The sequence below is a fragment of the Modestobacter sp. VKM Ac-2978 genome (genome assembly GCF_026968025.1).
GTDB lineage: Bacteria > Actinomycetota > Actinomycetes > Mycobacteriales > Geodermatophilaceae > Modestobacter.
The window spans coordinates 256,385-314,055 of the sequence record NZ_JAPVBP010000005.1; the positions used below are offsets into that span (position 1 = coordinate 256,385).

General features: G+C 74.1%; 46 protein-coding genes and 1 riboswitch (1 of these 47 cut by a window edge). Of the genes, 27 read left to right on the forward strand and 19 right to left on the reverse strand.

Annotated features, from left to right (window positions below; genetic code table 11):
- Window positions 1–835, reverse strand: partial view of a glutamate ABC transporter substrate-binding protein gene (locus tag O2W53_RS14385; protein WP_269163733.1) — the 5' portion only. Its footprint begins 128 nt before the window's first position; only the first 835 of its 963 coding nucleotides appear in the window; it begins with the start codon at window positions 833–835; the stop codon falls past the left edge of the window.
- Between the two features lie 81 nt (window positions 836–916).
- Entirely contained in the window at window positions 917–1,657 is a 741-nt protein-coding gene (locus tag O2W53_RS14390; protein ID WP_442929283.1) for an amino acid ABC transporter ATP-binding protein, read from the reverse strand.
- Between the two features lie 140 nt (window positions 1,658–1,797).
- Here O2W53_RS14390 and O2W53_RS14395 point away from each other — a divergent pair, with 140 nt between their 5' ends.
- Together O2W53_RS14395 and O2W53_RS14400 are read left to right on the forward strand one after the other, a co-directional pair.
- The gene (locus O2W53_RS14395) at window positions 1,798–2,976 is read left to right on the forward strand and encodes an ROK family transcriptional regulator (RefSeq protein ID WP_269163734.1); all 1,179 of its coding nucleotides are present in this window, start codon (window positions 1,798–1,800) and stop codon (window positions 2,974–2,976) included.
- Window positions 2,977–3,114: 138 nt separating this feature from the next.
- Window positions 3,115–4,995, forward strand: a complete 1,881-nt coding sequence (locus O2W53_RS14400) for a bifunctional metallophosphatase/5'-nucleotidase (RefSeq protein ID WP_269163735.1) — start codon at window positions 3,115–3,117, stop codon at window positions 4,993–4,995.
- Window positions 4,996–5,107: 112 nt separating this feature from the next.
- Here the strand turns inward: O2W53_RS14400 and O2W53_RS14405 are convergent, their stop codons facing one another.
- Window positions 5,108–5,641, reverse strand: a complete 534-nt coding sequence (locus O2W53_RS14405) for a C40 family peptidase (protein ID WP_331253803.1) — start codon at window positions 5,639–5,641, stop codon at window positions 5,108–5,110.
- Between the two features lie 16 nt (window positions 5,642–5,657).
- A riboswitch (cyclic di-AMP (ydaO/yuaA leader) is annotated at window positions 5,658–5,810 on the reverse strand.
- A gap of 520 nt (window positions 5,811–6,330) precedes the next feature.
- On the opposite strand from O2W53_RS14405, the gene O2W53_RS14410 reads away from it, so the two are divergent.
- Window positions 6,331–7,530, forward strand: coding sequence for an HNH endonuclease signature motif containing protein (locus O2W53_RS14410; RefSeq protein ID WP_269163736.1), 1,200 nt, complete (start codon window positions 6,331–6,333; stop codon window positions 7,528–7,530).
- Window positions 7,531–7,661: 131 nt separating this feature from the next.
- Here O2W53_RS14410 and O2W53_RS14415 read toward each other — a convergent pair whose 3' ends face one another.
- On the reverse strand, window positions 7,662–13,337 hold the full coding sequence (locus O2W53_RS14415) for a DUF4011 domain-containing protein (protein WP_269163737.1): 5,676 nt from the start codon (window positions 13,335–13,337) through the stop codon (window positions 7,662–7,664).
- An 89-nt stretch (window positions 13,338–13,426) separates the two neighbouring features.
- A complete protein-coding gene (locus O2W53_RS14420; protein ID WP_036337117.1) occupies window positions 13,427–14,320 on the reverse strand; it encodes a LysR family transcriptional regulator in 894 nt (297 codons plus the stop codon).
- A 193-nt stretch (window positions 14,321–14,513) separates the two neighbouring features.
- Here O2W53_RS14420 and O2W53_RS14425 point away from each other — a divergent pair, with 193 nt between their 5' ends.
- Genes O2W53_RS14425 through O2W53_RS14445 form a run of 5 tightly spaced genes read left to right on the forward strand, consistent with a single transcriptional unit; the run spans window position 14,514 to window position 19,368 of the window.
- Window positions 14,514–15,752 carry an FAD-dependent oxidoreductase gene (locus O2W53_RS14425; protein ID WP_269163738.1) on the forward strand — a complete coding sequence of 413 codons (1,239 nt, stop codon included), beginning with the start codon at window positions 14,514–14,516 and terminating at the stop codon, window positions 15,750–15,752.
- The gene (locus O2W53_RS14430; RefSeq protein ID WP_269163739.1) at window positions 15,749–16,588 is read left to right on the forward strand and encodes an NAD-dependent epimerase/dehydratase family protein; all 840 of its coding nucleotides are present in this window, start codon (window positions 15,749–15,751) and stop codon (window positions 16,586–16,588) included. The genes O2W53_RS14425 and O2W53_RS14430 overlap by 4 nt, the downstream gene beginning before the upstream one ends.
- A gap of 58 nt (window positions 16,589–16,646) precedes the next feature.
- A complete protein-coding gene (locus O2W53_RS14435; protein WP_269163740.1) occupies window positions 16,647–17,456 on the forward strand; it encodes an ABC transporter ATP-binding protein in 810 nt (269 codons plus the stop codon).
- Entirely contained in the window at window positions 17,453–18,349 is an 897-nt protein-coding gene (locus O2W53_RS14440; RefSeq protein WP_269163741.1) for an ABC transporter permease, read from the forward strand. Before O2W53_RS14435 ends, O2W53_RS14440 begins: the two co-directional genes overlap by 4 nt.
- The gene (locus O2W53_RS14445; protein ID WP_269163742.1) at window positions 18,346–19,368 is read left to right on the forward strand and encodes an ABC transporter substrate-binding protein; all 1,023 of its coding nucleotides are present in this window, start codon (window positions 18,346–18,348) and stop codon (window positions 19,366–19,368) included. Before O2W53_RS14440 ends, O2W53_RS14445 begins: the two co-directional genes overlap by 4 nt.
- 92 nt (window positions 19,369–19,460) lie before the next feature.
- Here the strand turns inward: O2W53_RS14445 and O2W53_RS14450 are convergent, their stop codons facing one another.
- Window positions 19,461–20,672 (reverse strand): M20 metallopeptidase family protein, encoded by a 1,212-nt coding sequence (locus O2W53_RS14450; protein ID WP_269163743.1) that lies wholly within the window; start codon window positions 20,670–20,672, stop codon window positions 19,461–19,463.
- A 90-nt stretch (window positions 20,673–20,762) separates the two neighbouring features.
- Here O2W53_RS14450 and O2W53_RS14455 point away from each other — a divergent pair, with 90 nt between their 5' ends.
- The 8 genes from O2W53_RS14455 to O2W53_RS14490 all read left to right on the forward strand — a co-directional run bounded on the left by O2W53_RS14455 (window position 20,763) and on the right by O2W53_RS14490 (window position 29,810).
- Complete coding sequence (locus O2W53_RS14455) at window positions 20,763–21,785, forward strand: Lrp/AsnC family transcriptional regulator (protein ID WP_269163744.1); 1,023 nt, start codon at window positions 20,763–20,765, stop codon at window positions 21,783–21,785.
- 136 nt (window positions 21,786–21,921) lie between these two features.
- Complete coding sequence (locus O2W53_RS14460) at window positions 21,922–22,965, forward strand: ABC transporter ATP-binding protein (RefSeq protein WP_269163745.1); 1,044 nt, start codon at window positions 21,922–21,924, stop codon at window positions 22,963–22,965.
- Window positions 22,962–24,014 (forward strand): ABC transporter ATP-binding protein, encoded by a 1,053-nt coding sequence (locus O2W53_RS14465; protein ID WP_269163746.1) that lies wholly within the window; start codon window positions 22,962–22,964, stop codon window positions 24,012–24,014. The genes O2W53_RS14460 and O2W53_RS14465 overlap by 4 nt, the downstream gene beginning before the upstream one ends.
- A gap of 91 nt (window positions 24,015–24,105) precedes the next feature.
- Complete coding sequence (locus tag O2W53_RS14470; RefSeq protein ID WP_269163747.1) at window positions 24,106–25,698, forward strand: ABC transporter substrate-binding protein; 1,593 nt, start codon at window positions 24,106–24,108, stop codon at window positions 25,696–25,698.
- Between the two features lie 94 nt (window positions 25,699–25,792).
- Window positions 25,793–26,719 carry an ABC transporter permease gene (locus O2W53_RS14475; protein WP_036337105.1) on the forward strand — a complete coding sequence of 309 codons (927 nt, stop codon included), beginning with the start codon at window positions 25,793–25,795 and terminating at the stop codon, window positions 26,717–26,719.
- Window positions 26,720–26,749: 30 nt separating this feature from the next.
- Complete coding sequence (locus O2W53_RS14480; protein ID WP_269163748.1) at window positions 26,750–27,595, forward strand: ABC transporter permease; 846 nt, start codon at window positions 26,750–26,752, stop codon at window positions 27,593–27,595.
- Window positions 27,592–28,563: a threonine/serine dehydratase gene (locus O2W53_RS14485; protein ID WP_269163749.1), complete on the forward strand. Its 972-nt coding sequence runs from the start codon at window positions 27,592–27,594 to the stop codon at window positions 28,561–28,563. Before O2W53_RS14480 ends, O2W53_RS14485 begins: the two co-directional genes overlap by 4 nt.
- A gap of 14 nt (window positions 28,564–28,577) precedes the next feature.
- Window positions 28,578–29,810, forward strand: coding sequence for a metal-dependent hydrolase family protein (locus O2W53_RS14490; protein WP_269163750.1), 1,233 nt, complete (start codon window positions 28,578–28,580; stop codon window positions 29,808–29,810).
- 42 nt (window positions 29,811–29,852) lie between these two features.
- Here the strand turns inward: O2W53_RS14490 and O2W53_RS14495 are convergent, their stop codons facing one another.
- From O2W53_RS14495 to O2W53_RS14515, 5 genes are all read right to left on the reverse strand, one after another.
- Entirely contained in the window at window positions 29,853–31,079 is a 1,227-nt protein-coding gene (locus tag O2W53_RS14495; RefSeq protein ID WP_269163751.1) for a M20 family metallo-hydrolase, read from the reverse strand.
- On the reverse strand, window positions 31,076–31,522 hold the full coding sequence (locus tag O2W53_RS14500; protein WP_269163752.1) for a RidA family protein: 447 nt from the start codon (window positions 31,520–31,522) through the stop codon (window positions 31,076–31,078). Before O2W53_RS14500 ends, O2W53_RS14495 begins: the two co-directional genes overlap by 4 nt.
- Entirely contained in the window at window positions 31,519–32,712 is a 1,194-nt protein-coding gene (locus tag O2W53_RS14505) for an amidohydrolase family protein (protein WP_269163753.1), read from the reverse strand. Before O2W53_RS14505 ends, O2W53_RS14500 begins: the two co-directional genes overlap by 4 nt.
- 1 nt (window position 32,713) lies before the next feature.
- Entirely contained in the window at window positions 32,714–33,664 is a 951-nt protein-coding gene (locus O2W53_RS14510) for a threonine/serine dehydratase (RefSeq protein WP_269163754.1), read from the reverse strand.
- A gap of 173 nt (window positions 33,665–33,837) precedes the next feature.
- The gene (locus O2W53_RS14515; protein ID WP_269163755.1) at window positions 33,838–35,352 is read right to left on the reverse strand and encodes a M28 family peptidase; all 1,515 of its coding nucleotides are present in this window, start codon (window positions 35,350–35,352) and stop codon (window positions 33,838–33,840) included.
- 338 nt (window positions 35,353–35,690) lie between these two features.
- On the opposite strand from O2W53_RS14515, the gene O2W53_RS14520 reads away from it, so the two are divergent.
- Complete coding sequence (locus O2W53_RS14520) at window positions 35,691–36,791, forward strand: DUF3048 domain-containing protein (RefSeq protein WP_269163756.1); 1,101 nt, start codon at window positions 35,691–35,693, stop codon at window positions 36,789–36,791.
- 60 nt (window positions 36,792–36,851) lie between these two features.
- On the opposite strand, the gene O2W53_RS14525 is transcribed toward O2W53_RS14520, so the two are convergent.
- The gene (locus O2W53_RS14525; protein WP_269163757.1) at window positions 36,852–37,694 is read right to left on the reverse strand and encodes a hypothetical protein; all 843 of its coding nucleotides are present in this window, start codon (window positions 37,692–37,694) and stop codon (window positions 36,852–36,854) included.
- Between the two features lie 186 nt (window positions 37,695–37,880).
- Between O2W53_RS14525 and O2W53_RS14530 the strand changes: the two genes are divergently transcribed.
- Together O2W53_RS14530 and O2W53_RS14535 are read left to right on the forward strand one after the other, a co-directional pair.
- Window positions 37,881–39,758 (forward strand): metallophosphoesterase, encoded by a 1,878-nt coding sequence (locus O2W53_RS14530; protein WP_269163758.1) that lies wholly within the window; start codon window positions 37,881–37,883, stop codon window positions 39,756–39,758.
- A gap of 164 nt (window positions 39,759–39,922) precedes the next feature.
- Window positions 39,923–40,690 (forward strand): biosynthetic peptidoglycan transglycosylase, encoded by a 768-nt coding sequence (locus O2W53_RS14535; protein ID WP_269163759.1) that lies wholly within the window; start codon window positions 39,923–39,925, stop codon window positions 40,688–40,690.
- Between the two features lie 11 nt (window positions 40,691–40,701).
- Here the strand turns inward: O2W53_RS14535 and O2W53_RS14540 are convergent, their stop codons facing one another.
- Window positions 40,702–41,865: an RtcB family protein gene (locus tag O2W53_RS14540; RefSeq protein ID WP_269163760.1), complete on the reverse strand. Its 1,164-nt coding sequence runs from the start codon at window positions 41,863–41,865 to the stop codon at window positions 40,702–40,704.
- 154 nt (window positions 41,866–42,019) lie between these two features.
- Between O2W53_RS14540 and O2W53_RS14545 the strand changes: the two genes are divergently transcribed.
- The 5 genes from O2W53_RS14545 to O2W53_RS14565 all read left to right on the forward strand — a co-directional run bounded on the left by O2W53_RS14545 (window position 42,020) and on the right by O2W53_RS14565 (window position 45,420).
- Complete coding sequence (locus tag O2W53_RS14545; protein ID WP_269163761.1) at window positions 42,020–42,496, forward strand: NUDIX domain-containing protein; 477 nt, start codon at window positions 42,020–42,022, stop codon at window positions 42,494–42,496.
- Window positions 42,497–42,680: 184 nt separating this feature from the next.
- Window positions 42,681–43,448: a biosynthetic peptidoglycan transglycosylase gene (locus tag O2W53_RS14550; protein WP_269163762.1), complete on the forward strand. Its 768-nt coding sequence runs from the start codon at window positions 42,681–42,683 to the stop codon at window positions 43,446–43,448.
- Between the two features lie 51 nt (window positions 43,449–43,499).
- The gene (locus tag O2W53_RS14555) at window positions 43,500–44,489 is read left to right on the forward strand and encodes a TIGR03557 family F420-dependent LLM class oxidoreductase (protein WP_269163763.1); all 990 of its coding nucleotides are present in this window, start codon (window positions 43,500–43,502) and stop codon (window positions 44,487–44,489) included.
- A 19-nt stretch (window positions 44,490–44,508) separates the two neighbouring features.
- The gene (locus O2W53_RS14560) at window positions 44,509–45,177 is read left to right on the forward strand and encodes a hypothetical protein (RefSeq protein ID WP_269163764.1); all 669 of its coding nucleotides are present in this window, start codon (window positions 44,509–44,511) and stop codon (window positions 45,175–45,177) included.
- 84 nt (window positions 45,178–45,261) lie between these two features.
- Window positions 45,262–45,420: a hypothetical protein gene (locus O2W53_RS14565; protein WP_269163765.1), complete on the forward strand. Its 159-nt coding sequence runs from the start codon at window positions 45,262–45,264 to the stop codon at window positions 45,418–45,420.
- Window positions 45,421–45,448: 28 nt separating this feature from the next.
- Here the strand turns inward: O2W53_RS14565 and O2W53_RS14570 are convergent, their stop codons facing one another.
- A complete protein-coding gene (locus tag O2W53_RS14570; RefSeq protein WP_269163766.1) occupies window positions 45,449–45,937 on the reverse strand; it encodes a MarR family winged helix-turn-helix transcriptional regulator in 489 nt (162 codons plus the stop codon).
- Window positions 45,938–46,019: 82 nt separating this feature from the next.
- Here O2W53_RS14570 and O2W53_RS14575 point away from each other — a divergent pair, with 82 nt between their 5' ends.
- On the forward strand, window positions 46,020–46,904 hold the full coding sequence (locus O2W53_RS14575) for an NmrA/HSCARG family protein (RefSeq protein WP_269163767.1): 885 nt from the start codon (window positions 46,020–46,022) through the stop codon (window positions 46,902–46,904).
- A gap of 107 nt (window positions 46,905–47,011) precedes the next feature.
- Window positions 47,012–47,614 (forward strand): HD domain-containing protein, encoded by a 603-nt coding sequence (locus O2W53_RS14580; RefSeq protein ID WP_269163768.1) that lies wholly within the window; start codon window positions 47,012–47,014, stop codon window positions 47,612–47,614.
- On the opposite strand, the gene O2W53_RS14585 is transcribed toward O2W53_RS14580, so the two are convergent.
- From O2W53_RS14585 to O2W53_RS14605, 5 genes are all read right to left on the reverse strand, one after another.
- Window positions 47,604–53,648 carry a DUF3320 domain-containing protein gene (locus O2W53_RS14585; RefSeq protein ID WP_269163769.1) on the reverse strand — a complete coding sequence of 2,015 codons (6,045 nt, stop codon included), beginning with the start codon at window positions 53,646–53,648 and terminating at the stop codon, window positions 47,604–47,606. The two genes, O2W53_RS14580 and O2W53_RS14585, sit on opposite strands and share 11 nt — an antisense overlap.
- A gap of 136 nt (window positions 53,649–53,784) precedes the next feature.
- Window positions 53,785–54,024 carry a hypothetical protein gene (locus O2W53_RS14590; RefSeq protein WP_269163770.1) on the reverse strand — a complete coding sequence of 80 codons (240 nt, stop codon included), beginning with the start codon at window positions 54,022–54,024 and terminating at the stop codon, window positions 53,785–53,787.
- A 219-nt stretch (window positions 54,025–54,243) separates the two neighbouring features.
- The gene (locus O2W53_RS14595; RefSeq protein ID WP_269163771.1) at window positions 54,244–54,915 is read right to left on the reverse strand and encodes a hypothetical protein; all 672 of its coding nucleotides are present in this window, start codon (window positions 54,913–54,915) and stop codon (window positions 54,244–54,246) included.
- A 152-nt stretch (window positions 54,916–55,067) separates the two neighbouring features.
- A complete protein-coding gene (locus tag O2W53_RS14600) occupies window positions 55,068–55,868 on the reverse strand; it encodes a PRC and DUF2382 domain-containing protein (protein WP_269163772.1) in 801 nt (266 codons plus the stop codon).
- Window positions 55,869–56,015: 147 nt separating this feature from the next.
- Complete coding sequence (locus O2W53_RS14605; protein WP_269163773.1) at window positions 56,016–56,813, reverse strand: TetR/AcrR family transcriptional regulator; 798 nt, start codon at window positions 56,811–56,813, stop codon at window positions 56,016–56,018.
- 201 nt (window positions 56,814–57,014) lie between these two features.
- Here O2W53_RS14605 and O2W53_RS14610 point away from each other — a divergent pair, with 201 nt between their 5' ends.
- Window positions 57,015–57,575, forward strand: a complete 561-nt coding sequence (locus O2W53_RS14610) for a hypothetical protein (RefSeq protein WP_269163774.1) — start codon at window positions 57,015–57,017, stop codon at window positions 57,573–57,575.
- Window positions 57,576–57,671 lie beyond the last annotated feature (96 nt).

Below are 57,671 nucleotides of genomic sequence, written 5' to 3' on the forward strand. Positions count from 1 at the left end.
CGAAGTCCTTGAACTCCGGCTCCTCCGGCGGGAGGCCGATGCCGTAGGGCTCCTCGGTGAACGGCTGGACGGCGATCTTGATGTCGTCGTTGGCGTCCGCCGCGGCCAGCAGCAGGGTGTAGTCCTGCACGTAGGCGTCGCCGCGGCCCTGCACCAGCGCCTGCACCGCCTGCGGGTCGGTGGCGAAGCTGGTCACCTCGGCGCCGGGGGCCACCTCGGGCACCGCGGTGACCGCCGGGGTGTTGGCGCCGACGATGACGTTCTTGCCGTCGAGGTCCTCGATGCTGGAGATGTCCTCGTTGTCGGCGGCGACCGCCACCGCGAGGCCCGAGGTGAAGTACGGGCCGGCGAAGTTGATCTGCTCGGCCCGCTCCTCGGTGATCGTGTAGGTGTTGAAGACGACGTCGACGGTGCCGTTCTGCAGCAGGGCCTCCCGGGTCTCCGACGCCGGCGGCACGATCTCGATGTTCGGCTCGCCCAGGATGTAGATGGCCAGCATCTTCGCCAGGTCGATGTCGAAGCCCTCGACGTCCTCGGGGTTGCTCGGGTCCTGCTGGGAGAGCAGGGGCGCGTCCAGGGCGGCGGCGACGCGCAGCACGCCGCGCTCCTTGATCTCGGCCATCGTGGACTCCGGGAGGATCAGCTCCTCGTCGGCGACCGGCGCGTCCTCGTAGACGGCGTCCAGGCCGGAGGCGGCGGTGTCGTCGCCTCCGCCTCCGGGGACGGCGTCGGAGGAGGAGTCGGACGAGCCGCACCCCGCGACCGCCACCGAGGCGGTGGCCAGCACGGCGGTGATCAGCGGGAAGCGGCGCCTGGGAAGGCGGATGTCACTCATGCCTTGCCTTTCTGATCAGCCCGGCCGGGGGAGCGGCGCCGGGCGTGGGGTGGGCGGGTCCGCCCGGGGTGCGCTCGGCCGTCAGTGGGCCAGCACGTTGGAGAGGAACGAGCGGGCGCGCTCGCTCCGGGTGGCGTCGAAGAACTCCGCCGGTGGGGCGACCTCGACGATCTGACCGGCGTCCATGAAGACGACCCGGTCGGCGGCGCGGCGGGCGAAGCCCATCTCGTGGGTCACCACGACCATCGTCATGCCGTCGGCGGCCAGCGAGGTCATCACCTCGAGGACCTCGTTGACCATCTCTGGGTCCAGCGCCGAGGTCGGCTCGTCGAAGAGCATCAGCTTCGGGTGCATCGCCAGCGAGCGGGCGATCGCGGCGCGCTGCTGCTGGCCGCCGGAGAGCTGGGCGGGGACGCGGTCGGCCTTGTCGGCGATGCCCACCCGCTCCAGCAACGCCATCGCCTCGGCGCGGGCGGTGGCCTTGCTCGCCCTGCGCACCTTCAGCGGCGCCAGCATCACGTTGTCCAGCACGCTGAGGTGGCCGAAGAGGTTGAAGGACTGGAAGACCATGCCGACGTCGGCGCGGAGCTGAGCGAGCTGGGTGCCCTCCGCGGGCAGCAGCTGGCCGTCGACCCGGATCTCGCCGGAGTCGATCGGCTCGAGCCGGTTGATCGTGCGGCAGAGCGTCGACTTGCCCGACCCGGACGGCCCGATGACCACGACGACCTCTCGCGGGGCGACCTCCAGGTCGATCGAGCGGAGCACGTGCAGCTCGCCGAAGTGCTTGTCGACGCCGCGCAGGCTGACCATCGGCGTTGTCACGGTCGGGCTCCTCCCGGTCGGCGCTGAACGATGGACGAAGGCTAAGTGACGATCGTTACAACCAGAAGTCCATCAAGTATTTCCACTTCCGGACTAAGTGACCGTTGCTTCGGACGACCGGCGTTGCTTCACTGACCGGCATGCCCACCCCCGCCGGTGACCGGTCGGCCACCTCCCCGAGCGAGGTCCTCTCCCTGGTCCGGCTCGGCCGCGCCACCTCGCGGGCCGACGTCGCCCGGGAGACGGGGCTCTCGGCGACCACCGCGGCCGCCCGGGTGGAGATGCTGATCCGGCGAGGCTGGCTGGTGGAGACCGGCACCGGGCCCTCGGCGGGCGGGCGGCCGCCGCGCCGGCTGGAGATGCGTGGCGCGGCCGGCCTGGTGGTCGCGGTCAGCCTGGGGGAGCGGCACGCGGCGATCGCCGTCCTGGACGCCGCCGGTCGGCAGGTCGCCGAACGGCACCTGCCCATCGCGGTCTCCGACGGCCCGGAGGCCGTGCTGCGCACCGTGGTGACCACGGTCGAGGAGTCCGTCGCCGGGCTGGACGACGCCCCGCCGCTGCTGGCGATGTGCGTCGGCGTGCCCGGGCCGGTCAGCGCGCGCACCGGCCTGGTCGTCTCCCCGGCCCGGATGCCCGGCTGGAACGGTGCCGACGTGGCCGCGATCGTGCGGCAGTGGCTGCCGGTGCCGGTGATCGTGCAGAACGACGCGAACCTGATGGCGCTCGGCGAGCACGCCGCCGGCGGGGCGCCGGCCGAGCAGATGGTGTTCGTGAAGGTCGGCTCCGGCATCGGCTGCGGCGTCGTCGCCGGCGGGGTGCTGCACCGGGGGAGCGGCGGGTTCGCCGGGGACATCAGCCACACCACCGTGCCCGGCGCCCCGCCGGTGCCCTGCTCCTGTGGGCGGGTCGGCTGCCTGGACGCGGTGGCCAGCGGCGCCGCCCTGGTCGAGCAGCTTGCCGAGCGCGGGGTCGACTCCTCAGGCACCGAGGGGATGCTCGACCTGGCCCGGGACGCCCACCCGCTGACCACCCAGCTGCTGCGCGAGGCCGGCGGCAGCACCGGCACCGTGCTCTCGACCATCCTCAACTTCTTCAACCCGGAGCGGCTGGTGATCGGCGGGCACCTGAGCAGCGCCGAGGCCTTCGTCGCCGGGGTGCGCTCGGCGATCTACGCCCAGTGCCCGCCGATGATCACCGACGGCCTGGAGATCGCGGTCAGCCGCGTCGGCCAGCACGCCGCCGTGCTCGGCGCCGCCCGGGAGGCCCTGGACCTGGCCTTCTCCCCGGAACAACTGGCCGCGCGCGCCGCCGCCCGCTGAGGTCCGCTCGGTCCACCCGGTGCTGCCTGCGTGAACACCTCGTGACCGCTGTCGACTTGTCGGCATCCCTCGTTACGTTGGCTCAGCAACCGCACAGCCGGCCCAGCAGGGGCGGCTGACGAGCTTGGGGGAGATCGCGTGCGCAGACGGACGACGGTGACGGTCGCGGCAGCGGTGCTGGCGATGAGCGTCGGGGCGGTGACCCCCGCGGCGGCGAGCCCGGGCGGTCACGACCACGGCCATGGGAACGACCACGGCCATGGGAACGGCCACGGTCACGGGAACGGCCAGGGTCACGGCAATGGCCAGGGGAACGGTCACGGCAAGGGGCACGGCGGCGGGCACGGCAAGGGGCAGAGCCTCGAGCTCACCATGCTGGCCACCACCGACGTCCACGGCCGCGCGCAGGACTGGGACTACTTCCGCGACGCGCCGTACAGCGACAGCGCCGGTGACGCGACGGGCCTGGCCCGGATCTCCTCGGTGGTCGACTCGGTACGCGCCGAGAAGGGCGCGGACAGCGTCTTCGTCGTCGACAACGGCGACTTCCTGCAGGGCACGCCGCTCACCTACCTCGCCGCCCAGCAGCCGCCGGAGGCCGAGCACCCGATCGCGGCGGCCTACGACGTCATCGGCTACGACGCCCAGGTCGTCGGCAACCACGAGTTCAACTACGGCCTGGACACCCTCGCCGGCTACGTCGACGACGTCGACCACCCGGTGCTCGGCGCCAACGTCATCGACGTGGAGACCGGCGAGCCGTACCTGCCGCCGTACACGCTGGAGCGGATGAAGGTGCGCGGCGCCAAGCCGGTCACCGTCGGCATCATCGGCCTCACCACACCGGGCTCGGCGATCTGGGACCGCAACAACGTCGAGGGCGAGCTCGAGTTCCGCGACATGGTGGAGACGGCGGAGGAGTGGGTGCCGGTCGTCGCCGAGCAGGCCGACGTCGTCGTCGTCCTGGCGCACGCCGGGGTCGGCGGGACGTCGTCCTACGACGACCCGGCCGTCGGCACGGAGAACCCCTCCGACGTCATCGCCCGCACGGTGCCCGGCATCGACGCGATGGTCGTCGGCCACACGCACCGCGACGCCCCGTCCCAGGTCGTGGTCAACGAGGTCACCGGCGAGGAGGTGCTGCTCACCCAGCCCTACCGCTGGGGCGCCACGGTCAGCCAGGTCGACTTCGAGCTGACCAAGACCCGTGGTCAGTGGGACGTCACCGAGGCCACGGCCACCGCACTGCGCACCAGGGACTACCCGGAGGACCCCGACGTCCTCGCCGTCACCGACGAGGCGCACCAGGCGACGGTCGACTACGTCAACCAGGTCGTGGCCACCTCCACCGAGGAGCTGACCACGCTCACCAGCCGGTACGAGGACACCCCGATCCTCGACTTCATCCAGCAGGTGCAGACCGAGACCGTCGACGCTGCGCTCGGGGGCACCGAGTGGGCCGACCTGCCGGTGCTGTCGATCGCCGCGCCGTTCAGCCGGGAGGCGGTCTTCCCGGAGGGTGAGGTCACCATCCGGGACATCGCCGGGCTGTATGTCTTCGACAACACGCTGGAGGCGGTGGAGATGACCGGCGCCCAGGTGCGCGACTACCTGGAGGAGTCGGCGAGCTACTTCACCCAGGTGCCGGCCACCGGGCCCGTCGACCCGGAGACGATCACCAACGCCGACGGGACGCCGGACTACAACTACGACGTGCTCTCCGGCGTCGAGTACGACCTGGACGTCTCCCGGCCGGTCGGCGAGCGGGTCACCCGGCTGGAGATCGACGGTGAGCCGGTGGCCGACGACGCCCGCTTCGTCGTCGCGGTGAACAACTACCGGCGCTCCGGCGGTGGCGGTTTCCCGCACATCTCCACGGCCCCGGTGGTCTACAACGAGCAGCTGGAGATCCGTCAGCTGCTCATCGAGTGGGCCCAGGAGCGCGGCGTGATCGACCCGGCCGACTTCTACGTGGAGAACTGGCAGCTCGTCCGCGACGGCGAGCCGCTGCTCGGCTGACCCTCCGGAGGGGCCGGTGTCGCGACATCGGCCCCTCCGGCACGGCGAACGCCCCGCTCCCCGGTCTGGGGGAGCGGGGCGTTCGTCGTGCGACTGCCCTCGGGCGAGCGGGTCAGACCAGCCGACGCGCGGAGTTGTAGCCCCACATGGTGTCGACGTTGATGGTGCGGACGACGTCCCCGGCGGTGGGGGCGTGCACCATCAGGCCGTTGCCGATGTAGATGCCGACGTGGCCCACCGGGTCGTAGAAGAAGACCAGGTCACCGGGCTGCAGGTCGGCGCGGGCCACGGGCACGCCCATCGTCGACTGCATGCGGGAGGAGTGCGGCAGCGTGATGCCGGCGGCCGCGAAGGAGAACTGCGTCAGCCCGGAGCAGTCGTAGACGTTCGGGCCGGCCCCGGCCCAGACGTACGGCTTGCCCTGCTGGGCGAGCGCCGTGTCGACGATGATCTGGGCAGCTGCGTTGGGAGCCGCGACCGGGGCCACCGGTGCCGCGACGGGTGCTGGGGCGGCCGCTCCACCGCCGCCGACCGAGGCCTGGGCGGCCATCGGCGTGAGGGCGACGCCCGCGCTGGCGAACAGCGCGATCAGTGCCCGGCGACCGGAACGGGAGGGACGGGCAGGGGACGTGCGAGTGGTCGTCATGGACGACGGGTTCTCCTTGTTCTCCTCAACCGCCTACCGAGTTAGCTGACGGGTTCGGGCGGGGAACTCGCCCGGCGCTCCGGCACTCGCGTGCCCTTGCGCTTCACCCCAAGACTGCGGTGGGTCCCCGGTCCGGGCGTCCGCGGCGACGATGCGGCGGTTGCCCGGTTCGGCGGTGCTCGCCGGTGTCACCGTGTGTGGTGACTCAGGGGCCGGCGGGCGCGGATGACGGTAGGGCTGTCATGGATTTGTCACAAAGTGCCGCGCGTTGCGGTTCCGACACCCCGTGGGGCTGCAACACGCCCGGCCGGCGAGGACGACTCGCCGAGCTGACGTCGAGCAACGCCGGAGCCGGTTGTCGGCGAGGTCGGCTCTCGCCGGCTGTTCCCGCCGGGAATCCGATTTCTGGTCGGACGGCGGGTGGGCACGTTTCGTGTTCGACGCGACACGGCCCGCTGCCTGAGGTGCCGCGTGATCGGCTCTCCCGTCGACCAGCTCCCAGGGCGACGCTGGTCGCTGATCACGTCTGCCGCTCTTGCGGTCGGGCCGATCGCCGACGAGCCACGATCGGCCGTGGCAAGTGGCTGTTGGAATCTGTGGACAGGCCTCTGACCTGGGGATTCGCTTTGCCTGAAGCATGTGCCGGCGGTAGTATTCGTACACACGTTCGAATACGTCGGGAGGTGTCCGTGAGCGAGTTGATGTCAGCTCTGGACGCCTTGGCGGCCGAGGAGTTGCACGGGTTGACGGACGGCCGCGTGCTGGACCGGGTCGCCGAGTTGGTGGCCGTGCAGAACCGGGTCGCCGCGGAGCTGACCCGCACGGTGCGCCGCGCGGACACCACGCAGGCCGCGGAGCACGACGGGTTGAAGAGCATGCGGTCGTGGTTGATCGGGCACGCGCGGCTGGCGCCGACGGACGCGTCGCGGGTCCTGCGGTCGGGTCGGGCGTTGGAGCACTTCCCGGCGCTGGCGGCCGGGTTCGCTGAGGGGTCGGTGACGGCGGCGCAGATGGACGTGGTCGCCGCTGCGGTGGGGGAGCGTGAGCGGGCTCGAGCCGCCGAGCAGGGCATCGACCTGGCTGCGTTCGATCGGGTGTGGGCGCAGGTGGCGGCGGAGTCGCCGCATCAGTCGTTGGTGGCTGCGGTGCAGGCCTTCGAGGACGCCCTCGACCCGGACGGCCCGGAGCCTGATCCGACGGAGGGGCGGCGGCTGACGATCGCCAAGCACGCCGACGGCAGCGTCACCGGCCGGTTCGACCTCGACGCTGTTGGTGGGGAGAAGGTGCAGGCCGCGATCGAGTCGATCGTGCAGGCCGACCGGCCCCAGGGTGATGAACGGACCCGCGCGCAGCAGAACGCCGATGCGCTGGTGCAGCTGTGCGACAACCAGTTGGCCAGCGGTGATCTGCCGATCCTGCGGACGGTGAAGCCGCACGTGGTGGTGGGCATCGACCTCGACGACCTCGTCGACCCCGCCACCGGTGCCGGGGCGGCGAGCACCGGCTTCGGGGCGACGATCTCCGCCGCCCGTGCCCGCTACCTGGCCTGTGACGGCAGCATCTCCCGGATCGTCATGGGCCCCGACGGGGTGCCGCTGGACCTGGGGCGGGACCACCGGGTGGTCACCCCCGGCCTGCGCAAGGCCGTCGAGCGGCGGGACAAGTCCTGCGTGTTCGCCGGCTGCGGCGCCCCGTCCTGGTGGTGCGACGTGCACCACCTCATCCACTGGCTGCACGGCGGCGAGACCTCGCTGCAGAACTCAGCGTTGTTGTGCGAACGCCATCACACCAAGGTCCACCACGGCTTCCGGGTGCAGCGAGATCCCGGCGGGCGATGGCGCACCTACCGCCCCGACGACACCGAGATCCTCATCGGTCCGCTGCTGTAGCGCGGCAGGGATCGCGGGCCCCGCCGTCAGCAGGACGGCGGGTCCGCAGGCTGCGCAGGTCCGGGCGGATGTCCCGCCGACAGCGGAGGCGGCCCGAGCAGCTCCTCAGCCCTCGTCGGCTCCCGGCCTGATCACCCTGCGGCGGGCTGGTCCAGGTGTTCCCGCACCACCGTGCTCGGCGGGACGGGCGGGGTGGGGACCGCGTGCAGGTCCGCATCGCCGTCCGCCACCGCGGTCAGCCACTGACCAGCGCTCTGCCGGGTGATCCGGCCGGCCCGCACCGCCTGGGCCAGCGCCAGCTCCAGCGGCGGCATCAGCACCGGGTGCCGGCGGCGGTGCCCGAACACCGCCAGCGTCTGCTGGAACAGGTCGTCGCGGGTCATCCCGGCCACCGACCGGCACAGCGCCACCATCGCGTTGCCGATCTCCTCCGGCGGCACGTGCTCCAGCGCCCGGTCGGTGCTCGCCGCCTGGCGCCGGAACGTCGTCCACCCCGCCGGGTCCAGCGGCGTCCGGTCCGAGGTCGCCGGCCACAGGAACTCCGCACCCGGCTCCGGCAGCAGCGCCAGGATCGACGCCATCCGCGCCGCGTTCACCCGCGGCACCCCGAACGCCGACGCCGTCAGCCGGGCCAGCCGCTCCCGGTGGATCGGCCCCTCCGCCCGGATCCCCGCCGCCAGCACCCGCCGCACCAGCCGGGCCGCCTCCGGGTTCGCCAGCTGCCGCAGCATCTGCGGCTCGCCCACCGGCTTCGGCGTCCACGCCCGGAACGGCACCTCACCCGCCAGCAGCGCCGGCGTCACCACCGGGTGCGCCGCGCAGCGCACCGGCTCCGCCGTCGACACCTCGTCCTCCACGTCGGGGGCGTCCGGGTCGAACGGGTCGATCTCCTCCTCCGGCTCGGCGACCTCGGCGACCGGGGCCGGCAGCGGCGGCAGCAACGGCGCCACCGGAGCAGCACCCGCCACCGCCGCGACCAGCCGGTCGAGCACCGTCTCCTCCTCGGCCAGCCACTCCGGCAGCCACACCCGCTCCACCGCCGGCCAGCCCCGCAGCTCCGCCAGCTCCAGGTACGCCAGCTCGCGGTCCACCGGCGCCCGCTCCGCCCACGCCGGGCCGTCCAGCAGCACCGCCAGCACCGGCCGCGCCGGCGCCTCCGCCCGGGCGACGGTCAGGTCGACCCGGAACGGGGAGAGCCCGACGTCGGTGCGCACCACGAGCCCGCGCCCCCGCAGCGCGGCGGCGACCTCCTCCCGGTGCGGGTCCGGCACCGCGCCGGAGCGCCGCGGGACCGTGTCCGTGCCGTGCACCGCCTGCTCCAGGTAGGTCCGCAGCCGACGCACCCCCGGCTGGGTCGTCGTCACCGGCCGCAGCAGCGACAGCCGGAACGACGCGAACACCACGACCTGCCGGCGGGCCCGGCTCATCGCGACGGTCAGCCGCCGCTCACCGCCGGCCCGGTTCAGCGGCCCGAGGTCCAGCGGCAGGCAGCCGCGCTCGTCGGCCGCGCACCCCAGCGACAGCAGGACGACGTCGGCCTCCTCGCCCTGCGCGGCCTCCACCTCCCGCACCCGCAGCTCGCCCCGGTCCAGCGCCTCCGCCGCCCGGTCCCGGCCCACCCGCAGCAGGCCCTCGATCAGCCGGCGCTGCGGCCCGTGCAGCGTCACCACGGCCACCGAGGGCACCGACTCTGCCGAGGCCGCGAACCGCTGCCGCAGCTCGGCCACCACCGCCTCCGCCTCGGCCGGGTTGGTGCCCCGCTGCTCGCCCGCGCGCAGGAAGACGCCGTCCACCTGCACCAGCGAGATCGCCGGCCCGGCCGGCGGGCCGGGCACGGTCGTCAGCCGGGAGCCGTAGGCCGCCACGTCGGCGAACGCGACCAGCGACTCGTCGGCGCTGCGGTGGTGCCAGGTCAGCTCCCGCCGCGGCACGCCGGCGCGCAGGCAGGCGACGAGCAGCCCCTCGTCGGGGGCCTCGTCGACCGCTGCACGCGGCGGAAGCTGCTGGCGGTCGCCGACCACCACCGCCGCGCTGGCCCGGCCCAGGGCACCGAGCGCGTCGGTGACCCGCAGCGACGACGCGTCCTCGATCACCACCAGGTCGAACGAGCCGGCGGTCGGGGGGAGGAAGCGGGCGACGGCGTCCGGGGTGGCCAGCACCGCCCGGGTCCGGTCGCCCTCGGCGAGGGCCGCAGCCGCCTGGGTCCGGGCAGCCGCCGACGCCGCGAGCGCCCGGTGGACCGCCTGCTCCGCGGCTCGCGCGTCGGCGGCGCCGAGCCCGCCGGCCGCGGAGCGCTCGGCGAACGACGCCTCGGCCACCCCGCGGTCGAAGGCGGCGACGGCGTCGTCGGCGGGCACCGCTCCGGACAGCAGTGCGGCGCGCGCCTCGGCGAGCCCGGCGGCCTCCAGCAGGTGCAGGTGCCGCAGCAGGTCCAGCCAGTGCCCGAGCGAGGGGACGCCGAACTGCTCGACGGCCCGCTCGTCCTGCGTCGTGTCCCACAGCCGCACCAGGCCGGTGTCCCCGGCCCACGCGACGAGCTGGTCCAGCGAGCCCAGACAGGCCACCGGCAGGGCGGTCAGCGCGGCCCGCAGCTTCCGGACCGCCACCGCCCGGGCCGGGTCCGGTGCCGGCGAGGTGTCCAGGAAGCGGCGCATTGGGGGAGTGAAGGTCGGGTCGCCGTCCAGTGCGGAGCCGAGCCGGCGCAGGGCGGCGACCTGCCGTTCGACCAGCTGCGGGTCGGTCAGCGGGTTCCAGTTCCACGGCACCGCGAGCCCCGCCACGTCCGAGCAGCGCAGGGTCAGCTCGCGGGCCGCTCCCTGCACCTGGAGCAGCTCCGCGGTCAGCACCGGGACGTCGGTCGGCTCCACGTGCGCGTCCGGCCGCAGCGACGGGGTGAGCTCGGTGAGCACCGCCGCCAGCCGCTTGGCCCGGCCGAACCGCCCGGACACCGCCGCCTGCTCGGCGTCCTCGGCGATCCCGGCCAGCGGCAGGTCCAGCGCCTCGGGCAGGGCGACGTCGAGCCCGGGATGCGCCGCGGTGACGAACGCGGAGATCTCGGCGAGCAGCACGGCGGCGTCCTCCGCCCACTCCGGGGTGCGGACGGCGTCCACCGCGGCGAGCGGCACGTCCGGGCCGGCCAGCACGGTGGCGACCGCGTCGAGGTCCTCCGGGGTCCGCGCCGCGGCGATCACCCGCGCCAGCGGCCCGGCGGGCGGCAGCGCGCGCAGCGCCGTGTCGACGGCGAGCACCGCGGCGTGCACCGCCACCGGGTCGGCGTCGGCGGAGTCGAGGAACCCCCACGGGTGCCGCGGCCGCGGCCGGGTGCGCGCGGCGACCTCGGGGAGGGTGGTGAGCAGCTGATGGACCTTGGCGGTGGTGCGCGCCGACGCGGTGGCGACGAACGTCGTCGCCAGCGGCAGCGCCGGGGTGCCGGGCACCGCGGAGAGCACGCCGGCGCGGGCGGCGTACAGCGACAGGCCGGCGGAGTTGGGGGCGTGCAGCCGTTCGGCGTAGCCGGCCAGCTCGCGCCGCGCCGTCCGCAGCTCGTCGGGGAACGCAGGGAGCGCGGCGAGCGCCGGGAGGTCCCCGGCATCGGGCGGGACGGCGGCGGGACGGCGCAGGCCGGTGACCAGCCCGCCGAGCCCCACGTCGTCGAGCCGCCGGGACACCGCGTCCAGCGCGGACTGCTGGGCGGCGAGGACCAGCACCCGCTGACCTCCGGCCGCGGCCGCGGCGACCAGGTTGGCGACCGTCTGCGACTTGCCGGTGCCGGGCGCGCCCTCGAGCACGAAGGTCCGCCCGGCGGTGGCGTCGGTGATCGCCTGCAGCTGGTCGGTGTCGGCGGACAGCGGCAGGGTCGCGGCGAGCTCGGCCAGGTCGGTGGCCAACGCGCTGCCGGGTGCCGGCACGGGGTCGACGAAGGGCTGGCCGGGGCGCAGCAGCACCGGCACCAGCGGGTTGCGCAGGGCGGCCGCGCCGAGCTGGTCGACGTCCTGCCGGATCCGGGCGGACGCCGCGGGCAGCACCGCCAGATCGGCGGTCGGCTCGACCCGGTGCGGCAGTCCGCGCTGGGCCAGCTCCTGCCGCAGCGCCGGCAGGACGACGGCCAGGTCGGGGTCACCGCCGTCGTCCAGGGCCGGCACGGCGACGCCGGTACGGCGGCGCAGCTCGGCAAGCAGGTGCCCGTTCGGGCCGATCGCCCCCGCCGGGTCGGCGGTCAGCCGGTAGGCGCCGGTGCTCGCCACCCGGGAGAGGAGGACCGGCACCAGCACCAGCGGCGAGCGCACCGGCTGCCCGTCGAGCTCCCAGGTCACCGACCCCAGCGCCAGGTACAGGTCGCCGGTGCCGGTCTCCTCGACCAGCGCGGCCGCCCGGTCGGCGAGCCCGGCCAGCCGGCGCGCGTAGTCGACCGAGCCCAGCTCGGCGTACAGCCCGCCGTGCTCGACGAGCAGCTCGCCGAGCTGGTGCGGTGGCAGGTCCCGGGCCGACCGGATGCCACGCCGCCGGGCCGCGGCACCGAGCTGGTCGGTGGGCACCAGGGTGAGCGCGGCGTCGTCCGCGAGCCGCTCGGCGAGGACGGTCAGCCGCCCGGGCGGCACGGTGAGCGGCACGACGCCGCCGTCGGCCCGGTCCAGGTCCAGCAGCGCGGCCGCCGTCCCCGCCGGTCGGGCTCCCGCGCGGGTCGGGCTCCCGTTCGGGCTGCGGTCGGGCAGCCCCGGCAGCGGGAGCGGGACGACGCCGTCCAGCCGTGCGCGGTGCACGTCGGTGACCCCGAGCACCCGGTGCAGGTCACCGGTGAGCCAGGCGGCGGCGGCCGTGCGGTGCAGGTCGCCGAAGGTCGCCGGCTCCGCGGCGATCCCCAGCATCGTGGTCTCCACCAGCGCGATCGCGCCCTGCTCGACCAGCTCGGCGAGCCCGGAGACCTCGGTGGTGGCCGCGCTCTCGGCGCAGCGTTCGACCCGCCAGTAGCCGAGGAAGGCGTGCCCGGGGCAGGTCGCGCCGTCGGCGGCGATCCACAGCAGCGGGCGGATCCCGGCGTGCTCCAGCGCGGCGGCCAGGGTGAGCACGGTGTCCAGGCTGGTGCCGGCCCGGTCGTCGAGCACCTGGTCGGGGGTGCGCACCCGCTGGGGGACGTCGGCCCAGCCCGCGAGCGCGGGGCGCGGCCGGATCGCCCGGCGCCGCATGGCCTCCACGATCGCCGCGGCCGTCTCGTCGATGCGCGTCCCGTCGAGGCGTGCGGTGCCGTCGATGCGTGCGCTGCCGGTCGGGTGCCCGCCGACCGTGGGGTCACCGGTGCGCAGGCGAAGCAGGTCGGCGGCCGCGCCGACCAGCCCGGCCACCGCGGGGGAGCCCGGCTGCACGTGCGCGGCCAGCAGTTCCAGGGCCAGCGGCGTCGGCGCGGCCAGCCACTGCCCGGAGGCGAGCACCCGCACGGCGGTGCGGGTGCAGCCCAGCAGCTGCCCGTCGCGCTCGACCCGGGCCTCGACGGTGGCCGTGCCCGGTTCGGCGACGCCGGCGAGGACGGCCGGGTCCAGCCGCAGGTCGAGGTCGGTGAAGACCGTCGTCTGGCCGGGCTCGACGTCGACGGTCAGCTCGACCGGGTCGCCCAGCGGGCCGTCGGAGGAGGCGATCGTGACGACCACCCGCGCGCCGGGCACCGGCTCGCCGGCGCCGGTCAGCGTGAGGCCGGCGACGACGGACACGCCGGCGCGGGCCAGCGCCTCGCCGACCACGGGCACGCAGTCGAGGGCCACGGAGAGCTGGAGATCGGCTGCCGCGGTGTGCTGCGGGCACGGGGAGACGCCCATGGAGTCGTTCTACCTCCGCCGGGCCCCCGGATCGGGGAGCCCGGGCGGGGGTGTGACAACTGGGGCGGGAGGGTCGCCCCGCGAGGTGCTCAGCCCGGCGACCAGGGCGTTGCGCCCAGCACCTGGACCAGCGTGGTGGTGGTGGCGCGGGCCGGCGGGCGCCAGGCGGCCCAGGTGACGACGGCGAGGTCGCGACCGGTGGCGTCCCGCTCCATGAACGGCACCCACCGCCAGCCCGACAGGTTGCGCCGGGCCGACGCCTCGGTCATCAGCGCCGCCTCGACCTTCGAGCTGACCGCGATCAGCTCGCTGTGCACGGAGAACCGCCGGAACATCCAGTGGGTGTGCACGCCGGCGGCGGCCGACGCCGACCGGAGCCGGGCCTCCTCGCTGGTGATCTCCCCGGAGGCGTGTGCCATCACCCGGCGCCCGTCGAGGTCGGCGAACCGGATGGACGGGCGGTCGCCCAGGGGGGAGTCCGGTGGCACGGCGACGCCCAGTTCCTGGGTGAGCACCGGGGCGCAGCCGAGGTCCGGCGGCTGGACGTGCAGCAGGCCGACGTCGATCAGCCCGTTGCGCAGCAGGTTCTGCTGCTCGTCGCTGCTGGCCTCGACCAGGGAGAGCGCGACGTGCGGCAGGGAGGCCTCGAGTGCGGCGATGACCGCCAGGAACCACTCGTGCGGCACCCCCGGCGGGAGCCCCAGCCGGACGATCTCCTGCCCGGCCCCGAAGGTGCGCACCACCTCGGGGATCCGCTCGAGCTGGGCGAACACCACCGCGACGTGCTCGTGCAGGCCCCGGCCGGCCGCGGTGAGCACCATCCCGTCGGCCGTCCGCTCGAACAACCGGTGCCCCAGTTCCCGCTCCAGGTCGGCGATCTGCCGGCTCAGCGAGGGCTGGGTCATGTGCAGCATCGCCGCGGCACCGCTCACCGACCCGGCCTCGGCGACACGGGCGAAGTAGGTCAGATGCCGCAGCTCCACGGGGGCAGCCTATGCCTGACAGGCATCGCGCTACTGCGGAACAGGCATTTGCGGTCTACCCCGACCGCGGACAACATCAATAGGGCGCAGTGAGCCGCACCACAGTGCGGGCCGGCGCGACCTGGAGCGAGGAGCGCGCGAGCGCCCGAGCGCGCCGGCCGCCGAGCGCACCAACCCGGACGAGAGGCGAGACGTGGACTTCGACGTGGTTGTGGTCGGCGGAGGAGCGGCCGGCATCGGCGCCGCCGTCAGTGCAGCCGATGCCGGCGCGACGGTCTGCCTGATCGAGCAGTACGGCTTCCTCGGTGGCGCGGCCACCGCCAGCTCGGTGCTGACGCACTGCGGCTTCTTCGACCAGACCCGCACCCAGGTGGTCGGCGGCGTGGGCCAGCAGGTGCTCGACCGGCTGGAAGCCCGTGACCTGTACCAGACCGAGACCTTCCCGGCGACGGGCAACACCGTCGTCCTGCTGGACCTGGAGACCACCAAGAGCGTCTACGACGACCTGGTCACCGACGCCGGTGTCACGCTGCTGCTGCACAGCCGGGTCATCGCCGCGTCGGTGGCGGGCGGGCGGGTCACCGACGTGACCATCGACCACCGGGGTGGCCGCGAGACGATCACCGGTCGCTCCTTCGTCGACTGCAGCGGCGACGGCGTGCTGCTGGTCGCCGCCGGCGCCGGGGTGCAGGTCTCCGACGTCGCCGCTCGGCAGGCCAGCACCCTGGTGATGCGGGTGGGCGGCGTGGCCGAGGACGCCGACCTCTCCGCGGGCGCGCTGAGCACCGCGGTGCTCGCCTACCGGGAACGGAGCGGCGCGCAGCTGGCACGGGAGAGCGGCGTCGCCGTCCGGATGCCGCTGTCCCGGGAGGTCATGCTCCTGCTGGCCGACCAGCACCGCGACGTCCTCGACGTCCACGAGATCACCGCCGCCGAGACCAACGCCCGTCGGCTGAGCTGGCAGTACCTGCACGCCTTCCAGCAGGGCCTGACCGGCTGGCAGGACAGCTACCTGGCTGCCACCGGCCCGCAGATCGGCATCCGCGAGTCCCGCCGGCTGGCCGGTGTGGAGACCGTCGTCGCCGACGACGTGACCTCCGGGCGACGCCGCCCCGAGGACGGCGTCGCCCGGTGCGGATGGCCGATGGAGGACCACGCCACCCCGGGCCTCACCGTCTACGGCGGGATCAAGGACAAGGGCTGGTACGACATCCCCTACGGCGCGCTGTGCTCGGCGGACACCGACAACCTCTGGGCCGGGGGGCGGCTGGTCAGCTCCGACCCGCGGGCCTACTCCTCGCTGCGGGTCATGGGAACCTCGTTCGCCACCGGGCAGGCCTGCGGGGCCGCTGCCGTGGTGCACGCCGACCTGGACCGGCACGACACCGCCGCCGTCCGGGAGCTCCTCACCAAGCAGGGAGCGCTGCTGTGAGCGCCCCGCTGCGGATCGCCGTGACCGGCGCCGCCGGCAGCCTGGCCACCGACGTCCTCCCCGGTCTGCTCGAGCTGGGGCACGCGCTGGTCTGCATCGACCTGCGGCTGCCCGCGGAGCCACTGTCCGGGTGCACCTGGGTGCGCGCCGAGGTCACCGACCGGGACCAGCTCGCCGCGGCGATGGCCGGCTGCGACGCCGTCGTCCACCTCGCCGGCATCCCACTGGAGTACGACTGGCCGGCCCTGCTCAGTGCCAACGTCGACGGCACCCAGGCGGTGCTGGAGACCGCCCGCCGGCTCGGCATCGGCAAGGCCGTGCTCGCCAGCTCCATCCACGCGGCGGGCTTCGTGCCGGTGCCGCCGGCCGGCGTGATGGTGCCTGACGACGTCCCGGTGCGCCCGAACACCTTCTACGGGGTGACCAAGGCGGCGGTCGAGGCGCTCGGCAGCCTCTATGCCGACCGGTACGGCCTGGACGTGGTCTGCCTGCGGATCGCCTCCCGCACCGACCGGCCCAGGGACTCCCGGATGCTCAGCACGTGGCTCTCGCCGGCCGACGCCGTTCGGCTGCTCGCCGCATCCCTCGCCCCGAGCACCACCGGTTTCCGCATCGTGTGGGGGGTCTCGGCCAACACCCGCGGCTACCTCTCCCCGGCGGGGGGCCAGGCCATCGGCTTCCAGCCCCGGGACGACGCCGAACCGTACGCCGCCGACGTCCTCGCCTCTCCCGGCGCGGACGAGGAGTGGAACCGGAACTCCATCGGCGGGGTGTTCAGCTCGCCCGCGCCGCCCACGTTCACCCCTCCCGGCGCGCCCGTGGACGGCGGCCGATGACGGGCGGCGGAACGGGCCAGGCACCATCACCCCGCCAGACCCGCACAGAGGAGCAGTCATGACCCAGACGACGACGACGTCGGCCGACGTCGGCCGCCCCGCGTTCACCACCCGTGGCGTCTCCAAGGCGTTCGTGGGCCGACACGGCAACGTCCACGCGCTCAGCGACATCAACCTGGAGTTCCGTACCGGCTCCTTCACCTGCATCGTCGGTCCGTCCGGCTGCGGGAAGTCCACGCTGTTGCGGATCCTCGGCGGGCTGGAGACGCCGACCTCCGGTGAGGTGACCGACCACCTCGAGGCCGGCGCGGTGCCCAAGTCGGCCTTCGTCTTCCAGGAGCACGGTGTGTTCCCGTGGCTCAACGTGCTGCAGAACGTGGCCTTCGGCGAGCACATGGCCAACGTCGGCAAGAAGGAGCGCGAAGGGCACGCCCGGCACTGGATCGCCGAGGTGGGCCTGACCGGCTTCGAGCAGGCCTACCCGCACCAGCTCTCCGGCGGCATGCGCCAGCGCATCGCCATCGCCCGGGCCTTCGCCACGGGTTCACCCTCGCTGCTGATGGACGAGCCGCTCGGCGCGCTGGACGCGCAGACCCGGATGCTCATGCAGGAGCTGCTGGTGCGGCTGTGGGAGGCCGAGCGCAAGACCGTCGTGCTCGTCACCCACGCGATCGAGGAGGCCCTGCTGCTGGGCGACCAGATCGTGATGATGTCGGCCCGCCCCGGGCGGGTGAAGGAGGTCATCGACGTCCCGTTCAGCCGGCCGCGGGACGTCGCCATCGAGGGCACCTCGGAGTTCGCCCAGGCCCGGCAGTCCATCTGGGAGTCGCTCCGCGACGAGGTCCAGCTCTCTGTGAGGTACGCATGACCACCACCACGCCCCGTCCCGTCGGCGCCTCCGCGGTGGCCGACCCGAACGCCGCGGGAGCCGCCGAGCTCGACCGGGCGATGCAGCGGGACTTCCGCCGGGAACGGCGGCTCAAGGCCCGCGACCTGCTGCTGGCGGTGCTCACGCCGATCGCCCTGCTGCTGCTCTGGGAGGTCGCCGCCCGCACCGGTGTCCTGGACGCGCGGCTGTTCACGCCGCCGACCCAGATCGCCCAGCGCGGCTGGGAGATGCTGCTCAGCGGTGAGCTGTGGACGCACACCGTCGCCACGGTCGGCCGGCTGGTCACCGGGTTGGTGCTGGGCTCGGTGTTCGGTGTCATCGCCGGCCTGCTGATGGGCGTCTGGCGCCCGCTGCGCGCCGCCCTCGGCCCGACGTTCACCGCGCTCTACGCGCTGCCCAAGATCGCGATCCTGCCGCTGCTGCTGCTGATCTTCGGGCTCACCGAGACGCCGAAGGTCCTGTCGGTCGCGATCTCGGTGTTCTTCGTCGTCCAGATCAACACCCTCGCCGGCATCGTCCAGATCGACGCGCGGATCATCGAGGCCGCCCGTGCCTACCGGGCCAGCGGCTGGAAGTTGTTCCGGTACGTCCTGCTGCCCGGTGCGCTGCCCAGCATCATGACCGGCCTGCGCGTCTCGGCGGGCATGGCGGTCATCGTCATCACCGCCGTCGAGTTCGTCGCGTCCAACGACGGCCTGGGCTACCTGATCTGGAACTCCTGGCAGCTCTTCCAGCCGGAGAAGATGTTCGTCGGCCTCATCGCCGTCTCCCTCCTCGGTGCGATCGCCACCGGTCTGATCATCCTGCTCGAGAAGGCGCTGCTCCCCTGGAAGCACGCTGGCGGGTCCAAGAGAAAGGCAACGAAGCCATGAGGAACACCAAGCTGCTCGCGCTCACCGCGACCGTCGGGATCGCGCTGACCGCCTGCTCGTCGGGGGAGGCCGACACCGACACCGATGCCGCGGCCGGCGGCGAGGGTGGTGAGCTGCAGACGGTCGACGTCGGGTACGTGCAGCTGCCGATCTTCGCTCCGCTGTACGTCGCCGACGCCAAGGGCTACTTCGCCGACGAGGGCATCGACATCAACCTGCAGACGGTGAAGTCGGGTCAGGACGCCGTGCCGCTGGCGTCGGCCGGCCAGCTCGACGTCGTCGCCGCCGGCTTCTCGGCCGGCATGTTCTCCGCCATCCAGAGCGGCCTGAACGTCAAGGTCGTGGGCTCGATGGGCGTCTCGGACGGAAGCGCGGAGTCGCCCACCGACCTCGTCGCCGCCACCTCGCTCGTCGAGTCCGGCGAGGTCACCGACGCCGGCGACCTGGCCGGCCGGGAGATCGGCGCGGCCGGCGGTGCGGGCGGCACCGGTGCCTACCTGCTGGCCCTGGCGCTGGAGGAGGAGGGGCTGTCGCTCGGGGACGTCAACCTGGTCAACCTCGGCAACCCGGACATGCCGACCGCCGTGGCCAACGGCAGCATCGCTGCCGGCCTGATCAGTGCCCCGTTCTCCACGATGGCCATCGAGGACGGCACCGGCACGTCGCTGTGGGTGCCGCCGTCGGGCACCTCGGGCACCGGCGTGATCTACGGCGAGGAGTTCGCCGAGTCCGACCTGGCCCAGCCGTTCTTCGACGCGCTCGCCCGCGCCGCCAAGGACCTCCAGGGCGAGGACCGGTACTCCGAGGAGAACCTCGGGATCATCGGGGAGGCGACCGGGCAGACCGCCGAGGAGGTCGCTGCCGTGCCGCTCTACACCTGGCTGCCCGACCTGGCCCCGCTGCCCGACCAGCTCACCGCCATGGAGCGGATCTGGATGGAGGGCGGCGCGCTGGAGTACGAGGAGGCGCTGCCGGAGAGCGACTACATCGACGCCTCGTTCGCCGAGGCCGCCGAGTAGCAGCGGTCGGCCGGAGGAGCGCCGGCCGACCACGACGTACGCCCCGCCCCGGGGTCGATCCGGGGCGGGGCGTAGGTCTGTCTGCGGGCCGGTCAGGCGGCGGCGTCGCGCTCCAGTGCCCGCATCGCCAGCTCGGCGTGCAGCAGAGCGCCGTCGGCGAGCACCTCGTCGCTGAACTGCGCCCGCGGGCTGTGGTTGTTCGGGGCGTCGGCGTGGTCCTCGCCCACGGCGGCGCCCAGGAACAGGTAGCAGCCGGGCACCTCCGCCAGCACCCGGGAGAAGTCCTCGGACCCCGACTGCGGGAACAGCTTCGGCGCGTACCGCTCCTCGCCGAAGACCTCCTGCGCCACCCCGGCCGCGAACGCCGTGTGCGCCGGGTCGTTGACCGTCACCGGGTACTCCTCCAGGTACAGCGCCTCGGCCTCCAGCCCGTAGCCGGCCGCGACCGACTCGCACAGCCGCACGGAGGCGATCCGCATCCGCTCCCGGGCCTCGGCCGAGAAGGTGCGCACGGTCGCCTGGAAGGTCGCCTCGTCGGGGATGATGTTGCGCTTCGTGCCGGCGGAGAACAGCCCGACGGTGAGCACCACCGGGTCGAAGACGTCGAACTGGCGGGTGATCATCGTCTGCAGGTCACCGATCAGCTGCGCGGCCACCGAGATCGGGTCGCGCGCCAGGTGCGGGGCCGAGCCGTGGCCGCCGCTGCCGCGCACGGTCACCCGCAGCTCGTCGCTGGCCGCCATCAGCGTGCCCGGGCGGGTGGTGAACTCCCCGCGGGGGTTCATCGCCGACATCACGTGCATCCCGTAGGCGGAGGTGACCCGGGACCCGGCGGCGTCCAGCACGCCCTCGCGGAGCATGTACCCGGCGCCGTCCCAGCCCTCCTCGCCCGGCTGGAACATCAGGACGACGTCGCCGGCGAGGGACTCCCGGTGCGCACTCAGCAGCCGTGCGGCGCCGACCAGCATCGCGGTGTGCAGGTCGTGCCCGCAGGCGTGCATCGTGCCGTCGACCTGGCTGGTGAACTCCACCCCGGTCTGCTCCTGCACGGGGAGGGCGTCCATGTCACCGCGCAGCAGCACCGCCGGGCCGGGCCGGCCGCCGCGCAGCACCGCCGTCACCGAGGTGAGCGCGGTGCCCGTGCTGACCTCCAGGCCCAGGCCGTCGAGGGCGGTCAGCACGGTCTCCTGGGTCCAGGGCAGCTGCAGCCCCACCTCGGGCCGCCGGTGCAGCGCGTGCCGCAACTGGACCAGTTCGTCCTGCATCGCTCGGGCGTCCTCGCGCAGCGCGCTTGACCGGATCACGTGCCCTCCTCGGATCGGTGGGCGGGACGTTAGGAGTTCGGCAGGTTCTCCGACAGGATTTGCAGTCATCCGTCACGAGAGGCGCCTGAAGTGACTCGATCGGTTGTGCTGGACGAGGACGACCTCGCCCTCGTCGAGGCGTTGCAGCGTGACCCGCGCGCCCCGTGGACGGAGGTGGCGGCGATGGTCGGCACCAACGCGGTCACCGCGTCCCGGCGGTGGGACCGGTTGCGCGCAGCCGGCGCCGCCTGGGTCACCGGCACGCCCGGCCCGGGGTCGCACCACGCCCAGGTGCTGGCCTACGTCGACGTGACCTGCCTGCCGAGTGAGAAGACCCGGGTCGCCAACGAGCTGGCCGGCGACGCCCACGCCCTGTCGGTGGACATCACCGCCGGTGGCCGGGACCTGATGCTGACCGTGGCCGCGGTCGACCTGCCCACCCTGGGCCGCTACCTGCTGGAGCGGCTGGACCGGGTGCCCGGGGTCACCGGCACCCGGGCGCGGATCGCCACCCGGCTCTACGCCGAGGGCAGCACCTGGCGGCTGGGCGTGCTGTCCTCGGCCGGGGCCAGTGGCGGGCCGCCGCAGCTGATCCGCCCCACCGTGCTCGACGAGGTCGACCGGGAGCTGATGTCGGCGCTGGGGGAGGACGGCCGGGCGTCCTACGCCGCCCTCGCCGCGGCGACCGGGATCAGCCAGCCGACCGCGCGCCGCCGGGTGGACCGCTTGATCAGCTCCGGCGCGGTGCTGCTGCGCACCGAGGTGGCCGCGCCGCTGGCCGGGCTGCCGGTGATGGTCGTGCTGTCGGCCGACGCCCCGGCCGGGCGGCTGGACGACGCCGCGGCCCGGCTGGGCCGGCTGCGCCAGGTGCGGCTGTCGACGACGCTGGCCGGCACGCCGAGCCTGCTCGTGGTGGCCTGGCTGGCCTCGCTGGAGGAGGTGCACCGCTTCGAGCAGGAGCTCTCCCACGTGGTGCCCGACGTCGTCGTGGTGGACCGGCTGGTGGTGCTGCGGGCGGTCAAGCGGATGGGCCACCTGCTCGACGTCGAGGGGCGCGCGACCGGCACGGTGCGGATGGACGTCTGGTCCGATCCGGTGGCCGGTGAGCAGTAGGCTGCCCCCTTCGGCACACAGAGTGTGAGGCCAGTCACACGGAACGCATGGACTCACCGTCGTGACATGACCGTCACCCAAACCCGGTCGCAGTGATCTAGCTTTCAGCCACTGATCGGTCGAGGAGGCGCTGTTTGTGAGCAGTCCTGTTCTCTCCGTCCGGGGCCTGACGACGGAATTCGTCACCCCCGCCGGCGTCGTGAAGGCCGTCAACGACGTCAGCTGGGACCTGTTCCCCGGCGAGACCCTCGGCGTCGTCGGCGAGTCCGGCTCCGGCAAGAGCGTCACCGCGATGTCGATCCTCGGCCTGATCCAGAGCCCCCCGGGGCGGATCACCGGCGGGGAGATCCTCTTCGAGGGTCGCGACCTGCTGACCATGCCGACCAAGGAGCTGCGGCGGCTGCGCGGCAGCGAGATCGGGATGATCTTCCAGGACCCGATGACCAGCCTCAACCCGGTGCTGACCGTCGGGGCCCAGATCTCCGAGGCGCTCCGGCTGCACGACAAGAAGCTGAGCAAGGACGCCGCCCGCACCCGGGCGGTCGAGCTGCTGACGATGGTCGGCGTCCCCAACCCCGAGGGCCGCTTCGACCAGTACCCGCACGAGCACTCGGGCGGGATGCGGCAGCGGGCGATGATCGCGATGGCGATCGCCAACGACCCGAAGGTGCTCATCGCCGACGAGCCCACCACCGCCCTGGACGTGACGATCCAGGCCCAGGTGCTCGACGTGCTGAAGACGGCGAAGGAACGCACCAACGCCGCCACCATCCTCATCACCCACGACCTCGGCCTGATCGCCGAGCACGCCGACCGGGTGGTGGTGATGTACGGCGGCAAGGTGGTCGAGGTCGCCGACGTCTTCTCGATCTTCGCCGCGCCGCGGCACCCGTACACGCTCGGCCTGATGAGCAGCCTGCCCCGGCTGGACGTCGACCTGGCCCGGCTGGACCCCATCCCGGGGGCCCCGCCGAACCTGATCGACCTCCCTCCCGGCTGCTCCTTCCACCCGCGCTGCCGGGTGTCCAAGGGCCGTGAGCGGTGCCGCACCGAGGTGCCACCGCTCTACGACACCGGCAACGGCGCGCGCGCCGCCTGCCACTTCTCCGAGGAGGTCCCTGCCGAGATGGCCGTCGTGTCCCGTGAGATGGGTGCCCGGCTGGGGAGCGGCGGCGCATGAGCTCCGTGGCCACGCCGACCGGCGCCTCCCAGGACCTGCACACCCGCGCCGCGCACGGCACCGAGATCCTCCGGGTCACCGACCTCAAGACGCACTTCCCGATCCGCGGCGGGGTCACCCGGCGGCAGGTCGGCACGGTCTACGCGGTCGACGGGGTGAGCTTCACGCTGACCGCGGGGGAGACCCTCGGCCTGGTCGGGGAGTCCGGCTGCGGGAAGACCACCACCGGCCGCACCCTGGTCAAGCTGCTGGAGCCGACGTCGGGCTCGGTGCACTTCAAGGGCGTGGACATCACCGGCTTCGGCCGGGCCCAGATGAAGGCCGTCCGCCGGGAGATGCAGTTCGTCTTCCAGGACCCCTACACCTCGCTGAACCCGCGGATGACGGTGCGCGGCATCGTCGCCGAGCCGCTGCAGATCCACGGCCTGGCCTCCGGCAGCGAGCTGCGCGCCAAGGTCGACGACCTGCTGGAGTCCGTCGGGCTCAGCGCCGAGCAGGCCAGCCGGTACCCGCACGAGTTCTCCGGCGGGCAGCGGCAGCGCATCGGCATCGCCCGGGCGTTGGCGCTGGACCCCCAGGTCCTGGTGCTCGACGAGCCGGTCTCGGCCCTCGACGTCTCGATCCAGGCCCAGGTGGTCAACCTGCTCCAGGAACTGCAGGACCGGCTCGGCCTGGCCTACGTCTTCATCGCCCACGACCTGTCGGTGGTGCGGCACATCTCCACCCGGGTCGCGGTGATGTACCTGGGCAAGATCGTCGAGATCGGCGACCGGGCCGACATCTACGCCCGCCCCACGCACCCGTACACGCAGGCGCTGCTGTCGGCGGTGCCGATCCCGGACCCGACCAAGCGCGGCAGCCGGGAACGGATGATCCTCACCGGCGACGTGCCCAGCCCGGCGAACCCGCCGTCGGGCTGCAACTTCCGGACCCGGTGCCCCAAGGCCCAGCAGATCTGCGCCGAGGAGGAGCCGGCGCTGATCGACCGCGCCGGTTCCGGCCACCCCAGCGCCTGCCACTTCGCCGAGGTCAAGCCGGTGATCGCGTGACCGGTCCCGCCTCCCCACCAGCCCCGTCGTCGCCGACGACACCGTCCCACCGTCCGTCCCGTTGCGTGTCACCTCGTCAGAGCGGAAGCCGATGAACACGACCCGAGCACGTCGCAGCCCCTCCCGGATCAGGTCCCTGGCCGCCGCCGCGGCGCTGGGCCTGCTGCTCAGCGCCTGCAGCGTCAGCGACCCGGAAGCGCCCGCGGCCGACGGGGAGGGTGGGGACGCCACCTTCTCCATCGCCGTGGGCATCGACCCCGACACGTTCGACCCGGCCGGGCAGACCACGACGACCGTGTCCAACATGGTCGACTACGTCGTCGAGACGCTGGTGGAGATCGACGACGAGGGAGAGATCGCCGGGGTCCTCGCCGAGTCCTACGAGGTCTCCGAGGACGGCCTGACGCTCACCTTCCAGCTGCGTGAGGGCGTCACGTTCCAGGACGGGACGCCGTTCGACGCCGAGGCCGTCGTCTACAACCTCGAGCGGATCACCGACCCGGAGCTGACCGTGCCGCAGGGCGCGGCGTTCGCGGCGTTCGAGTCGGCCACCGCCGTCGACGAGAACACCGTCGAGGTCAGCCTCAGCCAGCCCTCGCCCGGCTTCGTCAGCGCCCTGTCGGCGACGGTCGCCGGGATCATCTCCCCGACCTCGGTCGACGCGGAGGGCAACAGCTACCAGGAGTACACCCGGCCGGTCGGGACCGGGCCGTACGAGTTCGGCGAGTACACCGCCGGGGAGAGCCTCACCGTCACCAAGTACGACGACTATTGGGGCGAGGAGCCCTACTACGAGACCGTCGTCTTCCGGGTGGTCCCCGAGGCGGCGACCCGGGAGAGCCTGCTGCTGGCCGGCCAGGTCGACATGATCATCCTGCCGCCGGTCTCGGACATCGAGGCGCTGCAGGCCAACGAGGACGTCGAGGTGCTGCTCGCCGAGAGCGACCGCACCATCTTCATCGCGCTGGACAACACCGACCCGGTGATGCAGGACCCCCGGGTGCGCCAGGCGCTGAACTACGCGGTCGACAAGCAGGCGATCATCGACAACGTCCTCTTCGGCGCCGCCGAGGTGCTGGACGCACCGATGGCCCCGAGCCTGTTCGGCTACTGCGAGACCGGCTCCTACGAGTACGACCCGGAGCAGGCGCGGCAGCTGCTGGAGGAGGCCGGCGCGGTCGGGGCGAGCATCGAGCTGCTCACCCCCAGCGGCCGCTACGTGCAGGACGCCCAGGCGGCCGAGGCCATCGCCGGCTACCTGCGCGAGGCCGGGCTGGACGTCTCCGTCTCCACCAGTGACTTCCCGTCGTTCCTGGCCCGGGTGAACGCACCGGTCACGGAGAACACGCCGGAGGCGCACCTGCTCGGCTGGGCCCCGGCCTACCTGGACGCCGACTTCCAGATGCAGATGTTCCGCCAGGCGACCCACCCGCCGGCCGGTCTGGGGACGTCGTTCTACACCAACCCCGAGGTCGAGGCGCTGCTCGCCCAGGCGGACGTGGAGACCGACCGGGACACCCGTGAGCAGCTGTACTGCGACGCCTCGCAGATCATCTGGGACGACGCCCCGTGGATCTTCCTCTGGACCCAGTCGTTCCCGATCGTCTACGACGCGGACATCACCGGTGTGAGCGCCACCCCGGTCGAGAAGTTCGACGCCATGTACGCCCGGCCGGCGAACTGACCACCATCGGACGGCCGCCCCTGCCTGCGGGCAGGGGCGGCCATCGCCCGGCGGTGCACGCGAGCCGCCGGTCCGGGTACGGGAGAGGACGGGGATGAAGGGCACCGCGGCGCACATCGTGCGCACCCTGCTGCTGTCGTTGATCACCCTGTTCGGGGTGTCGATCCTGATCTTCCTGATGCTGCGCGTGCTGCCCGGCGACCCCGCGCGGGTGCTGGCCGGGCTGAACGCCAGCGAGGACCAGGTCGCCCGGCTCCGGGCGGAGCTGGGGCTCGACCAGTCGCTGTTGACGCAGTACTGGTCGTTCATCACCGGCGTGCTGACCGGTGACCTGGGCACCTCGGCGCGCACCTCGGCACCGGTGTCCAGCGAGATCGCGGTCCGGCTGCCGGCGACGCTGATCTTGGCGGTCGTGGCGACGATCATCGGCACCATCGCCGGGGTCACCGCCGGGGTGGTGGCCGCCGTCCGCCGCAACTCGATCGTCGACCACGTGATCTCCAGCGTGGCGATGATGGGCGTGTCCATGCCGGTCTACTGGCTGGGCCTGCTGCTCATCCTGCTCTTCGCGGTCACCCTCGGCTGGCTGCCGGCCGCCGGCAGCGGGGAGCCGCTGAGCATCGTGCTGCCGGCGGTGACGCTGGCGGCCTTCTCCACGGCGCTGATCTCCCGGATGACCCGGGCCAGCATGCTCGAGGTGCTCGGTCAGGACTACGTCCGCACCGCCGAGGCCAAGGGCGCCCCGCCGACCACGGTGATCATCCGGCACGGGCTGCGCAACGCCTTCATCCCGATCCTGACGGTCATCAGCCTGCAGTTCGGCGCCCTGCTCGGCGGCGCGGTGTTGACCGAGACGGTGTTCGGCTGGCCCGGCATCGGGCGGCTGCTCGTCGACTCGATCGGTGCCCGCGACTTCGCCGTCGTCCAGGGGATCGTCCTGGTCTACGCCGCGGCGTTCATCCTGCTCAACGTGATCGTCGACGTGCTCTACGTCGTCGTCGACCCGCGGATCCGGTACTGACGATGGGAGCCACGGCATGAGGGCCGCGTCATGAGGGCATGGGGTCGCTTCCGGCACCACACGCCGGCGATGATCGGGCTGGGCATCATCGTCACGTTCGTCGTGCTGGCGATCTTCGCCCCGCTGATCTCGCCGTACGACCCGAATGCGCAGAACCTGTCGGTCGCCATCCAGGGGCCGTCGGCCGAGCACTGGCTGGGCACCGACCAGCTGGGCCGGGACATCGCCACCCGGCTGATGTTCGGCGCCCGCATCTCGCTGCTGATCGGCGTCCTGGCCGTCTCGATCGGCCTGGTCATCGGCGTCCCGCTGGGGATGATCGCCGGCTACTACGGCGGCTGGGCCGACCTGGCGATCTCCCGGTTCGCCGACATGATGTTCGCCTTCACCTCCATCCTGCTGGCCCTCACGCTGGTCGCCGTCCTGGGGGTCAGCCTGCAGAACGTGATCATCGCGGTCGGGATCAGCGTGATCCCGGTGATCATCCGGCTGGTGCGCTCCTCGGTGCTCAGCCTGCGCGAGGAGCCCTACGTCGAGGCGGCCCGGGCGCTGGGTGCCAGCAACCTGCGGATCATCACCCGGCACGTGTTCCGCAACTCCCTGACCCCCGTGCTGGTGCACGGCACGCTCAGCATCGGGGTGAGCATCCTGCTCGCCGCCGGCCTGGGCTTCCTCGGGCTGGGCGTGCAGTCACCCACTGCCGAGTGGGGCACGATGCTGGGGGAGGGGCGGCAGTTCATCTTCAGCGCCCCGCACCTCACCACGTTCCCCGGGATCGCGATCTTCCTGGCCATCCTCGCGTTCAACCTGCTCGGCGACGGCCTGCGCGACGCCCTGGACCCGCGGATGCGGACCGTCGACGGGCCGGCCGGGTGACCGCCGACCTGGGCACGGCTCCGCTCGTCACCCTGGACGACGTCCGGGCGGCGGCGGCGCGGCTCACCGACCGGGTGCACCGCACCCCGGTGCTCCGCTCCACCAGCCTCGGTGAGCTGTGGGGGGTGCGGGTGGACCTCAAGGCCGAGGTGTTCCAGCGGACCGGCAGCTTCAAGGCCCGCGGGGCGCTGAACAAGGTGCTGTCGCTGCCTCCCGACGAGCGCGCCCGCGGGGTGATCACGCTGTCCGCGGGCAACGCCGGGGCCGCGGTCGCCTACGCGGCCGCCAGTGTCGGGGTGCCCGGCACGGTGGTCATGCCGGCGACCGCGGTGCCGGCGAAGATCGCCGCCTGCCGCGGGTACGGGGCCGACGTCGTCCTCACCGACGGCGACCTGCTGGAGACCTATGCCGCCACCGTCGCCGAGACCGGCCGGGTGCCGGTGCACCCGTTCGACGACCCCGCGGTCGTCGCCGGCACCGGCACCGTCGGCCTGGAGATCGCCGAGGACGTGCCCGACGCCGAGGTGGTGCTGGTGCCGGTCGGCGGGGGCGGGCTGATCTCCGGGGTCGCCGCGGCGCTGGCCCGGTTGGCGCCGGGGGTCCGGGTGATCGGCGTGGAGCCGGAGACCGCCGACGTGATGACCCGCAGCCTGGCCGCCGGGGGGCCGGTGCGACTCCCCACCGCCCGGAGCGTCGCCGACGGCCTGGCCGCGCCGATGAGCGGGCAGGTCACCGTCGACCACGTGCAGGCCTTCGTCGAGCAGGTGGTGACGGTCAGCGACGAGGACATCCTGCGGGCGCTGCCGCTGGCGGTCTCCCGCACCAAGCTGCTGCTGGAGCCCTCGGCCGCCGCCCCGCTGGCGGTGCTGATGACCGGTGTCCTCGACCTGCCCCCGGGCACCCGGGTCGTCTCGATCGCCAGCGGCGGCAACGTCGACCTGACCCTGTTCGGCCGCCTGACCACCTGACCGGAAGGCACCGCATGACCCCCGCCAGCTTCCTGCTCCGCAACGTCACCGTCGTCGACGGCACCGGCTCCGCGCCCGTCCCCGAGCAGGCGCTGGTGGTCGAGGGCCGCCGGATCGTCTGGATCGGCCCGACCGCCGACGCGCCGAGCACCGCCCCGGAGAACGTCATAGACGGCGGCGGCCGCACCGTGCTGCCCGGGCTGATCAACTGCCACGTGCACCTGACCGCCGACGGTGCCCCGGACCTGATGGCGCAGACCGCCGGTGACACGGTGCCGCTGGCCACCCTCCGGGCAGCCTCCGGCGCGGTGGAGACGCTGATGTCCGGCGTCACCACCGTGCGCGACTGCGGGGCCGCCGACGACGTGGTGGTGGAGCTGGCCAAGGCGATCGACCGCGGGCTGGTGCCCGGGCCGCGGGTGCAGGCGGCCGGCCGGGTGATCACCATGACCGGCGGGCACGGGCACTTCATCGGCCGCGAGGCCGACGGCCCCGACGAGGTGCGCAAGGCCACCCGCGCGGAGATCAAGGCCGGCGCCGCGGTGATCAAGGTGATGGCCACCGGTGGCGTGCTGACCCCCGGCGTCTCACCGACCCAGACCGCGCTGCTGCCGGAGGAGCTGGCGGTCGTCGCCCAGGAGGCCCACAACTCCGGCCGCCGGGTGACCACGCACGCCATCGGCCGGTCCGGCATCCACAACGCGCTGATCTCCGGCATCGACTCCATCGAGCACGGCTTCTACCTCGACGACGAGCTGCTGGACATCGCCGTCGCCCAGGGCACGTTCCTGGTGCCGACGATCCTCGCCGTCGACGGGATCATCCGGAACGGCATGGCCGCCGGCATCCCGGAGTGGGTGGTGGACAAGGCCGAGCGGGAGGCGGCCAAGCAGCGCGAGAGCTTCGCGGCCGCGGTCGCCTCCGGGATGAAGATCGCCGCGGGCACGGACGCCGGCACGCCGTTCAACCCGCACGGCGACCTGTCCCGCGAGCTGGCGCTGATGGTGGAGCACGGCCTGACGTCGATGCAGACGATCATCGCCGCCACCCGCGGGGCCGCGGAGAACCTGGGGCTGGCGCACGAGCTCGGCACCCTGGAGGTCGGCAAGCTCGCCGACCTGGTCGTGGTCGACGGTGACCCGGTCGCCGACATCACCGCGACCGGCCGGGTGGTCCTGGTGGTCAAGGACGGCGTCGTCCACCGCGACGAGCTCCCCGACACCGGCCCCGCCGTCCCCACCGCCTGAAGCCGGGAGGGGCCAGAGTCGCGACTTTGGCCCCTCCCGAGATCACCAGGCGAGTCGGTGGAGGGCGGTGGCCAGGACGGAGGCGCCGCGGGCGCAGTCCGCTGGTGAGGTGTACTCCGCCGGGGTGTGCGAGCGCCCCTCGACGCTGGGCACGAAGACCATCGCCGTCGGCACCCGGGAGGCCATCAGCTGGCTGTCGTGACCGGCGCCGCTGGGCATCCGCCGCCAGCTGGCCCCGCACTCCTCGGCCGAGCCGCGGAGCACCTCCAGCAGGTCGGCGTCCATCGTCGCCGGCTCCTCGTCCTTGTCCCGGACGACGTCCACCTCGACCCCGTGCCGCTCGGCCACCGTCGCGCAGATCCGGTGCACCGTGTCCAGCAGGCGGTCGCGGACCCCGAGGTCGGGGTGCCGGAGGTCGACGGAGAACCGGGCCAGCCCCGGCACGATGCTCGGCTGCCCGGGCTCGACGGTCCAGCGCCCGGTGGTGACCACGGCCGGCCGGCCCTCCTGCTCGACCGCGGTGGTGATCTCCCGCGCCATCTGCGCCGCCGCCTGGAGGGCGTCCCGGCGCAGGTCCATCGGGGTGGCGCCGGCGTGGTCCTGCCGGCCGCGCACGGTGATCGTCTCCCAGGCGATGCCCGGGATGACCTCCACCAGGCCCACGTCGACGCCCTCGTCGGCCAGCACCCGGCCCTGCTCGATGTGCAGCTCCAGGAAGGCACGGAGGTCGTGCCGCTCCGCGCTCGCCACCGCCGCCGGGTCCAGGCCCGCCTGCCGCATGGCGTCGGCCAGCAGCACGCCGTCCCGGTCGCGGAGCCGGTCGGGCTCGTCGGGGGAGATCAGGCCGAGCATCCCGCGGGTGCCGAAGAAGTTGGCCGGGAAGCGGCTGCTCTCCTCCTCGCACAGGGCGACCACCTCCAGTGTGCGCACCGGGGTGCCGTGCTGGGCGCGCAGCGCGGCCAGCGCCGCCAGCCCACCGACCACGCCCAGCGCGCCGTCGTACTTCCCGCCGGAGGGCACCGTGTCGACGTGCGAGCCGGTGAGGACGACGCCGTCACCAGAGCCCGGCAGCCGCCCGAACACGTTGCCCACCGCGTCGACCCGGCCCTCCAGGCCGGCGTCGTCGATCCACCGCAGCAGGGCGTCCCGCGCCTGCTGCCAGGCCTCGTCGTACATGAACCGGTACATGCCGTCCGGGGTCTCGCCGAGGGCGCCCAGCTCGGTGACGTAGGTGCCCAGCAGTTGCTCGTCGACGTGCACGGCGGTCACGGGGCCTCGACCCCCAGCACCAGCTGGACCTCGACCGGGGTGTCCAGCGGCAGCACCGGGGCGGCGACGGCAGTGCGGGCGTGCCGGCCCCGCTCGCCGAGCGCCTCGATCAGCAGGTCGCTGGCGCCGTTGGCCACCAGGTGCTGCTCGGTGAACTCGGGGGTGCTGGCGACGAAGACGGTGACCTGCACGACCGAGACGCCGGCCAGCGACCCGAGGTGCGCGTCGGCCACGGCGAGCCCGTTGAGCGCCGCCAGCCGGGCCAGCTCCGCGGCCTCGGGCACGTCGACGGTGTCGCCGACCTTGCCGGTGCGCGGCAGCCGCCCGTCGACGAAGGGCAGCTGGCCGGCGATGAAGAGCAGGTCGCCGTGCCGGCGGGCCGGGACGTAGTTCGCCCCCGGCGGGGGTGGGGTGGGCAGGGAGATCGTGGGCGTGTCGGTCATGTCGTCCTCTCCGGGATGTCGACCAGCCGACCGCCGAGGACGACGGCGCGGACGTCGGTCAGTGCGGTCACGTCGTCCAGCGGGTCGGCGCCGGTGACCACGACGTGTCCGGGGGCGCCGACCGACAGGTGCCCCAGGTCCGGCCGCAGCAGGCAGCGGGCGGCGGTGGCGGTGACCGCCCGCAGCGCCTGCGCCGTCGTCAGCCCGATGTCGGCGACCAGCAGCGCCGCCTCCTCGGCGACCCCGCCGTGCGGGTTGAACGGGGTGCCGGCGTCGGTGGCCCCGGCCATCGGGATGCCGGCCCGCGCCGCGCGCCGCAGCGACGTGATGGCCACGTCCTGGATCTCTTCGGCTCGGGCCACCACGGCCGGGTCGACCAGGGAGCGGTTGCGCAGCATCCGGGCCACCGCGACCTGGGTGGTCACCAGCACCGCACCGGTCGTGGCCATCAGCTCGACCGTCTCGTCGTCGAGGAGGTAGCCGTGCTCGACGCTGGTCGCCCCGGCGCGCAGTGCCCGCTTCGTGCCCTCGTGCCCGATGGCGTGCGCGGCGACCCACCGGCCCTGCGCCCGGGCGACAGCGGCCGCCGCGGCCAGCTCGTCCTCGGCGAAGGGGGCGTTGCCCAGGGCTGATCCCGGGGTGAGCACCCCGCCGGTGGCGACCAGCTTGATGCCGCCGGCGCCGGCGGTCAGCTCCGCCCGGGCGGCGGCGGCCAGCTCCGCGGGCCCTTGGACCTCGACGCCGAGGTAGGGGATGTGGCCGCCGGGGGCGGTCAGCGCTCGGCCGGCCGCGGTGACCTCCGGACCGGGTACTCGGCCGGCGCCGATCTGCTGCCCGAGGGAGATCGCGACCCCGTCGGGGGCGCCGAGGTCGCGCACCGCGACGGTGCCGGCGGCCAGGGTGCGCCGGGCGTTGGCCGCCGCGGTGGCGGCCAGCTGCTCGGTGCCCGACCGCAGCACCGAGCCGGCGAAGTCGGCGGCGCCGTCGGCGACCAGGTGCACGTGGGCGTCGACCAGCCCCGGGACCACCGCACCGTCGCCGGCGTCGACCTCGGTCACCTCCCCGGTCAGGTGCGGGGCCCGACTCATGGGGCCGACGTAGGTGATCACGCCGTGCTCGATGACGACGGCGCCGTCCTGGATCGGGTCGGCCAGGACCGGCAGCACCCGGCCGCGCAGCAGCACCGGCACGTCAGACCCCCGTCTCGGGCAGCACCGACCAGGACGCCGGATCGAGGTTCGCCCCGCACACCACGACGCCCACCCGGTCCCCGGCGGCGGCGACGTGCGCGCCGGACAGCAGGGCGGCCAGCGCGGTGGCCCCGCCGGGTTCGGCGAGCACCCGCAGCTCCTCCCAGAGCAGCCGCTGGGCCTCCCGGATCGCGTCGTCGGGCACCAGCACGGCGTCGTCGACGTACCGGTCGGCGACCTCGGCGGCGATGCTGCCCAGCCGGCGGGCGCCCAGCGCGTCGGCGGCCCGCCCACCCACCTCCACGTCCACCGGGTGCCCGGCCGCCCGGGCAGCGTGCAGCGTCGGCGCCCGCTCCGGCTCCACCCCGACCACCCGCAGGCTGTCGGTGTACCAGCTGGCGCAGCCGGCGATCAGCCCGCCGCCGCCGACGGCGATGAGCACCGTGTCCAGGTCGGGCGCCTGCTCGCTCAGCTCGTGGGCGACGGTGCCCTGCCCGGCGACCACCTCCGGCTGGTCGTAGGCGTGCACCCGCAGGGCGCCGGTGCGGGTCTCCTCCTCGACGCTGGCCCGGTGCGCCTCGGCGTAGTCGCGGCCGACGGCCACCACGTCGGCGCCGTAACGCCGGATCCGCTCCAGCTTGGCCGCCGGTGCGGCGGCGGGGACGAAGATCGTCGCCCGGTGCCCGAGCCGCTGGGCGGCGTACGCGACGGCGGCGCCGTGGTTGCCGCCGGAGGCGGCGATGACCCCCGTCGCCGGGACGTCGGCGGACAGCAGGGTGTTGAACGCCCCGCGCGCCTTGAACGACCCGGAGTGCTGGAGCTGCTCGAGCTTGACGACGACGTCGTGCGGCAGCCCCAGGCCCGCACCGGCCAGGACGACGACCGGTGTCCGCCGGACGAACGGTGCGATCCGGGCGGCCGCCTGCCGGACGTCGGACCGGGTGATCGTCATGCGGTGTCCTCCTCCGGCCGTCCGGGACGACGGCTCCCGCACGTTATGCCACCCGGCCCCCGGCCACGACCGGGCCGGACGCCACAGCGGGGCCGGACGCCACAGCGGGGCCGGACGCGACAGCGGGGCCGGACACCAGCTGGTGTCCGGCCCCGCGGATGGAGCGGGAGGGATCAGGCAGCTGCGCTGTGGCCCCGGTCGCCTCCGTTCCCGTGCCCGCGGTCGAGGCCCTTGCCCTTGCCCTTCCCCTTGCCCTTGCCCGGGTGGTTGTCGGTCAGGTCGAGCGGCGTCGGGTCCTGGGCGAGCGACAGGGTGGCGAAGGCGATCGCCTGGCTGTTGATCCCCAGTGCGGTCAGGTCGACGTTGCTGAGGTCGTCGGCGGGGGAGTGGTAGTTCGGGTCGTGCGGGATCCCGGCGGTGCCGCCGAAGAGCGCGACCTCCTCCTCGGTCTTGATGTCGTCCGCGCCGGTGAACAGCCCGGTGGCCGGGATGCCGTACTCGATGAAGCCCTGGTAGTCCGACCGCCCGGAGAACTCGGTGTCGACCCACGGCTGGCGGGTGCGGTCGAAGTAGCCGGTGAACACCTGCTCCAGCGACGCCGAACCCTCCGGCACCGCGACCGGTGCGGTGTACGTCGACTGGTCGGCGTCGTAGACCCCGATGATGTGGTTCGGCGACCCGATCATGTCGAAGTTCAGGTAGCCGGCGATCTGGGCGCGCTCGGCCTCGGTCAGCGACTCCACGTACTCCCAGGAGCCGACCAGCCCCGACTCCTCGGCACCCCACCAGGCGAACCGCACGGCGTTGGTCGTCGGCTTGATCTCGGCGAGCTCGAGCGCCGTCTGCAGGATGCCGGCGGAACCGGTGGCGTTGTCGTTGATCCCCGGGCCGTCGGCGACCGAGTCCAGGTGCGCGCCGAGCATGATCACCTGATCCGTGTCGCCGTGGGGGGTCTGGGCGATGACGTTGGAGGTGGTGGTCTCGGTGACCTCGACCTGGATGTCGAGGGTGGCCAGCTGCCCGACCTGGCCGAGCAGCGCCTGCCCGGCCGCCTGGGTGAGCCCGCCGGCCGGGGCGCCGGGGACGGCCTCGCCCAGGGTGCCGTTCAGCGGCTCGTCGGCGACGTTGTTGTAGACCAGCACGCCCACCGCGCCGGCCGCGGTGGCCAGCTGCTGCTTGACGGTGAAGGAGCAGGCGCCACGGGAGATCAGCACGACGGTGCCGGCCACCGTCCCCGGGTAGTCGGCGGCCTCGCAGCCCGGCGTCGCGTCGTCGGCGGCCAGCGCCGAGAGCGGACCGGTGACCTCGCCCGACGGCGAGTACTCCATCGCGATGACGTCGACCGGCGCACCGGCCACGGTCAGTTCCTGGGCGGTCGTGGACGAGGCGACGAAGTCGAAGTACTGCCGCTCGACCTGGTAGCCGGCCTCCTCCAGCAGCCCCTGCACGTAGTCGGCCGAGGCGTCGTACCCGGGGGTGCCGCTGGCCCGGTTCCCGCCGTTCGCGTCGGCGATCTCCTGGAACGCGGCGAGGTGCGCGGCGACCTCCTCGGTCGACACCCGCTGGGCGAAGCCGTGGGGGTGGGGGTTGCCCCCGGCGCCGGCCGGTCCGGCGATGAGCACCGAGCCGGCGAAGGTGGCCGCTGCGGTGGTCAGGGTGAGCGCTGATCGGCGGGTGCGGAGCGACATGGACGTCCTCTCGGGGGAGCGGCCACCGTTCCCGTGCGGCGGCCGGTGACGGCAACCTAGGCACGGTCGGGTGTCCCCGTCGAGAGCCGGTCGACGGTCCCGATCCCGCCCGGTTCCGCATGTCGGCGACCCGTCCGCAGCGAACGTGCTGGTCGCGACGGCGGGTCCACGCGGATGAGGCGCACCGGCCCGGACGGACACGCCGCGTGACGACACACCGGGCAGCCGGTGTCGGGGGCGTCGGCGGTGCGGCAGCCCGACCACGGAGCCCCGTCGACCTACGGTGGTCCGGCCGCCCGCCGGTCGGCCCCGACACCCGCTGACGGAGGAGCACCGCCGTGACCCGTTCCCGTTCCTCCGCCGACGCCGGTCCGGCGGTCGGGCACCGCCCCCGGCGTCGACTCGCCGCAGCACTGCTGATGGGGGTCGCCCTGACCGGCGTGGTGGCGTGCGGCAGCTCGGCGGGGACGACGCCCGTGGCGCAGAGCACCCCGGCGACGACCCCGCCCCCACCACCACCGCCGCCCCCGCCGCCGGTGCTCTGGCCGCTCACCGGGCTGGAGAGCGGCCCGGTCGACCCGCGTCCCGCCCTGGCCGTCAAGGTGGAGAACTCCTCCGACGCCCGGCCGCAGACCGGCCTGGGCGCTGCGGACCTGGTGTGGGAGCAGGTCGTCGAGGGCGGCATCCCCCGTTACGTCGCGGTCTACCACTCGAACCTGCCGGCCCAGATCGGGCCGATCCGTTCCGTGCGTCCGATGGACCCGGCGATCGCCGCGCCGCTGCACGGCCTGTTCGCCTTCTCCGGTGGCCAGGCCGGCTACGTCGACGCGATCGCCGCCGCCGGGATGCAGGTGCTCAGCAACGACGCCGGCGCCGACGGCTTCTTCCGCACGAGCGACCGGCCGGCCCCGCACAACGTGCACGCCGACCCGCTGCGCCTCCTGGCCCAGGCCGACCCCGCCCACCAGGCGGCGCCGCCACCGCAGTTCGACCTGGCCGCCACGGCCGAGGAGGCCACCGCGGCGACCGCCGGCACGCCGGCGACGAACCTGGCGCTGACCCTGTCCAGGATCAGCCGCCCGCAGTGGACTTGGAGCCCGCCCGACGCCCGGTGGCTGCGGACCGAGGGCAGCACTCCCGCCGTCGGCGCCGACGGTTCCCGGTTGAGCGCCACCAACGTCGTGGTGCTGCGGGTGGACGTCCTGGCGACCGCGGCCCGCGACCCGGCCGGCAACCCGGTGCCGGAGACGGTCCTGGTCGGAGAGGGCGAGGCCCTCGTCGCCACCGGCGGGAAGACGGTGGCCGCCACCTGGGTCAAGACCGGCGTCGGGGAGCGCGTGGTGCTGCGCGGGGCCGACGGCCACCCGGTCCGGCTGGCCCCGGGGAACACCTGGGTCGAGCTGGTGCCCAACTCCGGTGGCGCGGTCGCCGTCGGCTGAACGCCGGACGCCCCGCACCCGGGAGGCCGGGGCGGGGCGGTCAGCTGTCGCTGTGGTCGGTCAGCTGTCGCTGCGGGACAGCACCGGGCGGTCCTTGGCCCACTGCAGGAAGCGCGCTGCCTGCTGCAGGTCGGGGAGGTCGTTGCCGACCAGCGAGCGGAGCAGGTCGTTGCTCCAGACCGCCAGCCGGCCGCTGGTCCACGCCGTCTTCTCCACCGGCGGGAGGTCCAGCTCGAAGACCGTCTTGGCCAGCTCCTTCTTCCCGCCGTTCGCGGCGGTGTACCGCACCACGGGCAGGAAGCGCTCGGGCTCCACGACGCAGAGGACCTTCGTCAGCAGCGCCTCCTTGAACGACGGGAAGCCCAGGCCCTTCTTGCTGCCGTCGATCAGCTGGGTCATCCGGTCCTCGAGCCGCAGGCTCTCCGGCCCGTACAGCAGGTGCTCGATCGTCTGCCGCACCTGCGCGGCCGCCTTGTCCGGGCCGGCGGTCTTCCACGCACGGTTGAAGCCGGACACGTTGCCCGGGTCGGCGACGGTCGTGGAGTTGGCGAAGTGCAGCAGCTGCTCCGGCGTCGCCGACGACAGGTTCTCGCGGGCGAACAGCGTGGCGTACCGCTCGCGGTAGGGCTCGACGTCCGGGTCCGGCTCGGGCCGGTCCATGGCGAACTCCGACTGCAGCAGCATCACCCGCTCCCGCACGTCGGGACGGACGTCGGCCGGGGTCGGGAAGGCCGCCTGCAGGGAGTCGAAGGACTGGACGGCGGGCCGGGCCGGGTCGCGGCGGGTCTCCCCGCGCAGCCACTCGGCGCCGCAGTCATCGCAGTGGATCAGCAGTCGGCCGTCCGGCTGCGGCTTGCCCGAGATCTCCTCGGAATTGCAGGTGGGGCAGGTGATCAGTGCCAAGGGAGCCCCGTTCGTCGGCGGCGAGTCAGCGAGCGCGTCGTCGTCGGTCAGCCTCCAGGGTCCCACGCCGGGGCGGGAGTGTGTCACCTCCGGCCCCGCCCTCCGGGTCGGTGACCCCCTGCCGGACGCGCCGGAGAGGCAGGGCAGGGGGACGGCGCGTCACACCACACGAGAGAATCGACCCCGATGTCCAGCACCCGTGGCGGCGACCAGCTCCCTCTCCCTCTCCCGTTCACCCGCCGTCAGGAGGCGGAGCGGATCGCCCGGCGCACCGGACAGGTCGTCTCCGGCGTCGTCCAGGTGCTGCTGCGGTGGGCGCTGCGGCTGGTCCTGCCGCTGGTCTGCGCCGCTGCGGCGCTGCGCGCCTTCCCGTACGAGGCGACCGTGCAGGGCGTGCCGTTCGAGGTGCGGGGCACGCTGCTCAGCCGGCCGGGACTCAGCGCCGACACCACGCTGGGCAGCTGGGAGTTCCCGGAGGTCAGCGGGGTGCCCTTCGGCGTGCACATCAGTCCGGTCGACGTCGACGTCCTGCAGCTCACCAGGTTGGCCGGCGGCGACCTGCCCGGCTTCGTCGAGCGGATGCAGGCCGACTTCACCGCCCAGCTGCCGCGGATCGCCACCTGGCTGATCGCCGAGTTGCTGCTGGGTCTCGTCTCCGGTCTGCTCATCGCCGCCGCGATCAACATGTCGGTCCGCTACCTGCGGGGCCGGCCGCGCCGCCCGCACGAGCTGCGGTACCGGTCGCTGCAGGCTGCGGGCGCCGCCGCCGTCACGGTGACCGTCGCCGGGTACGGGATGGTCAGCTACAACCCGAACTGGGTGCGGGACTCACAGCTGACTGGCACGCTCGCCGCGGCGCAGCTGTTCCCCAGTGAGCTGAGCGCCTACTACAGCCAGTCGAACAAGGCCCTGGACGTGCTCGGCTCGGTGGTCGGCATCCAGGCAGCGCTGCAGGCCCAGATCGAGGACGACCAGACGCCGGAGACGGCGCTGCAGATCATGACCATCTCCGACATGCACCTGTCGGCGAACTACCCGCTGGTGGCGCGGTACGCGGCCAACTACGACGTCGACCTGATCGTCAACGCCGGCGACGAGAGCGCCTTCGGCACCCGCCAGGAGCTGACCCCGGCCTACCTGGAGGCGGTCGCCGCCCTCACCGAGACCGCTCCGATGCTCTGGGTGGCCGGCAACCACGACTCCCCGGCCACGGTCGAGGTCATGCGCTCCGTCCCGGGCGTCACCGTGCTGGGCGACAAGGTCGCCACCGCGGACGGCTACGCCGTGACCGCCGGCGTCGTGGACGCCTACGGGCTCACCGTCGCCGGCCTGTCGGACCCCCGGGTCTACGGCGGCCCCGGCCGGTACGGCGCCGATACGGCCGACGTGGTGGAGCCGCTGCAGCGCGAGGCGGTACGGGAGGCCCTCGGCGTGCTGGAGGACGAGGAGATCCCGGCGGGCGAGGAGATCGTCCTCGACGAGGCCCCCGCCGACGGCGCGGTGGCAGCCGGGGACGGCGCCCTCGCCGGCGATGCCCCCCTCGCCGGTGACGGCGCCGCCGTGCTGGACGGCATCGACGCCGAGACGGGGGAACCCGTCGACGCCCTGGAGACGATCGACGTCTTCGCCGTCCACGAGCCGGTCGCCGCCGAGGAGGTGCGCGAGGTGCTCCCCGGGCGGGTCCGGCAGACGGTCTCCGGGCACGTCCACGCCCAGAACGACAGCTCCGAGGTGCAGGACGAGGACGGGGTGATCGACCTCGTCGAGGGCTCGACCGGGGCCGGCGGGCTGGACAACATCGTGCGCGGCACCGCGCGCCCGCCGATCGAGTTCAGCATCGTGTCGGTCGCCACCGACTGCCAGTTCACCCGGGTGATCCGCTTCTCGATCGAGTCGACGCAGCCGGTGCTGGTGGCCCCGCCGACGGCGGACTCCCCGCGGGACTTCGGCGACGACGTCACCGCCTCGACGGTCTACTTCCGCCCGCAGGACATCGACCCGGACCGCCTCTGCAGCACCGGGCTCGGCATCAGCGAGGAGCGCCCCTGGCCGCTGCCGGAGTGACCGTCCGCTGAGCGACGCCCGCCCCGTGCGTCCCCCGGAAGGGTGGAGTCCGGCGCCCAGGGCCGCTCCGGCCGCCGTCCGGGCTCCCCGGAGCCGACCACGGCACCGATCATGATCGGTGCCGTCCCGGTCCCGGTGCGGCCGGACGGGAAGGTGGTCGACCGGTGTCAGCAGGCACCCTGCAGCGTGCCCGGGCGACAGCCGAGCGACCGCCTCCCCGGCGGTCCTGGCCCCGGCGGGTGCTGCGCCGCCTCGGTGGGCTGGCCCTGGTGCTGGTCTTCCTGGGCGTGGCCGTGGTCGGCATCGGCTGGGCGCGGACACCGGCGGTCGACGACGCCGCGGCGCGGGTCGCGGCGCACCTGGCCGAGAGCGGTGCGCCGCCGCTGCAGGTGGAGCCCGCCTCGGCCTTCGTGCAGGCCCTGCTCGCGACCGAGGACACCGACTTCGCCGGCCACCTCGGGGTGAGCCCGACCGGGGCGGTCCGGGCGTTCTGGGGGCTGGTGTCGGGCACCGACCAGGGCGGGTCGACGCTGGTGCAGCAGCTGGCCAAGAACGTGTACCTGGACGGGGAGAACGGCCCGGTGCAGAAGGCCGAGGCCGTGGTCCTCGCGCTCAAGCTGGACGCCGCGTACAGCAAGGACGAACTGCTGCGGATGTACCTGGACAACGGGTACTACGGCCACGGCTTCGTCGGGCTGACCGCGGCCACCGAGGGCTACTTCGGGGTGCCGCCCGACCAGCTGAGCTGGGCGCAGGCGACCCTGCTCGCCGGCCTGTTCGCCGCGCCCACCGCCTACGACCCGCTGGTGTCCCCGGCCCTCGCCGGCCAGCGGCAGGCCCACGTGCTGGGCCGGCTGGTCGACGAGGGCGTGCTGGACCGCGGCGAGGCCGCCGAGATCGCCGCCGACGACTGGGGTCTGGTCACCAGCTGACGGGTCCTCCTTCAGTCGCCCTTGACGTTGACGACCTGGCGCAGCGTGTGCCGGACCTCCACCAGGTCGGCCGCGTCGGCCATCACCTGGTCGATCGGCTTGTACGCATCCGGGTGCTCGTCCAGGAACGCGTCGGAGTGCCCCCAGGCGATCCCGGTCATCCGCTGCTCCAGGTCCGCCCGGCTGAACAGCCGGCGGGCGGCGTTCCGCGAGTGGTTGCGGCCGGCCCCGTGCGGAGCCGACATCAGCGCCGTCGCGTTGCCCAGCCCGGAGACGACGTAGGACGCCGTCCCCATCGAGCCGGGGATCAGCCCGGCCTGCCCCTGGCGTGCGGAGATCGCGCCCTTGCGGGACAGCCACACCTCACGCCCGTCGTGCCGCTCACGCTCGGTGTAGTTGTGGTGGCAGTTCACCGTCTCCAGCCGCTGGACGTCGTCCCGGACGAACCGGCCCAGCTGCTCGACGACCCGGTCCATCATCTCCTCGCGGTTGAGGAAGGCGAACCGCTGCGCCCAGCGCAGCGCCTCCAGGTAGGCGTCGAACTCCGGCGTCCCCTCCTGCAGGTACGCCAGGTCGCGGTCGGCCAGCTCGACGCCCTGCGCGCGGCACCACTCCTGGGCCCGGCGGATGTGCACCGACGCGAGCTTGTTGCCGACCCCGCGGGAGCCGGAGTGCAGGAACAGCCAGACCCGGTCCTGCTCGTCCAGCGACACCTCGATGAAGTGGTTGCCCGAGCCGAGCGAGCCCAGCTGCAGCGGCCAGTTGCCGGCGGCGCCGTCGGCCTGGGCGATGCCGGGCAGCGCGCGGAGCTCGGCGACCCGGGGCTCGGCGGTGGGCCGCACCGCCTTGTTGTTCCGCCCGGCCGACAGCGGCACCGAGCGGGAGATCTGCCCGTGCAGCACGGACAGGTCCCGGCCGGCCAGGGCCGATGCGTCGAACTGGGTGCGCACCGCCATCATCCCGCAGCCGATGTCGACGCCGACCGCGGCCGGGATGATGGCGCCCTCGGTGGGGATGACCGAGCCGACGGTCGCGCCCTTGCCCAGGTGGGCGTCGGGCATCAGCGCCAGGTACGGGCGGATGAACGGCATCGCGGCGGTGCGCTCGGCCTGCTCGCGGGTGCCGGGGTCGAGGATGGACGCCCAGCTCAGCAGTCGTCCGTTGATGGTCTCCATGGTCCCTTCCCGTGTGTTCCACCCGTCCACCGAAATGGCCATCTTGGTGGACGGGTGGGGGTGTCGGTGGTGCCGCGCGGCTGGGGCAGTCAACGCGACGCCGGCTGGACCTGCACCCTCTTTCCCGGGCCGACCCCGTGCGAAGCTGCCGGGCGTGCCAGTCACGCGCAGCGCCGGGGTGCTGCTCCACCGGGTCTCCAGCGGCGGCGACGTGGAGGTGCTGCTCGGGCACATGGGTGGCCCGTTCTGGGCGCGCAAGGACGACGGTGGGTGGTCGATCCCCAAGGGCGAGCACGGCCCGGGGGAGGAGCCGCTGGACGTGGCCCGCCGCGAGTTCGCCGAGGAGCTCGGCTCGCCGGTGCCAGCGCAGGAGTTCCTCGACCTCGGTGAGCTGCGGGTGACCAGCGGCAAGCTGCTCACCGTCTTCGCCGCGGCGGGCGACCTGGACGCCGCGGCCTGCACCAGCAACACCTTCGACCTGGAGTGGCCGCCCCGGTCGGGCCGGGTCCAGCAGTTCCCCGAGATCGACCGGGCCGGGTGGTTCCCGGTCGTGGAGGCGCGGGCCAAGCTGGTCAAGGGCCAGGTGCCGTTCCTGGACCGGCTGCTGGCCCGGCTGGCCGCCCCGGCCTGACCGGGGTCCACCCAGGAGCGGAGGACGGGGTCCGCCCGGAGGTGCAGGTGGGACGACGGAGGTCAGCGCGCGGGCCGATGCGCACCGCGGGTGAACTGCGGTCGACTGGAGGAGCACCGCACCCCAGCCGAGGAGCACCGATGTCCGCACCGCACGCCCCGACGTCCGCCGGTGGGCCGGCGTGGTGACGACGGCGTCCCGGCCCACCTGGTCGCCCGCACCGGCCCCGCGGCCCCGGCGGCTGTCCCGGGGGCGCCGGGTGCTGCGCCGGGCGGTCCGGGCCGTGCTCGCCCTCGCCCTCGTCGGGCTGCTGTCCCTCGCCGTGGCCTGGCAGCTGACCCCCGACGTCGGCGACGCCCGGGACCGGGTGGACGCCCGGCTGGCGGCCGCCGCAGCGCCGCCGCTGTCCGGGCCGCTGCCGGAGCGGCTGTCGGCGGCCGTGCTGGCCACCGAGGACAGCCACTTCCGCAGCCACCCGGGCGTCGACCCACGCGGTGTGGTGCGGGCGGCCCGCGGTGCGCTGACCGGCGTCGACCTGGGCGGGTCGACGCTGCACCAGCAACTGGCGAAGAACGTCTACGAGGACGGGGAGAACGGGTTCCTGGACCGGGTCTCCGCGGTGGTGCTGGCGCTGAAGCTGGACCGCACCTGGAGCGAGGACGCCGTGCTCCGGATGTACCTCGACGACGCCTACTTCGGGCACGGCTTCACCGGTGCCACCGCGGCGGCGCAGGGGTACTTCGGCGTGCCGCCCGAGGAGCTCAGCTGGGCCCAGGCCACGCTGCTGGCCGGCCTGCTGCAGGCCCCGAGCGCCTACGACCCGGTGCAGCACCCGGACCGGGCCGCCAGCCGGCAGGAGCACGTGCTGGACCGGGTGGTGGACGTCGGTGAGCTGACCCGCGCCCAGGCCGACGAGGTGGCCACCGACCCCTGGGGCCTGGTCGTCGGCTGACCGGCCGGTTTCCGCTGCCGACCTCCCGGGCACCGCCGTCGGAGACAGCACGTGACGACGGAGGGACTCCCCATGCAGGTCGGCTACAAGCTCGCCACCGAGGCGTTCAGCCCCACGGAGATCGTCGAGCAGACGGTGGCGGCCGAGGAGGCCGGCTTCGACTTCGTCGAGCTGAGCGACCACTACCACCCGTGGCTGGAGGAGCAGGGCCACAGCGGGTTCACCTGGTCGATGCTGGGCAGCATGGCGGCGAAGACCGAGCGGATCGGCCTGGCCACTGGCGTGACCTGCCCGATGATCCGGTACCACCCGGCGGTCATCGCCCAGGCCGCCGCCACCGTGCAGCTGCTGTCGGACAACCGGTTCACCCTGGGCATCGGCGCCGGTGAACGGCTCAACGAGCACGTGGTCGGGGGCGGCTGGCCCGCCGTCCGGATCCGGCACCACATGCTCCGCGAGGCACTGGAGATCATCAACCTGCTGTGGCAGGGCGGCTACCAGTCCTACGAGGGGGAGTACCTCACGCTGGAGGACGCCCGGGTCTTCGACCTGCCCGACCAGCTCCCGGTGATCGCCGTGGCCAGCGGCGGGCCGGGGGCCTCCAAGCTCGCGGCGAAGTACGGCAGCGGGCTGTTCGCCACCGAGCCGAAGCCCGAGCTCGTCGAGGCCTACGCCGAGCACGGGGGCAGCGGCCCGAAGTACGCCGAGGTGCCGATGGCCTGGGCTACCGACGAGGACGCCGCCGTGCAGGCCGCGCTGCAGACCAGCCGCTGGGCGCTCAGCGGCTGGCCGGTGATGAGCGAGCTGCCCAACCCAGTGAACTTCGACGCGGCCAGCGCAACCGTCACGCCCGCGGACATCCAGGGCCAGTTCGCCTGCGGCCCCGACCTGTCCCGCCTCGTCGACAAGGCGCAGCCCTACGTCGACGCCGGTTTCGACCACATCGTCTTCATGAACGCCGGCCCCGACCCCGACGGCTTCCTCGAGGTCTGCAAGAGCGAGCTCATCGAGCGGGTGCGTTCGCTGACCCCGTCGTCCTGATCCCTGTGCGAGGTCTGCCGTGAGCCGGGAGGAGCGGTGGGAACGCCGTCTGGCGTTGCCGGTCCTGGTCGCGGCGCTGGCCTCGGTGCCGGCGATGTTCCTCACCTTGGCCGGCGGTCCGCTGGGCACGGCCGGGCGCTGGGTGGACATCGCCAGCGGCGTCGTCCTCGTCGGCGAGGTCGTCGTGCTGCTGGTGGTGGCCGAGGACAAGCGCGCCTGGATCCGGGGGCACGCGGGGCTGCTGCTGCTCAGCGTCGCCGTGCTGGTGGCCATCGTGCTGGCGGTCGGCCCGGTGCAGCTGCTGCGGCTGGTCCGTACGGTCGGGGCGCTCCGGGTGCTGCGGGCCGGCCGGATCGTGCGGGCCGCCCGGGAGCTCGCCGCCCGCCTGGGGTGGACCGGCCGGGCCTCCGCCGTCTTCGCGGCCGGTGCGGGTCTGCTGGCCGCCGTCTTCGTGGGTGTGGTCCTGGCCGACCCGACCTCCCGCTCCCGGTCGCTGCTCACCTGGGCGCTCGGCCCGGTGAGCCCACCGGTGGTGGTGGTCCTCTCGGTGATCGCCGGGGCCCTGCTGGGCGGGGCGACCTACCTGTTGGCCCGGGACAGCGGCCTGGGGGATGCGCCGGACGGCGAGGACGAGGACGAGGACTCTGACGCCCGGGACGCCGGCGAGGGTCGGTCGGCGTCCAGCTGAACGAGACCGCCCGGGGCCGGTTGAGCGCGCGCTGGGCGGGCACCGACAGAGGAACACCTGCCGGACGAGACGAAGGAGAACACCATGGGACTGATCAGCAAGCTCACCAAGGGCGCCGTCGCCAAGAAGGCCATCACCGAGGCCAAGAAGCCGCAGAACCAGGCCAAGATCAAGAACGCCATCTCCTCGATGCGCGGCAAGAAGAGCGGCGGCACCGGCACCAGCACCAGCCGTCGCGGCTGACCCAGCGTCTCCCCTCGCCGGGACGAGGTCAGAGTCCGTACGGGTCCGGGCCGACGTCACCGACGTTGCGGCTGATCGAGCTCAACAGCTCGATCAGCCGCGCGCGGTCGTCCTCGTCCAGGTCCCCGACAGTGCGTCGCTCGAGTTCGATCCAGATCCGCTCGACCCGCGCGCGCAGCGCCCGGCCGCTCGCGGTCAGCGACACCAGCACCACCCGACGGTCGTCGGTCGACCGTTCCCGTTGCACGAACCCCGCGTCCTCCAGTCGGGAGACCGCCTTGACCGCCGTCGGCGGCTCGACCCGCAGCGCTCGGGCGAGTTCGCCCGGGGAGCGGGGCTCGTGCTCCCAGAGCTGCATCAGCAGGAGCTCCTGGCCCGGGTAGAGGCCGACCTCTCGCAGCAGGGTCCCCGCCAGTGTGCGGTGGGCCCGCGCGACCGTCGGGATCAGTGCGCTGACCGGCCCGGCCGCAGCGACCGACGATGCTCCGTGCGCGTGCTCCTGCTCCAGTGTGCTCACCCCCGGAATGAAAGACAGCCGGCTACTGGTTAGCCGGCTACAGGAATCGCACGAGGCGGTCCCTGGTCCGAGGGAGTACAGCATGGACACCAGCACCTCCAGCAGCGACAGCCCGGTCGTCGCCGTCGTCGGCGCGACCGGACAGCAGGGCGGGGCGACCGCACGGGCGCTGCTCGACGCCGGCGTGCGGGTCCGCGCACTGGTCCGCGACCCGGGCAAGGCCACGGCCCAGGCACTGGCCGCGCGCGGGGCCGACCTGGTCCACGCCGACTTCCGCGACCCCGAGTCGCTCCGCACCGCGTTCCGCGGAGCCGACCGGGTGTTCGCGATGACCACCTTCGCCGACGAGCGCGGCGTCGCCGGCGAGGTGGCGGGCGGCCGGGCACTCGCCGATGCCGCAGCCGAGGCGGGTGTCGGGCACCTGGTCTACAGCTCGGTCGGCGGCGCGGAGCGGGAGACCGGCGTGCCGCACTTCGAGAGCAAGCGGCGGGTGGAGGAGCACGTCACGGCGCTGGGGGTGCCCGCCACCTTCCTGCGGCCGGTGTTCTTCCTGGAGAACCTGACCGCCCAGGGCCCGACGGTGGAGGACGGCGTGGTCGTGGTGCGGTTGCCGCTCCCGGCCGACGTGCCGCTGCAGATGGTCGCCGTCCGGGACATCGGCGTCGCCGCCGCAGCGCTGCTGCGGGAGCCCGGCCGGTTGCCCGGCGGCTCGGTCGAGCTCGTCGGGGACGAGCGGACCGGTGCGCAGATCGCCGCCGCGTTCGGAGCCGCAGCGGGGCTGCCCGGCCGCTACGAGGCGCTGCCGCTGGCAGTGCTCGGCGGGGACGAGGACATGACCCGGATGTTCCGCTGGTTCGCCGAGCTCCCCGCCTACCAGGGCGACCTGACCGCCAGCCGGGCGCTGGTGCCCGACCTGCACGACCTGCCCGGGTGGCTGCAGAGCACCGGCTGGACGCCGGCCCGCTGACCTGACGGGGCTGATCCCGCCGCTGATCCCGCCGCTGATCGCGGGGTTCCTGCCACGTCGGGCCGGACCCGGGACGAGGGGCACGGACGGCGGCCAGACTGCCGTCCGTGCCCCTCGACCACCTCGTCCCCGACACCGCCGCTGCCACCTCCGCCTTCGAGGTGGCCCAGGCCTTCCACTCACCCGCGCTGCTGAACCACTGCCGGCGCGCCCACCTCTGGGCCGCCGAGTACGGCCGGGAGCGCGGGATCGCCTTCGACGCCGAGCTGCTCTACGTCGCGGCGATGCTGCACGACATCGGGCTGGTGCCGGTGTTCGACAGCGCCACCGTGCCGTTCGAGGAGGCCGGCGGCGCGGTCGCCTGGGTCTTCGGCGCGGGCGCCGGGTGGGACGCCGGCCGCCGTCGCCGCACCGCCGAGGTCATCGTCGCCCACATGGCACCGGAGGTGGACGTCGCGGCCGACCCGGAGGGCCACCTGCTCGAGCTGGCCACCGGGCTCGACGTCTCCGGCCGCCGTCCCGACGACTGGCCGGCCGCCTTCCGGGCCGAGGTGCTGGACGCCCACCCCCGGCTGGGGCTGGCCGAGGAGTTCCTCGGCTGCTTCACCGAGCAGGCCCGCCGCAAGCCCTCGTCCCTGGCCGGGCAGTTCGTCGCCGAGGGCTTCGCCGACCGGGTGCGGGCCAACCCGTTGGACGGGATCAGACGCTGAGCAGACCGGACGGCTGCTCGGTGAGCCGGCCTGCGGCCAGGGCGCCGGTCAGGGCGGCGTCCAGCAGCGGCAGCAGGGCCGCGGTGCGCCGGCGGTGGCCGAAGACCTCGAGCGTCCGGAGCTGGAGCTCGTCGCGGGACAGGCCGGTGCCGGCCCGGCACAGCGCCACCATGGCGTTGGCGATCTCCTGCGGCGACACGTGGTCCAGCGGCCGCTCGGCGCTGCTGGCCTGACGGCGGAACCAGCTCCACGTCGCCCGGTCGATCGAGGCCGGCCACAGGAAGTCGCCGTCGACGGCGGTGGCCGGCAGCAGCGCCAGCAGGGCGTCCCGCCGGGCCTCGGTCACCCGGGACAGCCCGAACGCCGCGGCGGTGAGCCGGGCCAGCCGGTCGCGGTGCACCGGCCCCTCCGCCTTGATGCCGGCGGTGAGCACCCGGCGGACCAGCCGGGCGACGGCGGGGTCGCTCAGCTGGTCCAGCTGCTTCTTCTCCCCGGCGGGCTTCGGCGTCCAGGCGATGAACGGCTGTTCCTCGTCCAGCGGCGCACGGGTGCGGGCGGCCTTGGCCGGCGCCTTCGGCGACGTCCCGGCGGCGCGCTCCGGCGGGGCCGTCGCCGGCGCCGCCGCCGGCTGCGGGGCGACCGGCGCCGGGACGGCGGCCGGTTCGACGACGGTGACCGGCCCGGGTCCGGGCTCGACTGCGACGGGCTCGACCACGACGGGCTCGACCACGACGGGCTCGGGGTCGGGCTCGGGCTCGGGGGCCGGCGTGACCCGGGCCGCGAGCGGGCGGAGCGGGATGACGTCGGCCAGCGGGCCGTCGTAGGGCGGCTCCTCGACCTCGACCTGGACCTCGGGCTCGACCGCTGCCGCGGCCGGGGCGGGGGACGCTGCCTCCACCACCGCCTCGAGCGCGGTCAGCACGGCCTCGCGGTCGGCGAGCCAGCTCGGCAGCCACACTCGCTCCACCGCCGGCCAGCGCAGCTCCTGGAGCACCTCGACCGGGAGGCCGTCGCGGTCCCCGACCGTCTGGCGTCCCGCCCAGGCCGGGCCGTCGAGCAGCACCGCCAGCACCGGGGCGTCGGGCGCCGACTCGCGGGCGACGGTCAGGTCGAGGCGGAAGCCGGACAGGCCGACGTCGGTGCGCACCACCAGGCCCCGGGCGCGCAGCGCGGTCGCCACGTCGTCGCGGTGCCGATCGAGTGACGTCCCGGTGCGGGGAAGTGCACCGGTGCCGCGGGCGGCGAGGTCGAGGTAGGCGCGCAGGTGCTCGACCCCCGCCGACGTGGTCTGCTCGGCGTCCAGCTGCTCGGGGGCGAAGGAGCTGACGACGACGACCTGCCGGCGGGCGCGGGTGACGGCCACGTTCAGCCGCCGTTCCCCGCCGCTGCGGCTCAGCGGCCCGAGGTCCAGGGGCAGCCGGCCGCGCGCGTCGGCGCTGAAGCCGGTGGAGAGGAACACGACGTCCCGCTCGTCGCCCTGCACGTTGTCCAGGTCCTTGACGAAGAGCCCCTCGCCGTCGCTGCGGTCCAGCGCGTCGACCACGCGCTCGTCGCCGGAGTCGCGCAGCAGCTCCTCGATCAGCGTCCGCTGCGGCGCGGTCGAGGCGATCACCCCGATCGACGGCACCCCCGGGGCGGCCGAGGAGAACCGGCGCACCACCTCGGCGACGACCCTGCGGGCCTCCACCGGGTTCGTGCGCCGGCCGGGGCCGGAGCGCACGAAGGTGCCCTCGACCTGCAGCAGGGAGACCCCGTGACCGTCCGGGGCGGCCGATGCCGGCTCGTGCACCGGCGCCGGGAAGGAGGAGAGCCGGCCGCCGTAGTACCGGGCGTTGCTGAAGGCGATCAGCGACTCGTCCTGGCTGCGGTAGTGCCAGGTCAGCCGCTGCTGGGGCACCCGTGCCAGCACGCACTCGGAGAGGATGCTCGCCTCATCGCGGACCGTGTCGGTGTCGGCGTCGTCGTCGAGGCCGGGGGGCAGCGGGGGCAGCTGCGCACTGTCCCCGACCACCACCGCGGACCGGGCCCGGCCCAGTGCGCCGATGGCGTCGGCGACCCGGAGCTGCGAGGCCTCGTCGAACACGACCAGGTCGAACTGGCCGCCGACCGCGGGGAGGAACCGGGCCACCGACTCCGGTGTGGCCAGCACGCAGGGCAGGACGGCGGTGATCAGGTCGCCGTGGGTCGAGAGCAGGCCGCGCACCCCGAGCCGCTGCTCGGCCAGCTCGCGCAGCAGGGCACTGACCTGACCGCTGCCGGCGGCGTCGAACGGGCGGGCCGCCAGCACCGCGGCCGGCACGGCGTCGACCAGGTGGGACCGCACTGCGCGGGACGCCGCCCCGAAGCGGGCGAGGGTGCGCTCGTGCAGCCCGGCGTCGAACGTGTCCAGCCCGGTGGCCTGCTGCCGTTCGAGGACCGAGGCCTCGGCGAGCCCCCGGTCGAAGGCACGCACCGCGTCGTCGGCGGGCACCTCGCCGTGCAGCAGCTGCAGCCGCGCCTCGGTGAGCCCGGCCAGCCGCAGCGGTTCGAGGGTGTCCAGCAGGCTGACCCATCGGCGCAGGGACATCGGGTGCACGTACTCGACGCCGCGCTCCGGCCGGGTCAGCGTCCAGCGCAGCACCAGCCCGTCCTCGCCGCTCCACGCGCCCAGCTGCGCCGAGCTGCTGGCGCAGACCGTCAGCAACTGGCGGAGCGCGTCGCGCAGCCGGGCCACGGTGCGGGCCCCGAAGGCGTCGGTCACCGGGCCGGCGGTGAGGAACCGGCGCACGGCAGCGGGGAAGCCGGCGCTGCCGTCGACGGTGGCGGCGGCGCGGCGCAGCCAGCGCACCTCGGCGTCGAACACCGACCGGCCCGGTTCGGTGAAGGGGTTCCAACCGGGCGGCACCTGCAGCCCCGGGATGCCGGCGGCCCGCGAGGCCAGGGCCCGGACGGCGGTCTGCACCCGCCGCAGCTCGGCGGTCAGCTCGGGGACGTCGCCGGGCTTGATCGAGGCGCCCGGGCGCAGCGCGGGGGTCAGCTGGTCCCGGACGGCGGCCAGCTTGCCGCGCCGCGCCACCCAGCTCGCCGCCGCGGCCTCCTGGGCCTGCACGAACAGGTCGGCCAGCGGCAGGTCGAGGGCGGCCGGGGTGAGCGCCTCCAGGCCGGGGTGCGGCGCGTCGGCCAGCGCGGCGATGTCGCCGAGCAGGTCGTCGGTGGCCGCCGCCCAGCGTGCGGAGCGCACCTCGTCGAGCACGGCCAGCCCGATCCGGGGGCCGCCGAGCAGGTGCACCAGGGCGTCCAGGTCCTCCGGGGTGCGGACGGCCCGCAGGACCGCGGCCAGCCCACCCTCGCCCGGCAGCTCCCGGATCGCGGCGTCGACGGCGACCGCGGCCTGCTGCACCTCGGTGATGTCGAGTTCGATGGTGTCGATGAAGGCCCACGCGTGCCCGGCCGACGGGTGGGCCAGGCCGGCGATGTCCGGCAGCAGCGCCAGCGCGCGGTGCACCTCGGTGACCACCTCGGCGGTGGCCCGAGCGGCGAAGCGGGCGGTCACCGGCAGCGGGTCGACGTCGGGGGCAGCGGCCAGCACCGCGGTGCGGGCAGAGTAGAGCGACAGGCCCGCGGGGTTGTCCGCGTGCAGCCGCTCCGCGTAGTGCTGCAGGCTGCGCCGGGCCGTCCGCAGCTCCTCGGCATCGGCCGCCAGGCCCTGGGCGTCGACGTCGACCGCGTGCTCCAGCGCAGCCCGGATCCGGGCCCGGACGACGGCCGGCCGGCTGCCCTTGTCGTGCAGGTCGAGCGCGAACGGGCCCATGCCGACCGCGTCGAGCCGGCGGGCGACGACGTCCAGCGCGGCGCGCTTCCCGGCGACGAACAGGACCCGCTTGCCCTCGGCGACGGCCCGGGTGAGCAGGTTGGTGATGGTCTGGGACTTGCCGGTGCCGGGCGCGCCCTCGAGCACGAACGTCCGCCCGGCGGTGGCCTCGGCGATCGCGTGCAGCTGCGCGGCGTCCGCGGGCACCGGGCACTGCGCGGCGAGCTCGTCCAGGTCGACCGGGTCGGCGGCGGCGGGCACCGGGTCGACGAACGCCTCTGTCGGGGCGTGCACCAGGTGGGCGACCAGCGGGTTGGTCACGAACTCGGCCCAGTGCTCGCCGAGGTCACGCCACAGCCGGTACGCCGCGACCGGCAGGACGGCCAGGTCCGCGGTCGCCTCGACCCGGTGGGGGAGCGAGGCGGCGGCCAGCGCCTCGCGCAGCGCCTGCAGCGCCGTGACCGGGTCGATGTCGGCGCCGTCGTCGGCCAGCGCGCTCAGCTCGGGCACGGTCAGCCCGTGCACCCGGCGGAGCTCCTCCAGCAGGCAGCCGTTCGGCAGGCTGCTCCCGGCCTCGTCGACCGTCAGCCGGTACTCGCCGCCGCGGGCGGGCGGGGTGAGGAGGACGGGGACGAGCACCAGCGGTGACCGCAGCGGGCGGCCGTCGAGCTCCCAGACCAGGCTGCCCAGGGCGAGGTACAGGCCGTTGGCGCCGGTCTGCTCGCCCACCGTGCGCGCCCGGTGGGCGAGGCCGCGCAGCCGGGACGGGTAGCCGGCGTGCGGGACGTCGACGTGCACCGATCGACGCTCGGTGAGCTGCTGCCGCAGCTGCTGGGGTGGCAGGTCGCCGGCGGTGCGCACCCCGGGCTCGGCCTGCACGCCGGCGACCCGGTCACTGGGCAGGAGGGTCAGCGTGGCCCCGCCGCTGACCAGTTCCGCCAGCGTCGCCAGCGAGTCCTGCGGCACCGTGAGCGGCAGCCCGGAGCCGTCGGTGGAGTCGATCAGCCGGTTGCGGGGGCTGAGGTCGAGCAGGTCGTCCTGCCACTGCTGGACCGGGGCCGGGGCAGGCGGGCGGTGGTCGGGCCCGGGCGCCGTCGGGGAGTCGGGGAGGGCCTGCGCGGCGGGGAGGGCCGGGGCCTGGGCCGCGGCCGGGTGCGGCTCGACCACCTGGACCGAGCCGTCCGCCGAGCGGGTGTGGACGGGCAGCGGGCGGACGCCGTCGAGGCGGGCGCGGTGGACGTCGGTGACGCCGAGGACCCGGGAGAGGTCACCGGACAACCAGGCGGTGTAGGCCGGGCCGTGCAGGTCGGGCGTGGTGTTGCCGCGGTCGGTCAGCAGGGTGGTCTCGACCAGGCCGATCACGCGCTGGTCGACCAGCTCCACCAGTGCGGCGACATCGGTGGTCGCAGCCGTCTCGGCGCTGCGCTCCTCCCGCCAGTAGCCCAGGAAGGCGTGCCCCTCGACCACCCACAGCAGCGGGCGCAGGCGGGCGTGCTCGAGGGCGGCGGCGAGGGTGACGACGGTGTCCAGGCAGGTGCCGGTCCGGCCGTGCAGGACCTCACCGGGGTCGCGGACGTGCTGCCCGGACTCGGTCCAGCTGGCCGGCGGCTGACCGTGCCGGACCTCGCGGCGGCGCACCGCCCAGGTGATCGCCTCGACCACCTCGTCGACCCGCTCGGGCCCGTCGGCGTAGCCGGTCATGCTGTCGCTGTCGGTGCCCTCCTGGAGGAGGGTGGCAGCGTCGGCGAGCAGCGCGGTGACCGCCGGGTGCTGCGGCTGCACGTGGGCGGCGAGCACCTCCAGGGCCAGTGGCAGGGGTGCGGCCAGCCACTCGGCGGCGGCCAGCACCGTCACCGGCACCCGGTGCTCGGCCCGCACCTGGCCTGCGGCCGTCAGCTCCACCTGCACCCAGCCCGGACGGCGCTCTCCGCCCCGCCGCAGGGTGGCCGGGTCGAGGGTGAGGCCGACGTCGTCGATCACCGTGGTGCGGCCGGCGTCCAGGTCGACCAACCGCTCGACGGCGGGGGCGAGCTCGCCCTGGGCGTCCTGCACGGACAGCCGGAGCACCGCCCCGCGGACGGTCGACGTGCTGCCGGCGAGGGTGAGCCGCGAGACGACCGGCACGGCGAGGGCGGCGAGCGCGTAGCTGACCACCGGGCTGACCCTGAGCTCCACCGAGACCGACGGCGAGGACGCCGCCGCCGGGCCCTCGGAGCTCACCTGGAGGTCGGCCGCGTTGCGCATGGAGTCTGTGTACCTCGTCGGACGGACCGTTCCGCTCAGGCGAGCCGCTCGTGGGGCGGGTGTGACAGCCGATGTCCGGTGAGGTCGGGGTGGGCCGATCCGCTCGGCGGTCTCGGTGTCGCCCCGGCCCGGTCGCTCAGAGGCGGGCGAGGGTGTCGCAGTCGGTGCAGAGGGCGTCGTAGAGCTCGGACTGCGGGGGCCACGGCACCGCTTCGTCCCGGGCCACGTAGGCGCCGCAGAGGGCGGTACGGCCACGTGCCCCGCTGAGCCCGAGGGTGGCGTGCGCCGGTCCGATGAGCCGCGCCGTCTGGCCGGCCGGGTCGTTCAGCGAGCCGACCATCATCACGGCCCGGGCCGTGCGGTAGGGGAAGGCCATGACGCCACGATGTGAGACGCCGGCGGCTGCGACGCGCGCAACACGCAGGCCGTGTCCGGGGTGTCACCTCACCAGCCCCAGCCACCCCGGCAGGCGTCCGGTGGCCCGGCCGGCCCGACCCCGGACACAGCAGTACCGCCGCCGTTGGCCTTCCCCCAGGCCAACGGCGGCGGTACTGGAACTGCTGTGCGTACGGACCAGTGGGCTGGTCCGGGTGGGTCAGGCGGCGAAGCCGGCCTTGTCCACCTTGCGGTGGTAGCGCTCGCCGAGCTTGCCGCCGAGCACGGCGCCGAGCAGCGTGACCAGCAGGACGGCGACCAGGGCGATAATGCCGGCGGTCGTGAGGGTGCCCTCGTCGATCGGGATGCGCGGCAGGTTCAGGTCGGAGAGCACGTTGAACTCCGAGCCGAGGACCGCGCCGGCGATGGCCAGGGCGAGGACGACCAGCAGGCCGACCACCCACACCGCGATGCCCTGTCGAGCACCGTCGAAGCGGGCCATCCGGCCGGCGACGTAGCCACCGGCCAGGTAGGCCAGGAAGAGGACGACGAGCAGCGCGATGCCGCCGCCGATCCCGATGCCGCTGGCGTTGGACGCGGCCTCGTCGACGGAGGGGACGCCCTCGGTCAGCCCGATGGCGACCCCGGCGGCGGAGATCGCCGCGATGAGCAGGACGGCCAGGCCGTTGGCGGACAGCCAGCCGAAGAAGGCGGCACCCCACTTGATGCCACCGAAGCGGTCGTGCTGGCGGTCGACGGCGTCGTGGGCGGTGCCCCGGCTGGCGCGGGCGCCGGTGCCCGGGTCCACGTCGTTGTTGCGGAAGCTGGTCGTCTTGTCGCCGACCGAGGTGCTGCGGTCGGACGGGTCGGAGGGGGCGGTGCTGCCGGTCATGGTCGCTCCAGGGAAGAAGTCGTCACAGTCGGCGGGCGAGCAGCCGCTCGCCGACCGTGACGAGTGCAGGGGCGACCGGCGGGCGGGGCTGGCCGGCACGGTCGCGGGGTGGTGCGGGGTCGGCCCGCCGTGTGGCGGGCCGACCCGGTGGATCAGCGGCGGTCGGTGTCCCGGACGCCGTCGACGTCGCTCTCGATCTGCTCCTTGCGGACCGTGTCGGTCACGGTCTCCTGCTCGGTGACCGTCTCGGTCTCCAGGCGCACGCGCTCGACGGGGACGGTCTCCTTGGCGACCACCGGACGCTCGGCGTGCAGCACGACCTCGTGCTCCTCCTCGGAGATGGCCGGACCGGCCAGCGCCTCGTCACGGTTGGCGTCGGTGATCGGCTCGCGCTCGAGCCGGACCTCCTCGTGCGAGACCGGAACGGTCGTCGTCACCTCCTCGGTGACGACGTACTTGCGCAGGCGCGCCCGGCCGGCCTCGACCTGCTGGGTGCCGACCCGGATCTGCTCCTCGGAGCGGGTCATCGCGTCGTCGGTCGTCGGGCCGGACGTGTCGTGGCCGACGGTCCCGTGACGGTTGGCGTCGGTCCCGACCGTGTCGGTCCGGGCGGTGTCGACCCGGGCGGTGTCGGTGCCGACGCCCACGCCGTAGTAGCGGTAGAGCTCGGTCTCCTCCTCGGGGCTGAGGTGACCCTGGTCGGCGTCCACCCGGGGGGCGTCCTTGACCTTGGACTTCTGGTAGGGGACGCGGAGGGTGCCGTCCGCGACCGTGGCGTCGGTCAGCGGGACGAAGGTCTCCGAGGTGCCGAACATGCCGGTGCTGACGGTGGCCCACTCGGGGCTGCCGGTCTGGTCGTCCAGGTAGACCTGGCCGACCTTGCCCAGCTTGTCGCCGTCGGCGTCCACGGCGTTGCTGCCGATGATGGAGGTGATGTCCTGCTGCGTGATCACGGGCGTTCCCTTCCAGGGGTTCTGGGTTGACCGGTGCGGACCGTCTCGGGACGGCCGGTCGCCGAACGCCTCTGTGCCCGACCGTTTACGCCGTAAACGAGACCAAGGTCAGATTCTCGGATCCTCCTCGGCCGGGGCCGGGTGTGATCAGAGGTCGCCGACGTCGCCGCCGGAGTTCTTCGCCTCGTGCAGCACCCGCTCCAGCCGGTCCAGCAGGTTCTCCAGCGACTCCTCGAACTCCGCGGCCGACTTGTCCTGACCGAGCAGCGGCTCGGTCCGCGCCAGGTTCGGGTACTCGGCGAAGTCGGTCTCCTCCTGGGCCTGCGGGTCGCCCTCGGGCTGGTCCAGCAGGCTCACCTGCGCACCGATCTGGGTGACCTCGAGCAGCAGGTGGCCGAGCAGGAAGCTGGAGTAGGCGCGGTACGCGGCGACGGCGGCCTGGTCGGAGAAGCCGGCGTCCTGCAGCGTGCCGAGGAAGGACTCGACCAGGCGCAGGCTGCGCAGCGGTGGGCGCACCCAGGGCGCAGCCGGCGGACGGCTGGCCACCAGCGGGAAGACCGCCGGGTGGGCCAGTGCGATCCGGCGCATCCCGTGCGCCAGCCGGACCAGGTAGTCCTGCCAGCCGGAGTGGTCACCGATGTAGACGTCGTCGCCGTCCTCGTCGTCCCAGAGCGTCTCCACGACCCGGTCGACGACCCCGTCGAGCAGGTCCTCCCGGCCGGGCACGTACCGATACAACGCCATCGCCTCGACGCCCAGCGTGGAGCCCAGCCGGCGCATGGTGAGGGCGGCCAGGCCCTCCTCGTCGATGAAGTCGACGGCGGCCTGCAGGATCTTGTCCCGGTCCAGGCCGGCTGGACGGGTCAGTTCGCTGGCCGCCTCGGGGCCCTCCGTCACGGCCACCAGGTCGGGGTCGCGCACGTCGTCACTCGTCTGCTCACTCATCGTCGCCACCGTTCACCTCCTCGTGTCCCCCCACTGTCCACGTCGTCGCCCGTTCAGGGCACGGTTCCCCTGGCCGCTACCCAGTGCGAGGGGGCTACTCGGCACCGGATGTGACGACGGTCATCGCGGGCACACCGCTTGCTGTTGTTAGCACCTGGGTCGTGCTGGGCATGCAGCAGGGGTCCGGTCACACCCGACCCGTTGGAGTCCCCGATCCGGGTCGCCCAGGCGCGCACCGACGCCGTCCGCCGGGAGCTGGAGCAGAACGCCCAGCACGCGGCCGAGCGCAGCGCCGCCATCGCCGACCAGCTGCGCGAGCTCGGCGGGGTGACCGACGTCGTCACGCCGGTGCTCGGCCGGCTCGGCGCCCTGGTCAAGTGCACGCTGGAGCAGGCGGAGCCGATCGACGAGGCGCTGCTGCAGGACCTCCAGCTGGAGCACCAGCTCCTGGACCGCGCCACCTACCTCAAGGTGCTGGCCGACACCGCCGGGCAGTCGGAGGTGAAGGCGCTCGCCGAGCGGCTGGTGACGGCGCACTCGGCCACCGTCGAGTGGCTCACCGTCGTCCTCGCCGAGCAGGCGCTCGGCGGCCCCGCGGCGCTGGTGGCCACTCCGTTCCAGCGGGTGGCCGGTGGCGCCACCGAGCTGGCGAACCTGCCGGTCCGGTTCGCGGCCACCACGGTCAACCGGGCCGTGGCCACCGCGCAGCACGCCGGTGAGCAGGCCGGTGCCTCCACCGGCGCTGTGCGGGAGACCCTCTGAGCTCCCAGCTCCGGCCCGCCGTACGGCGGGCCGGAGCCGGGCACGTCCCGCGTCCGGCCGACCACCGTGTGCGAGGCCACTCGGTCGTACACGAGA

Bases quoted from the DNA above. Each gene is read 5' to 3' on its own strand.
- O2W53_RS14445 (WP_269163742.1), top strand. From the start codon at position 18,346: ATGAGGAACACCAAGCTGCTCGCGCTCACCGCGACCGTCGGGATCGCG.
- O2W53_RS14595 (WP_269163771.1), bottom strand. From the start codon at position 54,915: ATGACCGGCAGCACCGCCCCCTCCGACCCGTCCGACCGCAGCACCTCG.
- O2W53_RS14515 (WP_269163755.1), bottom strand. From the start codon at position 35,352: ATGTCGCTCCGCACCCGCCGATCAGCGCTCACCCTGACCACCGCAGCG.
- O2W53_RS14590 (WP_269163770.1), bottom strand. From the start codon at position 54,024: ATGGCCTTCCCCTACCGCACGGCCCGGGCCGTGATGATGGTCGGCTCG.
- O2W53_RS14530 (WP_269163758.1), top strand. From the start codon at position 37,881: ATGTCCAGCACCCGTGGCGGCGACCAGCTCCCTCTCCCTCTCCCGTTC.
- O2W53_RS14470 (WP_269163747.1), top strand. From the start codon at position 24,106: ATGAACACGACCCGAGCACGTCGCAGCCCCTCCCGGATCAGGTCCCTG.
- O2W53_RS14415 (WP_269163737.1), bottom strand. From the start codon at position 13,337: ATGGGCGTCTCCCCGTGCCCGCAGCACACCGCGGCAGCCGATCTCCAG.
- O2W53_RS14435 (WP_269163740.1), top strand. From the start codon at position 16,647: ATGACCCAGACGACGACGACGTCGGCCGACGTCGGCCGCCCCGCGTTC.
- O2W53_RS14440 (WP_269163741.1), top strand. From the start codon at position 17,453: ATGACCACCACCACGCCCCGTCCCGTCGGCGCCTCCGCGGTGGCCGAC.
- O2W53_RS14480 (WP_269163748.1), top strand. From the start codon at position 26,750: ATGAGGGCATGGGGTCGCTTCCGGCACCACACGCCGGCGATGATCGGG.
- O2W53_RS14540 (WP_269163760.1), bottom strand. From the start codon at position 41,865: ATGGAGACCATCAACGGACGACTGCTGAGCTGGGCGTCCATCCTCGAC.
- O2W53_RS14490 (WP_269163750.1), top strand. From the start codon at position 28,578: ATGACCCCCGCCAGCTTCCTGCTCCGCAACGTCACCGTCGTCGACGGC.
- O2W53_RS14475 (WP_036337105.1), top strand. From the start codon at position 25,793: ATGAAGGGCACCGCGGCGCACATCGTGCGCACCCTGCTGCTGTCGTTG.
- O2W53_RS14405 (WP_331253803.1), bottom strand. From the start codon at position 5,641: ATGACGACCACTCGCACGTCCCCTGCCCGTCCCTCCCGTTCCGGTCGC.
- O2W53_RS14500 (WP_269163752.1), bottom strand. From the start codon at position 31,522: ATGACCGACACGCCCACGATCTCCCTGCCCACCCCACCCCCGCCGGGG.
- O2W53_RS14395 (WP_269163734.1), top strand. From the start codon at position 1,798: ATGCCCACCCCCGCCGGTGACCGGTCGGCCACCTCCCCGAGCGAGGTC.
- O2W53_RS14605 (WP_269163773.1), bottom strand. From the start codon at position 56,813: ATGAGTGAGCAGACGAGTGACGACGTGCGCGACCCCGACCTGGTGGCC.
- O2W53_RS14465 (WP_269163746.1), top strand. From the start codon at position 22,962: ATGAGCTCCGTGGCCACGCCGACCGGCGCCTCCCAGGACCTGCACACC.
- O2W53_RS14575 (WP_269163767.1), top strand. From the start codon at position 46,020: ATGGACACCAGCACCTCCAGCAGCGACAGCCCGGTCGTCGCCGTCGTC.
- O2W53_RS14510 (WP_269163754.1), bottom strand. From the start codon at position 33,664: ATGACGATCACCCGGTCCGACGTCCGGCAGGCGGCCGCCCGGATCGCA.
- O2W53_RS14585 (WP_269163769.1), bottom strand. From the start codon at position 53,648: ATGCGCAACGCGGCCGACCTCCAGGTGAGCTCCGAGGGCCCGGCGGCG.
- O2W53_RS14565 (WP_269163765.1), top strand. From the start codon at position 45,262: ATGGGACTGATCAGCAAGCTCACCAAGGGCGCCGTCGCCAAGAAGGCC.